The following is a 56,345-nucleotide window of genomic DNA, read 5'->3' as shown; positions in this document are numbered from 1 at the left end:
GACACCCAGACCCGCCACGGCCAGCATGGCCGCTATCCGCAGGCAGCTTCCGTCGATGACTTCCGGCGCAACTTGGCGGCGGTGCGCGCCCGCATGGATGCCGCCTGCCGCCGCGCGGGGCGCGACCCGGTCGGGGTGCGCCTGCTGCCGGTGAGCAAGACCAAGCCCGAGTCCAGCCTGCGCCTGGCCTACGCGGCGGGTTGCCGCCTGCTGGGTGAGAACAAGGTGCAGGAAGCCTTCGGCAAATGGGAAGCCATGCAGGACCTGGCCGATCTGCGCTGGTCGGTCATCGGCCATCTGCAGACGAACAAGACCAGGCTGGTGGCACGCTTCGCCAGCGAGTTCCAGGCACTGGACAGTCTGCGCGTGGCCGAGGCGCTGGAGCGCCGCCTGCAGGCCGAGGGCCGCGCGCTGGATGTGCTCGTGCAGGTCAACACCTCGGGCGAGGCCAGCAAGTACGGCCTGTCGCCCGAGGACGTTCCGGCGTTCCTGCGCGCGCTGCCCGCTTTCCCCGCGCTGCGCGTGCGCGGGCTGATGACGCTCGCGCTGTTTTCGCCAGAGGCGGAGCGGGTGCGGCAGTGCTTCATTCTGCTGCGCACTTTGCGCGACCGCTTGCGCCAGAGTGCGCCCGCCCACATCGCCCTGGAGGAACTGTCCATGGGCATGTCCGGCGATTTCGAGATCGCCATCGAGGAAGGCGCCACGGTGGTGCGTGTCGGCCAGGCCATCTTTGGCGCCCGCCCCCTGCCCGACAGCCACTACTGGCCCGGCGAGCCCAGCACCCAGGAGCCACGTCCATGAAAACCGCCATCGCCCTGCGCCATCTGCATTTTGAAGACCTGGGCACGCTCGAGCCGCTGCTGGCGGCGCGTGGCTATGCCGTGCGCTATCTGGACGCCACCACGGATGATCTGCACGCCGTGGACACGACCGCGGCGGATCTGCTGGTGGTGCTGGGCGGCCCCATCGGCGCTTTCGATAACCACATCTACCCCTTCATCCACGACGAGCTGGCGGTGATACGTCAGCGGCTGCAAAGCCGGCGACCGCTGCTGGGCATCTGCCTGGGCGCGCAGCTGATTGCCCGCGCGCTGGGTGCGGGTGTTGCCAGCATGGGCATCAAGGAAATCGGCTTTGCGCGCCTGGTGCTGACCCCGGAAGGCGAGGCATCGCCGCTGGCGGCGCTGGCCCACATGCCCGTGCTGCACTGGCATGGCGACCGCTTCGACATTCCCGAGGGGGCAACGCGACTGGCGGGTACACCCACCTGCGCCAACCAGGCCTTCCGCATGGGACGCCACGTGCTGGCGCTGCAATGCCATCTGGAAGCCGACCCCCGCCAGATCGAGCGATGGCTGGTCGGCCATGCCTGCGAACTCGCGCAGGCGGGCATCGATCCGCGCGCATTGCGCGCCGAAGCGCAAGCCTTGCAACCCGGTTTGCCGCTGGCGGCACGGGCGGCTTTCACCGCCTGGCTGGACGGGATCGAGCCAGGCCTTCAGGAGGAGACTCCGTGAGAAAAACCCGGCATTCCACGGCATCTCGACCGCCATGAACCGGCCCGGCCTGGACCGACCCCAGGCCAGAAATGAATAGCCCCATTTCTGGCCCGGGACGCACGACGCCGTCGCATGCGCTGAGGGCTGCGGGGCGCCTCAGTGCCTGTGCGAATGATGGGCATCCGGCACGTGGGCGTGGCGGTGCCGCACCGGACCGTGGACGTGCACATGGCTGTGCGGCCCCGCGGGCATGGGCTCATGGGCGTGCCCATGGTGACCGTCGTCATGGGTGTGGGCGTGCTCATGCTCCAGGAACGCGTGCGCATGCTCGTGGTGATGCGACTCCATCAAATGAACGGCCACCCCCAGCAGCATCAGCACGCCCCCCGGCAGCATGCCCCACCCCCCGGGGCTATCCCCCAGCATGAGCGCCAGCGCCGCGCCCATGAACGGAGCAAAGGCAAATACCGATCCCGTGCGTGCCGCCCCGAACGCGCGCTGTGCAAGCAGGTAGAAACGCAGGCTCAGGCCATAACCGCTCGCACCCACGGCCAGAAGCCCCAGGGCGGGCCCCCCTGCGGGAGCGGGCTCGTCCGTCAGCCAGGCCAGCGCCAGCGTGGCGGTGACGCCCAGCACGGCCTTCGCCACCACGACCTGCCCCGGGTCACGCTCCGCCAGCGCACGTGACAGCGTGTTGTCCAGGCCCCAGGCTGCCGTGGCGCCCACAACGGCCATCAGTCCCCAGAACTGGCTGCTGTTTCCGCTCTGCCCCTGGTCCAGCACGAGGGCGATCCCGCCGGCCAGCAGCAGTGCCACGGCCAGTCCCACTCTGCGGTCCATGGTTTCGCCGTAGAGGCGCCAGGCCAGCAAGGCCGTGAACAGCGCCTCCAGGGTCAGCATCAGCGACGCGCCGGTGCCGCTCGTGCGCTGCAGACCCCAGGCCAGGGCCACGGGGCCGATGATGGCGCCCAGCAAGGCCATCGCCAGCAGGCGCGGAAAGTCTGAACGCCGCAGGCGCGCCTCCCGCTCGGCGGGCTGGCGCAGCAGTGCGCCGATGAAGGCAGCGCCTGCATAGAGCAGCGCCGCCGTGGTGAACGGGCCAACGCCCAGGCCGAGTTTCTGCACCAGCGGCGTGCTGATGCCAAACAGGACGGCCGCCAGCAACGCAAGCAGGCCGCCCCGCAGGGCGGGAAGGGTGTGGGTCGGATCTTTCATCAGCGCTCCATTCTTGCCCATCGGCCCGATCGGCGCCCCCGCCCTGCTGGCATTCTTCTTTCTTTCCCGCCTCCAAAAAAGCTCCGGCCAGGGCGCTGTTCGCACCCGCAGCGCTGGCCCTTGCCTGCCATGTGTGGCTACAAGCTCGAGCCCCCATCGACGACCAACTGGACCCCGGTGATGTAGGACGAATCGTCCGAGGCAAGAAACAGCGCGGCCTTGGCGATGTCCCAGGGCGAACCCTGGCGCCCCATCGGGCATCGCGCATCACGGGCCCGGTGGCCGGCTGCAGCCTCTTCCGCGCCGCCGTACAGAGCGTCGGCATGGGGGGTGCGGATCATGCCGGGGATGATGCAGTTGCAACGCACCTGGTCCGCGGCATATTGCCGGGCAATGACACGGGTCATGTGGTTCAGGCCGGCTTTGGACGTGCTGTACGACAGAAACTGCATGGGGCTCCACTTCAGGCTTGCCGTGGACGAGACATTGATGATGGAGCCCGACTTGCGGGCGCGCATCCCCGGCACCACAGCACGTGACGTGGCCATCGCTCCGCGAAGATTGATCTCCATGACCCGGTCCCAGTCCTCATCCTTCACCTCCAGGAGGTCGCCCTGCATTTCAATGCCCACGTTGTTGTGCAACACGTCGATGCGCCCGTGCTGCGACAGAAGCTGGCGCACGACATCGTTCACTTGCGCCGTGTCGGTGACGTCCATCTGCACGGCCTGGGCGCGGCCGGATTCCCCGTGAATCATCTTTGCAGCGAGCCCGGCGGCGTCCAGCGAGCGGTCTGCACAAACCACGATCGCGCCTTCCCGCGCGAAGGTGAGCGCACACGCGGTCCCATTGCCCACCTGCCCTGCGTCCGTGAAGTCCTTGCGCAGGGTACCGGCACCCGTGACGAGCACCACCTTGTCTTTTAGTTTCATAGCCCATCCTTTGAGGAAACGTTTCCTCTCATGCTATGCCAACCTCGTCATGGAGCGGATGGGGATAACCCCACGGTCTCGCGGCTCGCTGGGTGAATTTGTGCAACGGGCCTATTGCCTTAGGGGAATTTCAGAAATCAACACCTGTCGGCATGGCAGGGTAAACCCCGGTCAACCCTTTGGCAGAATCTGCGCAAAATAGCGCAAACGTTTCCACAACAAGGAAAAGGACCCATGACCAACGAAGAGTTGCGCCAGGCGCGCATCCAGACCGTGCGAGACCACATGGCGCTGGAGTGCACCCAGGACTGGGACGGTGTCATCGACACCTTCGAGCACCCGCGGTATGAGATGTATGGCAATGGCGCTGTCTACGACGGCGAAGAGCAGGTTCGCGCCTACTTCCACGCTTCGCGCCAGGCCTTCCCGGACCAAGCCAACGAAGTCATCGCCATCGCCGCCGACGATGCACAGAACACCGTGCTGGTGGAGTTCTTCCTTTTCGGAACTCACCTGGGCGAGTTCCGCGTGCGCGACAGGACGTTTGCGCCGACCGGCAAGAGCTTCAAGGTGCGCATGGCGGCCACGTTCCTGTTCAAGCCGGGCTCGGCGAAAATCATCTGCGAGCGCCCCTACACCTCGCCGGACCTCAAGCTTCAGCAACTCGGGCTCCTGTAGGTGCAACACCCACCCCTTCAGGCCGGCGCGCTAGATGGTCGCGCACGACTCCCGCTCGATGAGCCGCATCTCCACAACGGCCGAACGGGGGCCTGTGGATTCGTCTCGCATCTGGGAGAGCAGCAGCGAGGAGATGTCGCCCGACAACGCCTTGATGTCCCAGGCCAGCGAGGTGATGGACGGGCTGTGCAGTTCCGAGAAGTCCGAGTCGCCGATGGATATCACGCTCACGTCTTTCGGGATGGCCCGCCGAGCGCTGCGTATAGCGGCCAGGACGCCCGCCAGAATCTTCGTGCCCAGGCACAGGAAGGCCGTGGGCCGCTCTCCCGGCATGTTCAGGAGCATCTGGGCCCGCTCGGGAGGAAAGTTCATCGACGAATCCGCCAGGCAAATCAAGCTGGGGTCGAAGCCTATGGACGCTTCCACGAGGCAGTCCTGATAGGCCCGGATCCGGTCCTTGATGGGCTGGATCTGGCTGCCCGGTGTCAGAAGGGCGATGCGCCGGTGGCCCCTGGCAATCAGATAGCGCATCGCGGAGCACGTGCCCTGGTAGTGGTCGACCTTCACCGAACTCAGTGCGTTTCCTCCATCGCGGTCGAACAGAATTGTTGGCGTGCCTTTGATTTCAGACACCAGGTGCGCGATGGAGTCGGTTTGGCACGGGCCAAGAATGATGCCGTCGACCTCTCGGCTCTTGAACAGGCGCACGAGGTTGACTTCGGTCGAGATGTCGTTGTTGGAACTGGCGACAAAGCAGGCGTAGCCACTTTCGGACAGGCTGCGCTCGAGTGTCTTGACCAGGCGGCCGTAGAACGGATTGGAGATGTCGCTCACGATAACGCCCACCGCATGGCTCTGCTTGGAACGCATGGCCCGCGCAATCGCATTGGGCTGGTAACCCAGGCGCGCCGCAACCTCCTGAACCTTTTTCACCGTGTCTTCACTGACACGGCCCGCCCGGTTCATGGCCCGAGATGCGGTGCTGATCGAAACGCCCGCCACGCGAGCCACATCGTGAATGCTAACTGCTGCCATCGAATCCGCCGTCCGTTCAAATCATTCAATCGCCGCAATTTTACGCCTATTTTTAGTTTTTGCGGAAACGTTTCTTCATATTAACGCGGACAGGATACCCCATGGCAACCCCCACCTCGCTGACCCCACAAGATGAGCTGCTCACGGTCAATATCAGGAACATGGACTATTTCCCGGGCGGAGCACCGGGCTCGGAAATCATTCCGCTCTTTCTCGACCGGGAAAATGGAATATGGGTGCTTTATGGGAAATTCGCCCCTGGCACCAGGCTTCCAAAGCACTTCCACACGGGTACGGTGCACTTTTTCACCACCAAGGGGCAATGGAACTACGTCGAGTACCCCCAAAACCCGCAGACCGCCGGGAGCTACCTCTATGAGCCGGCAGGCTCCATCCACACTTTTTGCGTGCCTGACGACGCACCGGAGCCGGCGGAAGGATTCATGGTCGTTCACGGAGCCAATGTGAATTTCGATGGCGAGGCCTTCATGAATGTCCGCGATGCAGGGGCCATCGAAGACGGGATATTGAATTATGCAAGGACACAAGGGCATTCCATACCCGCATATATCTCACCCAGGGCTGCCGGATACAAAAACAGATAATCCCGGCCTGATTTTCAACCGCAAAAGGAGACATGATATGAAGTCGCGCAGAAACGTTCTGAAAACCACTGCGGCGGTCGCCGCCTCGGTGTTTGCTCCTGCCCTGTCATGGGCGCAAGCCAAATGGACGGCGAAAAAGCCGATTCAATTGATTGTTCCTGGCCAGGCGGGGGGCAACTCCGACATCTTTGCCCGACTGATCTCCAACGCCATCGGCAATGCCCTGGGCCAACCCATCGTGGTGGACAACAAGCCTGGCGCCTCGGGAACCTTGGCATCGGGCATTCTGAGCAAGTCGCCAGGAGACGGCCACTACCTGCTGGCCGCCAGCAGCGACACCCATACCATCTACCCGCACTTCTTCAACAATCCGAACTTCCGCCCCGAAGGCCACGTCCCCGTGGCCGTGCTGTGCTTCGTGCCGTTCGCGCTGGCCGTGCGCAAGGACCTGGACGTGAAGGACGTTCGCGAATTCATCGCGCTCGCCAAGCGCCAGCAAGTGAGCTTCTCGACCTGGGGCGTGGGCACCACCGGCCAGGCCGCCATGATGCTCTTCGGCCGCGCCGCCGGCACCAGGGAGATGCTGCACGTGCCGTTTACCGGCAGCGCTCCGGCTATTCAGGCGCTGATGGCTGGCCAAGTGGATGCCATGATGGGCGCCGTTCCACTGATTTCATCGGCACGCGCACACCTGAAGCCGCTGGCGGTCATGTCCAGGAACCGATCGCCGGCGATGCGCGATGTCCCTACGATGGACGAGGCAGGGCTGGTCATCAACGAGACCAAGGAGTTCTGGGTGGGCATCATGGCGCCGCCCGGAACCCCCGCCGATGCCGTGCACACCATCGCCGACGAGGTGCGCAAGGCGATGGCCCTTGCGGCCGTGAAGAGCCGCATCGAAGAGCTCGGTGCCATCGCCGAATTCGTCGGGCCAGAGGACTTCAAGAAGGTCATCTCCCACGAGTTCGTCCAGTGGGCCCGGATTGCCCGTGAAGCGGGTGTGACGCGCCAGAACATTGGCTAGGTGCCCGCATGTCGTCATCCGTGCTTTTCCTGCGATGAAACAGATCCACCTGGGCAACACCACGGTCGACAAGGTCGTGGAAATCGACAATTTCTGGGTAGACCCCACTTGGCTCTATCCCAACATTGAACCGTCAGCGGTCTTGAAACACCAGGAGGCCTTGGGCCCGACGTTGATTCACCCAGAGACGAAGAAACTCAACCTGAGCTTTCACAGCTATCTGGTGCGCACGGGGACGGCCAATATCCTGGTGGACACCTGCAACGGAAATCACAAGGACCGGCCCCGCGCGAAGTGGCAGCACATGTTCAAGTCGCAGGAGTACTTGCGCAATCTGGCACGCCTGGGCCTGGGCCCCGAGGACATCGACATGGTTCTGTGCACCCACCTCCACACCGACCATGTGGGGTGGAACACCGTGCTCAGTGATGGCCGATGGATGCCGACTTTTCCCCGCGCAAAGTACATCTTTGCACGGGAAGAGTTCGAACATTTCCTTCGGCAGCACCAAAGCGGGCCGGAATTTCCGGTGGGCCAGGGCTCCTTCCTGGACAGCGTGCTGCCGGTCGTGGAGGCCGGGCAGGCCCTCTTGGTCGACTCCAACCACAGGGTGGATGGAGACCTGGCCAAAGGCGTCTGGCTCGAGGATGCCAAAGGGCATACGCCAGGCCACGTCACGGTCCATGTGAAGGACAACGGACAGCACGGGGTCATGACGGGCGACATCTTCCATCACCCCATCATCTTCCTGGAGCCCGGGCTCATCAACACCGGCGACTGGAACCCCACGCTGGCGCGGGAGACGCGGCAACGGCTTTGTGAGCGATTTGCCGACACATCGTCCGTCCTGCTGACGATGCACTTCCCCGCGCCGACCGCCGGCCGCATCCATTCATGCAGTCACGGCTTCAAGTTCAAGTACCTCAGCTGACGGGCCAGTGCAACCCCAAAAAGGAGACAACCGATGACGAAGACATTCAAGCTATCTCGCGTTCTTGCCGGCCTCGTGATGCTGGCGAGCGTGGCGGCCCTTGCGCAAGGCAAGGACTATCCCCACCGTCCCATCAAGCTCTTGCTTCCCTTGTCCGCGGGCAGCGGCGGCGACGCCCTGGGCCGCCTGGTCGCCGAAGCGATGGGCAAGCGCTTGAACGGATCGTTCTTCGTTGAAAACAGGGTGGGGGCCGGCGGCACCATCGGGGCCGCCCAGGCGGCCAAGTCGCCGAGCGACGGATACACCATCACGATGGGAGGCATGACGTCCCACATCATTGCGCCGGCCGTCTATGCGAAGCTGCCCTACGACCCCGTGAAGGACTTCACTCAAATTGGCCGCATCGGTACCGCAGGGGTCGTGGTGGTTTCCACGATGGCATTTCCCGCCAAGGACCTCAAGGGGCTGGTCGCGCACTCCAAGACCCTCGACAAACCGCTTCAGTACGCGACCTGGGGTCATGGTTCCACCGGTCACCTGTGTGGCGAAGTCATGGTTCAGAAAGCGGGAGCGAAATTCGACCACATCCCCTTCAAGTCTTCGTCCGACCTGGTCACAGGCCTTCTGGGCAACCACATCAACGTGGCGGTGCTCGACATGGGCACCGCGTCGCCCCTCGTGAAAGCAGGCAAGATCCGGGCGCTGGGCATCTGCGGAACACGCTCGCCCAGCATGCCGGACGTGGGGACCTACCCGGACCAAGGCATTGATTTCAAGAGCGAGCTCAGCTGGGTGCTGTTGGCCCCCGGGGGGTTGCCGGCGGAGTTGACGCTCAAGCTCACGGAGGCGCTGAAAGAATCGTTGGCGGACAAAGGCGTTGCGGACCGGATGCTGGAACTCGGAATACAGCCGGCCTACCTGCCGCCAGCGCAACTGCGCCAGCTGATGGCCGAAGACGTGGCAACCTGGAAGCAGGTGGCGGAAGCCGCGAACGTGCTGCCAAACTGAGCGCCACGCCCACATTCCTGCCAAGGCGGCGGATGCGGGCCGATTCTGCGAGTTGGCTCACTCGCGGGAAGCTGGGGACCACGGCGCAGGAGCGGTCACCGCACTCGCGGCCTATCGCCGCTGGCAAGGATGCGCTGCACCAACAAAAAGGGCTCCCAAAGGGAACCCAGTTTGCTTGTCATCAGTGCGGGTCTGTTCAAAACACTCCCCATGGCAGCGGCACCCGCGAAGTACCGCCACCGTGGGAAGGCCCGCAACTGCGTCAATTCAATTACATGGCGCTGAATTCGCCCGAAGGGATCTGGCCGGTGCGCACGGCTTCGGCAGCCTGGGCACGCACTGCGGCGCGGTCGGCCGTGGACTTGTAGGTCACCACACGCGAACCGGCGGGCTCGATGGAGCGGGTCTGTGCCACGGTGGCGGCTTCGGCTTGCACTTCGGCGCGCGTGCGGTTCGTCTCGAACTTGGTGGCGAACTGCGAAGCATCGGCTTCATCGGCCTGGGCACCGAAAGAAGCGAAAGCAGCCACAGCGGCGATGGAGAGGAAACGTGCGGTCGTGTTCATGATGAAAATCCTTGAAGTTAAAAAAGCGTCTCAAAAAAGCCGGGACAAAAACCATTTCTGAACCGGGTTCGGTGAGTCGCCTTGCGGGTTCGGCTCATCGATGGGTTGAACTGTACGCCTGGGGTATCCAAAGAAAAACCACCTGGTCGCGAACTAACTATTCCAGTATTGAGAACAATCGAAAAGGAGCGCAGCTCCCCAGACCATTCTCAACAGCAAGCCGAACATCAACGCCTCGCCCTCCCATGTCCAGGCCCGCCTCAGTCGAGGGACACACTGGCGCTCTTGACGATGGCCTGCCAGCTTTTCAGGTCGTTGGCCAACAAGGTGGCCAGTTCTGCCGGCGTGGAGGCGACGGGCTCCGCACCTTGTTCTTTCAAACTCCGCACGACGGCGGGGTCTACCAGCACTTCGTGAAGCGCCTGGTTCAGGCGGCCAAGGATCGGGGCAGGCAGCCCCTTGGGCGCAAAGACGCCGAACCAGGAGTCCACGACCATGTCTTTCAGGCCGCCCTCCCTGGCGGTGGGCAACTGAGAAAAGACAGGGGATCGTTGAGCGCCGGTGACGGCGATCGCTCGCAACTGGCCCGATTTGATGAAAGGCAGCGCGGTGGGTATGGTCGAAAACATGACCTGTGTCTGGCCCGCCATCAAATCCGTCAGCGCGGGAGCGGCGCCTTTGTAAGGCACATGGGTCATGGAAATGCCGGCCTGCTGCGACAGCATTTCCCCCGCGAGGTGAAAGATGCTGCCGGGCCCGGCCGAACCATAGTTCACCTTGCCCGGATGGGCCTTCGCATAGGCCACCAGTTCAGGCAAGGTCTTGATCGGAAGTGTCGGGTTGACGACCACCACGTTGTTGACACGCGCCACGAGCGACACCGGATCGAAGCTGTTCACGGGATTCCAGGACAGCTTTTTATACAGCGATGGATTGATCGCATTCGTTCCGTTGTAGCCCATCAGCAAGGTGTAGCCATCGGCCTTGGCGTTGGCGACTGCCGCCGCGCCGATGTTGCCGCCAGCACCGCCACGGTTGTCGACGATCACGGGTTGGCCCAGCTTCTTGCCCAAACCATCCGCCACGATGCGGCCGAGGATGTCGGTGGTCCCACCCGCCACGAAGGGCACCACGAGGGTGATGGGCTTGGTGGGGTAGTCCTGCGCACAGGCAAGTTGCGTGGCGAGCGGCAGTGCAACTGCCAGAGCGGCCTTGGCAGCCGCGGCGAGAACGAATCGGCGAGATGTGGCGGGCATGGTTGTCTCCTATGGATGTGTATGGATGTGGCGAGTCCTCGGGCCGCCAGGGGCGGCCCGTGCTCGGGTTTTCGCGAAAGTGGGAAAGGTCGCCTAGAACGACGCCTCGGCCTGCATGGACACCGCGCCGTCCGGCTGCGCAGTCCACAGCGTCAGGCCGTCGCCGCTGGGCGCCGCATTGACGGTCAGCGGGGTGCCAAGCAGGTTGGGCTGCACGCCGCGGTAGCGGAATTGCCGGAGCGGCCGTGTCCCCAGTCGTGCCGCCAGCTCCGCCAGGAGGGTGGCCTGCAGCGGTCCGTGCACGACCAGGTTGGCGTAGCCCTCGATGTTGCGGCAGTAGTCCAGGTCGTAGTGGATGCGATGGCCGTTGAAGGTGAGTGCCGAGTAGCGGAACAGCACCGTGGAGGTCGCCTCGAAAGGTTCGCTGTGGCTCGGTGCCGGCATGGCCACCGCGGCGGCGCGCGTCGTGCCAGGCGGCGTGGGTTGCTTGTAGACGATGTCGTGGTCTTCGGTGATCGCCACCGTTTGGCCATCGAGAATCTCGTGCCGCACCGTGACGAAAACCAGGTCGCCGCTGCGGCCGCGCTTGTGCTCGACCGAGGTGATGGCGGAGCGCTTGCGCACCGTGGTGCCCAGCGCCACCGGTGCGTGGAACGCGAGGCGACCGCCTGCCCACATCCGGTTCGCCAGGGGCACCGGAGGCAAGAACCCGCCCCGGGCCGGATGGCCATCGCGGCCGAGTTCGCTGGCGGGAAGCCCTTCCAGGAAATACAGCCAATGCCACAACGGCGGCAGCGGCGTGCCTTCGGCGAATTGCGCCTGCGGCAGCCCCAGCGTGGCGGCCATGAGGCGGGCATGGCGTACCGACAGCGTGTCTTCTGCGACAGACTCCCGGCCCATCCAGGTTCGAAGGAAATCCAGATCGATGGCGCTGCCATCCGAGGTGTTCAGTGTGCTCATGGAGTGATCTCGTGTCATGCGGGAAGGAATTCGGCGCGCACGGCGGCGCCGTGCTGGTCCAGACCTGGCGCGGCCGTGAAGCGCCCGCTGTCCCAGGGGGCGCGGACGGGCGGTGCGACCAGGTCGAGTTCCTTGTCGCCGACAGCCATGGGCCAAGTGCGCAACGCGGGGTGCCGGGCCATATCGGCAACGGATCGCACCTGGCCGTAGGCGGTGTTGGCGACCTGCAACTGCTGCAAGGCCTGCGCAAGATCCAGTTCAGCGAACCTCTGGGCGATGAGTGCGTTGAGTTCCAGGCGGTTCTGCACACGCAGGTAGTTGCTGCTGAAACGCTCGTCCTGCGCCAGCGCGCCCTGCCCCAGGAAGGATTCGCAGAAGTTGCGCCATTCGCGCTCGTTCTGGATGCTGATGACCACGCTGCCACCATCGCGCGTGGCGTAGGCCCCGTAGGGGGCAATGGAGGGGTGCTGCAAACCCTGGCGCGTGGGAGCGCCGGCACCGTAGATCGCGTGCACGTAAGGCACCGTCATCCAGTCGGCGGCGCCATCGAAGAGCGAGACGGAGATGCCGCAACCCTTGCCGGTGCGTGCGCGTGAAGCCAGGGCGGAGAGGATGCCGATCGTCGCATTGAGGCCGGCACCGATGTCGCAGATCGACACGCCAATGCGACCGCACGCCTCGGGGGAGCCAGTGATGCCCGCCAGGCCGCTCTCGCATTGCACCAGCAGGTCATAGGCCTTGAGCGTGCTGGCGGGCCCCTCGGCGCCATAGCCGCTGATGTCGCAGGTGATGAGCCGGGGGTGGCGCACGCGCAGTGCGTCGCTGTCGAGCCCGGCGCGGGCCAGCGCCCCCGGAGCGAGGTTCTGCACGAAGACATCGGCCTTCGCCAGCAAGGCGTCGAGCACCGCGCGGTCATGCGGCTGCTTGAAGTCCAGCGCCACGGATTCCTTCCCGCGGTTGGTCCAGACGAAGTACGAGGCCTCGCCGTTGGCCGCACGGTCGTAGCCACGCGCGAAGTCGCCTTCAGGGCGTTCGATCTTGATGACCCGTGCGCCCATCTCGGCCAGCCTGCACGTTGCGAGCGGTGCCGCCAGGGCTTGCTCCATGGCCACGACAAGAAGACCTTCGAACGGTTTTTTTGAAGGGGCGGTCGACGCCAAGGAGGTTGAAAGCAGTTCGGTGTTCATAGGCCGAAGTTTCAAACTCTGCGTCTCTGCCAACAAGCGAGTTTTTCCAAACCCAGCCTTCGTCTTGCGCGAACGCTCTTTGTACATACTAGGCGCTACTGAAGCTCCTGTGCGGGATCAATTCATGCGCTACGACTTGATGGATCTGAGAGTGTTTCTGGCCGTGGCCGATGCACAGAATCTCTCCCGCGGCGCCGCTCGCTGTTTTCTGGCACCGTCTTCAGCCAGCCTGCGCCTCAGGGAGCTTGAGGAAGCCGTCGGGACACCACTCTTCAAACGCCATGCCCGCGGAATGGAACTCACGCCGGCTGGAGCCGTCATGCTGGAACACGCCCGCCGGTGTATTGCTCAGCTCGAACAGATGCATGCCGACCTGGCGCCATTCGCTGATGGAATTCGAGGCCACATCACCCTGTTCGCCAACAACAATGCCATCAGCAGTCACCTGCCTGGCGATCTGGCGCGATTCTTCGCGCGCCATCCATCGGTGCGCATCACCCTGGAGGAGCGGCCGAGCCTGGACATCGTGACAGCCGTCATGGCCGGGCGCGCCGATCTCGGGGTCGTGGCCGTGGAACAACCGCACTCGGAACTGCGCTACCTGCCTTACCGAGAGGACGAACTGGTTTTGCTGGTGCCACGTTCCAGCCCGCTGGCGGCACGCGGCAGTATCAATTTCGGCGCGTGCCTGAGTGAGCCTTTCGTCAGCCTTCAGTCCGGCATGGCCCTGCACACATTTCTGGCCAATCACGCGGTGGCGCTGGGCGGCAAATTGGATATCCGGGTGCAGGTATCGGGCTACCGCGCCATCGCGCAGCTCGTGGCATCCGGGGCTGGCATCGGCGTCGTGCCACGCTCAGCGCTCCAGGATGCTGACCTGCAGCACCTGGCAGTGCTTGATATCAAGGAAACCTGGGCCATGCGCCATCTGCAGATATGCCTTCGGGAGCAGACCCTGCGCAGCCCTTTCGTTGCGCAGTTCATCGACACACTGTGCGAAGGAAACGCAAGCTCCTGATCACGGGCACCCGGCGGCCACGGGTTCATGCATGCTGGGCACTGTCCAAGCGACTGCTCAATGTGACCTGGCGGTGGCCAGCCCGGCCGCAGTTCTCATGGATGTTGCCGGAAGGCCTTGGCGCAGACACGGCGTCAGCGACCATCTGGTCCAGTTTCACGAGCAGCTCTTGCGAAGTGGTTGCGACGATGTGCCCGGCATCGGTCGGTACCAGCCCCCCCTTGCGGCGATAGAAGAGCACAACGCCCAGGCGCTCCTCAAGAATCCTCAAGCGACGGCTGGCACACATGACCGACATGTGGCACAGCGGAGACGCATGCGTCAACGAACCTGTTTGCGCGCAGGCGACCACCAGCCGCAGGGACAACAGGTCCAGCCGAGCCATGTTGGTGGAGGGCGCCGGCACCTTCTTCACCGATGCGACTTCATTCGCATTGCGCGACATTCACGCCGCATCCAGGGCTGTTTCGCGGGCAGCGCGCATGCATGGCGCCTGGCGCGCCCCCCACGCCGAAAATGCGGATGGCATATCTCATGGCTCCGTTCAACGGGAAAGGGCACTCCAGGACCTCTACAGAATCAACAACGCTCGGAAGTCATTGACATTGGTATGGGTGGGCCCGGTGACGAAAAGATCCCCGAGCGCCGAGAAGTAGCCGTACGCGTCATTTCTCTCCAGGTGATCGGCCAGCGTGAGGCCAGCCCCGCGGCCACGGACGATCGTGTCGGGCATCACGAAGGCCCCCGCGTTGTCTTCAACACCATCGATTCCATCGGTGTCGGCTGCCAGCGCCCAAACGCCTGGCTCCCCCTGAAGAGCGTGGGCTAGCCCCATGCAGAACTCTCCCGCTCTCCCACCTCGGCCACGCAGGCTGCCAGCAGGTTGGGACCTGACCGTGACCGTGGTCTCTCCGCCAGAGAGCAGCAGCAACGGGCTCGTTCTGGAGTTGCCATCGCGCAGGGCATATCTTGCCAACGCAGCATGCACTTTGCCTACCTCCCGCGACTCGCCCTCGACGTCGTCGGAGAGGATGCGCGTCTCCATGCCCAGGCGGCGCGCTTCCTCGGCGGCTGCCAGCAATGACTCGTGGGGCGTGGCAATGAGGTGCACGCTGTTCCGCGCAAAACGCTTGTCGCCGGGCTTTGGGGTTTCCAGCTTTCCCTCGGCCAGGGCTGCGTGGACCGCCTCTGGCACCGCGATGGAGTAGCGGGCCAGGATGTCGAGCGCGTCACGACAGGAGGTGGCGTCCTCCACCGTGGGGCCGCTGGCGATGACCGAAACGTCGTCGCCGGGCACGTCGCTGATCGCGAGGGTGACGACCTGCGCGGGCCAGCATGCCGCAGCCAGCTGCCCGCCCTTGAGGCGCGACAGGTGTTTGCGGACACAGTTCATCTCCCGGATGTCGGCGCCACTTTCCAGCAGCTCCTTGTTGATGCGTTGCTTGTCGGCCAGATCGAGTCCGGCGACCGGGAGGGTGAGCAGCGCCGAGCCACCACCCGATATCAGGCAGACCACGAGGTCGTCCTCGCAGAGGCCCCGGGTCATTGCATAGGTGCGCACGGCGGCGATTCGGCTTGCTTCGTCAGGTACGGGATGAGAGGCTTCCATGATCTCTATGCGTTCCGGCAATCCCTTCGGGCGCGGCGGGGTGTGGCCATATCGCGTGACCACCAGCCCGCTCATTGGCGCACCCTCGGGCCACGCCGCCTCCAACGCGTGCGCCATCGCCCCTGCTGCCTTTCCGGCTCCCAACACCAGCGTGCGGCCTTTCGGGGCAGGAGGTAGATGGGCCGCCAAGGTCTCCGACGGCTGTGCGCGCCGCACCGCCACCCTGAAGAGGCGCTCAAGAAGCGCCCGGGGGTCGGCAATCGGGTTCACGCTGCGGTCCCCACCACGTTGACGGGCTCACCACGGACAAACGCCTCCAGGTTGTCGACGAGCTGGTCTGCAAGGCCCTGGATGGCTTCCTGGGAAGCCCAGGCGACGTGCGGGGTCAGGATGAAGTTCGGCAGGTCCAGGAGCGCCATGAAGGGGTGGTCGGCTGGCGGCGGCTCGGCGGAGACGACGTCGAACGCCGCTCCGGAAATCTGCCCGCCGCGCAGGGCGGCGGCCAACGCTGCCTCGTCCACCAGGCCGCCCCGTGCCGTGTTGACGATGAGCGGCTTGCGCGCCATCTTGGCGAACTCTTCGGCGCCCAGCATGTTGTGGCTCTGGGCGTTCAGCGGGCAATGGAGCGTGATGATGTCGGAACGCGCAAGGACGTCGTCGAATGGGGTGTAGAGGCTGCCCTGGCCAGAACGGCCCTTGAAGGCCGAGAAGAGCACCTTCATGCCGAGCGCGCGCCCGATGGCCGCCACCGCATTGCCAAGCACGCCGTCGCCCACGATGCCCAACGTGGAGCCGGCGAGGTCGCGCACGGGGTAGTCGAAGTAGCAGAACTGGCCTGACTGCTGCCACCGGCCAGCCTTCACCGATTCCCGGTAGGCACAGATGCTCCGCCGGAGCGCGAACATCAGCGCAAAGGTGTGCTCGGGAACTGTGTTTCCAGCGTAGTTGCGGATGTTGGTGACCGTGATGCCATGCTGGGCGCATGCCTTCAAGTCGATGTTGTCGGTTCCGGTGGCCGCCACGGCCACCAGCTTCAGCCTGGATGCCTGCTGCAGGGCCTGGGCGCCGAGCTTCACCTTGTTGGTGATGACGATGTCGGCGTCCGCGATGCGCTGCGCCACCTCGCCAGGCTGCGTGTTTTCGTAGCTCACGAGCTCATGCTCGAACAAAGGTGCGCGCAGAGTGGTGTCAGGGGACAGCGTGGAACGGTCAAGGAATGCAATCTTCATGGCGGTCCTGGCAGCGGCCAGCTTAGTAGTGGAGGCGAATAGGAATGTGGAAACGCAAAAATCAGCTGTCCCCCATTGCAGGGACAGCTGACGAGAGGGTCTACGTCGAGAGAGGCAAAGGTCTAGTCAACAACCGCCCCCGACGCCTTGACGATGGGTGCCCATCGGGCAATGTCTTCCTGCAGCAGCTGCGCAAGCCGTGTCGGCCCCCCGCTCAGCGGCTCGACGCCTGCAACCTTGAATCGCTCCAGCACATCGGGGGCGGCGACCGCGGCGGTGACCCATTGGGTCAGCTTGGATACCACGGGTGCTGGCGTGCCACGTGCCGCGAACAGGCCTACCCAGAGGTCTCCGACGTAGCCAGGAACCACTTCGCTGATGGAGGGCACATCGGGAAGCGCGGGAGACCGCTTGGCGGAACTCACGCCCAGGGCGCGCAGCTTGCCGCTCTTGATGAACTCGATGCACGAGGGCAGGCTGGCGAAGGCCACGGGGACCTGTCCACCCATGACGTCGGTCAACGCAGGTGCCACACCGCGGTACGGAACATGCTGCAGCGGCACGCCCGTGCTCGTGGAAAGCATGGCCCCCAGGAGGTGGTTCAGCGAGCCGTTGCCCGCGGAGGCGTACTGAATCTCTTCCTTGCTGGCGCGAGCCACCTTGATGAAATCGGCCAGGTTCCTGGCGGGAAAGGATGCATTCACCACCAACACGTTGGGCACGACGCCCACGGGGGCGATGGGCTCGAAGTCCTTGACCGGGTCGAATGGCACCTTTTTATACAAGGCAGGGTTGATGGCCTGTGTGCTGCTGATGGTCAACAGCAAGGTGTAGCCATCCTTGGGCGCGCGCGCAGCGAAATCGGTGCCGATGTTCCCGCCGGCGCCGGGACGGTTGTCCACGATGATCCGCTGGTTGCTCAGCTCGCTCAGCTTCTGGGCCAGGATGCGGCCGACCGTGTCGTTGGTGCCACCGGGCGCCTGCGGCACGACGATGGTCACCGGCTTGGACGGGTATGTATCGGCAAAGGCATTCAAGCCCAGCAGGCCCGTTGCGGCCAGGACGCTGAACTCGCGGCGTGTTGGATTCATGGTTGTCTCCTGTATTTCTGGTGTGGGGAACGGGGTTCCTAGAGCTGCGCGAGCAGCTCCTGGGCACGGAGGTACACGGGCTTGTCGACCATGGCTCCATCGAGCTTGATGGCTCCTTCTCCGCGGGCGGACGCCTCGTCAAAGGCATCCACCACTCGCTGGGCCCGCTGGATTTCGTCGGCGGTCGGCGTGTAGCACTCGTTGACCACATCGACGAACTTGGGGTGCACGACGACGGCCCCCCGAAACCCCAGCCCGCGGGCACGCAGCACCACGGCACTGAAGTCCTCGGGAGTACCAAGCTCGGCAATCGATGCAATGAAGCCGATGGGTTGGATCCGGGCCGCACGTGCCGCGGTCAGGACGGCCATGCTGGGATAGAGCAATGCGTCGGCGGTCGGGAGGCCTCCGCAATCGAGCGAGTAGTCCTCACTGCCGAGCATCATTCCCATCACGCGGGGCGAAGACGCCGCGATGTCGTGGAGATGCGGCAAGGCCGCCGCGCTTTCAATCTGCAGGAGAAAGCGCACATGCCCCGGTGGCACCGGCGCCGCTGCTTCCAGGTCCGTGACCATCTGCGCGATGATCTGAACGTCGCGTGCATGCTCCACCTTCGGGAGCACGATGATGTCCAGGCCGGGCAACACCGCGGATTTCAGGTCCACGACCGCGGTGAGCCAGTCGCCGTTGATGCGCACGGCGGCCAGCTTGTTCACCGCCTTCAGACGGCCCATCGAATCCGCGAGCCGCTCACGGGCAACCGGTCGCTGGGAAGGGTGGGTTCCATCCTCGAGGTCCAGGATGACAGCGTCGCTGGACTTGGTGACGGCGCTCCGCAGCAGCTTCTCATTGGCTGCCGGAACGAAGAGGAAAGAGCGGACAGTTTTCATGGCATCAAGTGGGTTGTGCGGCTGCAGCGGGACCTGTGTCGGCAGACGGCTTTGCGGCGCCAAACCAGGCGGTGTTGTCTTGGCCGAGCGCAGGCGCGCCGCGGCGAATAGGGGGGCGCTGCCCATTGATGCGGTAAGGCGCCGCATGGACGGATACCGTCCGGCCATCTGGAGCGACCTGGTCGACCAGAAGCTGGCTTTCGGCGATATAGGGATGCTCCAGCAGGTCCGCGATGTCACAGACCGGGCCGGCAGTGATGTCCCGCACCGCGAAGAACTCCAGCGCCTCCGGCAGCGTGAGTTGGGTGATATGCCCCTGGATGAGCGCATCCAGGGCGTCTATGTTCTTCAGCCGCGCCTCATGGGAGGAAAACCGCGGGTCCTGAAGGCCTTGCGGGTAGCCGATGCCTTCGAACAAGCGGGCCAGCGTGCCCTCCATGCCGGCCGACAAGGCCACCCACTTCTCGTCGCGGGTCTTGTAGACGTTGCGAGGTGCATGGGTGGGCGAACGGCTGCCCGACCGCGGCGTCGACTTGCCCGTCAGCTGGAACTCCGCTGCCTGGGGCCCGAGGATGGAGAACAGCGGTTCGAACAACGACAGGTCAACCTCCTGGACCGATGCGTTCGCATTGCCACGCTGGCCATGGAGCGCGGCGAGCGCCAGCGCGGCGCCGTAGATGCCGGCCACGGAATCGGCCATGGCGAAGGGTGGAAGCACCGGCGGCAGGTCGGCGAAGCCATTCATGGCCGCGAAGCCGCTCATGGCTTCAATCAGCGAGCCGAAACCACCCTTGCTCGCAAACTGGCCCGTCTGGCCCCAGCCGGAGATGCGAACCACCACCAGCTTCGGGTTCAAGGCATTGAGCCGGTCCTTGCCGAGTCCCATGCGCTCCAGCGTGCCAGGGCGGAAGTTCTCGACCAGGATGTCGGCATCGGCCAGGAGACCCCTCAGCCTGGCCATGTCGTCCCCGGTGCGCAGGTTGAGCTCGACGCTGTCCTTGTTGCGGCTGTACGCGAGCCAGTAGGTGCTCATGCCTTCGCGCTGCCAGGCGCGCAGCTCGTCGCCCTTGCGCGGCGGCTCCACCTTGATGACCGTGGCGCCCAGGTCTGCGAGCACGTGGGTCAGCATGTTTCCAGACACCAGGCGCGAGAGGTCGACGACTTTCACCCCCGACAGGGGTTGCGTGCCGCCACGGGCCGAAGAGTGGTTTTGTGGGTTCATCAGTAGCTCCTGGGGCAAGTCTCTGTTTTCATCTGATATCTGTAAAATACATTCGACATCTACTGGATATCGTGAAAATCAATATCAATGGAACTGCGCCAACTTCGGTACCTGATTGGGGTCTGTGAGGCGGGGGGCGTGCTGGCTGCGTCCAAGACCTTGCATGTGGCGCAGCCAGCGCTGAGCCAGAGCATTTCCTCGCTGGAGGGCGAGCTGGGGGTGCAGCTGTTCGTGCGGACGAACCGGGGAATGACCCTCACGGATGCGGGCCGTACCATGCTTGAACACGCGCGGGTTGTGCTTGCCGACATCGAGCGGGCCCGCAGTGCCGTTCAGCATTCGGCGCTGGACATCCAGGGTGAGATGGCCGTGGGGTTGCCAACGACCGTGGCGCTGGTGGCAACGCTGCCCATCCTGCGCGCCACCAGGACGCGGTACCCGAAGCTGAAGCTCAAGATCATCGAGAGCCACAGCGGCTTTCTGGGCGAGTGGCTGCGCGCCGGACGGCTGGACCTGTCGGTTCTGTTCGTATCCGGCAATGAGCCGGCTTTCGAGTACCGCCTGCTTCTTGAAGAACGGCTCGCGCTGGTGACCACGCCCCAGGACACACCTGCCACCAGGGAGGTTTCCTTGAAGTCTCTGGCCTCCCGCCCGCTCGTGCTTCCCGCCCAGGAACACGGGTTGCGCAGGATCATCGACAGGGTGTGCGCGGAGCATGGAGTGGAGCTGGAAGTGATTGCGGAGATTGACTCGCTGCCGAACATCAAGAAGGCGGTGCAGGAAGGCATGGCCAGCACCATCCTGTCGCCGGGCGCGGTTGCCGACGAGGTGCAGGCGGGCCACCTGGCGGTCACCACCATCACCCGGCCGCACATCCCGCGCCAGGTGGCATGTGCGACCTCGATGACGCGCCCCGTGACGCCGGCGACCGCGGCCATGATTTCGCTGGTGACCGAGGAAATGCGCTCGCTGGTTGAGCAAGGGCTCTGGCCAGCGGAGTGGATTGGCGACGCGCCTGCCTAGGTGGCCAGACAGCGGCGGGGATGCCCCTTGCGCAGGTGCATCAGCGCCCCGCTGAGCTGAAGTGGTCGCGCACGAAGTCGATGCCCTTGCCGTTGTAGCCTGCGCGCAGGGCCGGACTGGCTCCAAACTCCATGTACGACTGCTCTTGGGCGCTGTACGGCTTCCAGGCACCCAAGCCCTGGCCGTTGGGGTCGCCGGTCTTTGCGAACTGCACCCAGGCATCCGCCATCGTTCTTGCGACGGTTGCATCGACGGCATTGAAGGGGCGGTTCTTCCCGCGGTGCGGTGACTGCAGGTTGTCGAAGACGAACTGCAGCTCATCCCCGTGGATGGGCATTGCCGCCGCCTCATTGCGATGGCGGGTGAACACGTAGCGGTAGCTTTTAAGGCCATGGTCCTGGTAACGCGCCAGCAGTTCCCGCGTGCCAAAGAGGTACTCCGTATCAGCGTAGAGGTCGGCCAGCGCCTGAGGAACCTTGTCGTCGCTGGCCACGGCGTACGCGGCCCAGGCTGCCTGCTCCCTGCCCTTGAAGGACTGCTGGACGAAGCCCTGGAAATCCGCCACGGTCTTGATGGACCAGTTGCGGGTGGCCCCGCCCCCTTCGTTCTCGTTGTTTCCAACAAGGATGGGGACCTTGGCGAACTTGCCGGTGGCGTACGCCTGGTAGTCGGGCGTCTTCACGGCGTAGCCATCGTTGATGATGCTCACCGGCCTTCCGGTGGCGAGAGACCGGCCAGAGGGCTGCTTCTTGAACAATTCCACGAAGTCGGTAGCAGGGAGCTTGCGCAGCGCGCCCAGGTCGCTGCCGAAACGCAGCCCGTACAGCTCCGCATCCTTCAGCGCCATCGTCGGGCGCATCACACCCACGCTCTGCATGATCGCCTTCTGGAACGTGCCCTGGGCCATGTCCGTGGTCATGAGCGTGCTGATGGCATGGGCGCCGGCGGATTGGCCCATCACGGTCACCCTGGTCGGGTCGCCACCAAAGGCCGCGATGTTCCGCTGCACCCACTTGAGCGCGGCCGCCTGGTCCATCAGGCCGTAGTTGCCCGAGGCCCGCTGGGGCGACTCCGCAGTGAGTTGGGGGTGGGCCATGAAGCCCAGCAGGCCGAGGCGATAGTTCAGTGTGACGACGACCACGCCGCGGCGGGCAAGGGCTTCGCCATCGTAGGAGGGATGGGAGCCTGCGCCGTACGCGAACCCGCCACCATGGATCCAGACGATGACCGCCAGGCGTTCATCTTTGCGCCGGGTCGGTGTCCAGACATTCAGGTTCAGGCAGTCCTCGCTCATGCCACCGCGCTGCTCAGGGTACTCCTGCGGCTGGACGCAGTAGTCGCCGAACGCGGTGCTGTCGCGCACACCGGTCCATGGGGCGGCTGGCTGCGGCGGCTTCCAGCGCAGGTCGCCGGCGGGCGCGGCGGCGTAGGGGATGCCGTAGAACTTCTTCACGTCCGTGCCGTGGCCATGGACAACGCCCGACTCGGTCCGTGCCGTGGCGAGGCCGGTGTCAGCGCCACCACCGGGGGATGCGCAGGAAATCAGGAGGCCCATGGACAGACCCGTCGTCCGTAGACGTAGTGCGAATTTCATGCCCTTGCCCCCTCACTCGGCTTTGATGTTGCCTTCGCGAACCACCTTGGCCCACGCGGCTGTTTCCTGGTCCACGAACTTGCCCAGTTCTGCGGGGCCCATGTAGGCGGCGAAGGCGCCCTGGTCTTCGATCTTTTTCTTGTAGTTGTCGCTCTCGACGATGGTCTTGATGGCTGCGGCGAGGCGGGCCGTGATGGCGGAAGGTGTCTTGGCGGGGGCGAAGACGGCGAACCAGCTTTCAACTTCGTAGCCGGGCAGCCCCGCCTCGGCAGCGGTCGGCACATTCGCAAGGGATGGATGGCGCTTGGGCCCCGCATACGCCAGGGCCTTCAACTTGCCCGCTTGCACCTGGCCAATGACGGATGGCGGCGTCGTGATGAACATGTCGACCTGGCCGCTGATGAGGTCGGTGATGACCGGACCAGCGCCCTTGTAGGGCACATGGGTCACAGGGACCTTGGACTGCTTGCCGAACATCTCGCCGGCAATGTGCTGAATCGAGCCATTGCCAGAAGATGCGTAGAACAGGCCCTTGGGATTCTTCTGGCCGTAGGCGATGAACTCCTTCAGGCTGTTGACCGGAAGGGTGGCACTGACCGCCACGACGTGCGGTGCGCGCATCACCAGCGCGATGGGCGCAAAGTCAGAGGTCTTCCAGCGAATCTGCGAGAACAGCGCGGGGTTGCCCACGTGATAGCCCGAGTACTGGACCAGCAGCGTATGACCATCGGCCGGTGCGCGGGCCGCAAACTCGGTGCCGATGTTCCCACTGCCGCCGGGCCTGTTGTCAACCACGACGGCCTGGCCAAGCGCCGTCTGCAGCTGCTCGCCAATCAGGCGGGCCACGATGTCGGTGGAACCCGCCGGGGCACTGGGCACCACGAGCGTGATGGGTTTGGAGGGGTAGGTTTCCGCGTGCGCAGCCCCGAACGCCGCGCACACCGCGATGCCCAGCAATGCATTTCTACGAATCATGTCTGTCTCCTTTTTTTGTGGAAAAAGCATCCCCATCCCGGGTGCCATGAGGCCATCCGGGCTGAGAGGATCGGGGAAGTGTTCGGCGGCTAGCCCGCAGGCGCCAGCTGAGAAATCTCGATGAGGTTCAAGTCGGGGTCGCGCAGGTAAATCGAGCGAATCCTGGAAGTGGCGCCCGTGCGCAGGACCGGGCCCTCGGCGATGGGAATCGAATGCTGCCGCAGGTGCTCGATGACCTGGTCGAGCGGAACCGATGCCAGGAAGCACAGGTCCAGCGCGCCGGGTACAGGCGTGTGGGCCTTGGGCTCGAATTCCCGCCCCTTCACATGCAGGTTGATTTTCTGGCTGCCGAACTTGAAGGCCCGGCGCTCCACCGGGGGCGTGCCACCGATGAAGGACTCCAGCTTCATCCCCAGTACTTCGGTGTAGAAGCGAACACACTCTGTCTCGTTGGCAGTGGTAAGGACCAGGTGGTCGAGGTGGCTGATCATGGTGTGGACTACTTTGCAGATGCCGTGTTGCGAGCGATGGCGCGCTCCCGGATTTCATCGAAGCCCGCCGGAGGCGCATGGCGCTTGAGGCGTTCACCGGCGCGGCTCACCTGGGCGGGGAGCTCGTGACCAATCAGCCGCTCCAGCTCGTGGGCCGCCTGGATGAGACCAGGAACATCGACACCCGTGTCGTAGCCCATCCACTGCAGCATGTGGACCACGTCCTCCGTGGCCACATTGCCGGACGCACCAGGGGCATAGGGGCAGCCACCGATGCCGCCCAGCGACATGTCGAACTGGCGGATTCCAGCCTCGACCGCCGCAAGTGTGTTGACCAGGCCCATCCCCCGCGTGTTGTGGAAGTGGCCGGTGATGTTCAGTTGGGGATAGGCCTTGGCGACTGATTCGCAGATGCCATGGACCTGGGTGGGGTATGCCATCCCCGTCGTATCGCACAGGGTGACGCCTGTAGCCCCCAAGCCAGCGAACTGACCCACCAGGTCCAGCACGGTAGCCTGCGGCACCTCTCCCTCCATGGGGCAACCGAACACGCAGGACAGCGAAATGTTCACAGGTACCTTGGCCGACACGGCAAGGGCAGCTACATCACCCAGCTGGCGCAGCGACTGTGGACGGGTCATCCTCAGGTTGGCCAGATTGTGGGTTTCGCTGGCCGACATCACCAGGTTGAATTCGTCTACCCGGCACTCCAGGGCGCGCTCGCCACCACGGACATTGGGAATCAACGCGGTGTACACAACACCGGGCTCGCGCCGAATGCGGTGCATGACGGCCTCGGCATCCCTGAGCGCAGGGATTGCGGTCGGCGAGGTGAACGACGTCACTTCGATCTTGGAGTACCCCAGTCCGCTCAGATGGTCCACCAACCGCACCTTGTCGTCGGTCTCTACGAACGCGGCCTCGTTCTGAAGGCCGTCGCGGGGGCCGACCTCATTGATCTTGAGCTTGATCGCCCTGCCCTCAAACATGGTGGGCCTCCTTCTCGCTGCGTGCTGGCCATCCTGAGGTTTCCGACAGGACGTGGGTGTGTTCTCCCAGCAGAGGCGCTGGATATGAAACACGTCCGGGTGTGGCGCTGAGCTTGGGAACGATGCCAGGTACCTTCACTCGCGTTCCGTCGGCAGTTTCCTGCTCGACAATCATTTCCCGGGCGATGTACTGGGGGTCGTGCACGATGTCCTCCACCGTGTAGACCTTGCCTGCAGGCACCTTGGCCTCGTCGAGCACGTTGAGCACTTCGGCCAGCGACTTGGTGAGTGTCCATGCCTCGATGGCGGCGTCGATTTCCTGAACCCGTGCGACACGGCCGTCGTTCTGGGCAAGTGCCGGTTCATGCTCCAGGTCATGCCGGCCTATGGCAGCCATGAGCCGTTTGAAGATGCTGTCGCCATTGCCCGCAATCAGCGCATAGCCACCATCAGAACACCGATAGGCATTGGTCGGCGCGATTCCTGGCAGCGCGCTGCCCGAGCGCTCACGCACAGCGCCGAAGGCGTCGTATTCGGGCACCAGGCTCTCCATCATGTTGAAGACACTCTCATAGAGGGCGACGTCAATCACCTGGCCTTCGCCGCCCCGGGCATCACGGTGGTAGAGAGCCAGCATGACGCCGAGGGCTCCGTGCATGGCGGACAGACTGTCCCCAATGGAGATGCCGCAGCGCACCGGCACCCGCCCAGGCTCGCCCGTCAGGTGGCGCAGGCCGCCCATGGCCTCGCCGAGAACGCCGAAGCCGGGCTTCTGCCTGTAGGGCCCCGTCTGCCCATACCCAGAGATACGCAGCATGATGAGCCTGGGATTGAGCGCATGCAGCGTCTCCCAACCCAGACCCCAGGCCTCCATGGTTCCGGGCTTGAAGTTCTCGATGACCACGTCTGCCTCGGTGAGCAGCGCACGGGTTGCGTCCTGGCCTTCGGGCGTGCGAAGGTCCAGTGCGACCGACCTCTTGTTGCGGGATTGGACCTCCCACCAGACCGAGGTGCCCTCCCGGAGCAGGCGCCATTTTCGCAGCGGGTCGCCAACCCCTGGCGGCTCTACCTTGATGACATCCGCGCCGAAGTCGGCCAGAGTCTTGCCAGCAAACGGGCCCGCAATCAGCTGCCCGAGTTCCAGTACCTTGATTCCGTGGAGTGCTTGCACGTTCGCCTTATCCGTTGTCTGTGGGGCGACTGTAGGAGGATCATTGCTGTCGTGGAATTGCTCATTTGTGGCACGGCATTCGCGTTTTGCGAAACCTTCCTAGAATTGACCCATGCCCACGCTCATCAACCCCGCACGCGTTGACTTCGTCACCTTCAGGCTCTTTTGCGCAGTCGCGCAGGCGGGCAGCGTTACACGGGGGGCTGAAGCCTGCAGTCTCGCGGTCTCGGCCGCGAGCCGGCGGCTGTCGGACTTTGAGAACGCTTCGGGCACAAGGCTCTTCGATAGAACATCCCGTGGAGTCCAACTGACACCTGCATGTTGATTTCCATCCAACCGTAACCCACCATTTCCATCTCGATCTGACCCACCCTTGTTCGTGAACTTCACGCTCACGTTGTGGATAAGTTCTTGGCTATCTTCTCCTTCTTGGTGGTCTGTGGTGGTTGCTGTGCGGAGCTGTTCTTGAACCGGTAGCTGTCGTTGCCGGTTTCCAGAATATGGCAGTGATGCGTGAGTCGGTCCAGCAGCGCCGTGGTCATCTTGGCATCGCCGAACACGTTGGCCCACTCGCTAAAGCTCAGGTTGGTGGTGATCACGACGCTGGTGCGCTCGTACAGCTTGGACAGCAGGTGGAACAGCAAGGCTCCTCCTGACGTACTGAACGGCAGGTAGCCCAGCTCATCCAGGATCACCAGGTCAGCATAGGCCAGGCGGTGCGCGATCTGCCCCGGCTTGCCCTGGGCCTTCTCCTCTTCCAGTGCATTGACCAGCTCCACCGTGGAGAAGAACCGCACCCTGCGGTGATGGTGCTCAATGGCTTGCACCCCGAGGGCCGTGGCAATGTGGGTCTTGCCCGTACCCGGTCCACCCACCAGCACCACGTTGTTGGCGTTCTCCAAGAATTCGCAGCGGTGCAACTGGCGTACCAGTGCCTCGTTCACCTCGCTGTGGCTGAAGTCAAAGCCCGCCATGTCCCGGTACGCAGGGAACCTGGCCACCTTGAGCTGGTAGGCCACAGAGCGCACTTCGCGCTCGGCGGTCTCGGCCTTGAGCAGTTGGGACAGGATGGGCTGCGCCGCATCGAAGGCCGGTGCACCTTGCTCAGCCAGTTCCGCAACCGCCTGGGCCATGCCGTGCATCTTGAGCTCGCGCAGCATGATCACGATGGAAGCGATGGCAGGGTCATGACGCATAGCGCACCTCCCTCAATTGGTCGTAGCGAAGCACATTGGCCTGGGGTTCCACCGCCAGCTTGAGGGCCTGCGGCGACGTGACCGGTGCTGGAGCGGGCTTGCCGTCCAGCAGGCGGTGCAGCACGTTCAGGATGTGCGTCTTGCTGGCAGCCCCTGACTCCAGTGCCAACTCCACTGCAGCGAGCACAGCCTGTTCATCGTGGTGCAGCACCAGTGCCAGTACCTCCACCATCTCCCGGTCGCCGCCGGTTTGCTTGAGCAAGGTGGCTTGCAGTCGCTTGAAGGCCGCTGGCAGCTCCAGGAATGGGGCGCCGTTGCGCAAAGCTCCTGGTTTGCGCTGCAGCACCGCCAAGTAGTGGCGCCAGTCGTACACGGTCTGTCCCGCACCATGGTGGTTACGCTCGATCAGGCGCTGATGCTCGCACACGATCTGGCCTTCGGCGGCAATCACCAAGCGATCCGCATAGACCCGCAGGCTCACCGGCCGATTGGCATACGGCGCCGGCACGCTGTAGCGATTGCGCTCGAAGTGGACAAGGCAGGTGGGTGAGACGCGCTTGGTGTTCTCCACAAAGCCATCGAAGGGCCGGGGCATTGGCATCAAGGCGGGCTTCTCTTGAGCCCAGACATCCGCGACGGTGCCCGGCAGCTTGCCGTGCTCGATCTCGTGCCACAGCGCCACGCAGCGCTCTTCAAGCCAGGCATTGAGATCGGGCAGGCTTGGGAATGGCGGCACCACTTGCCACAGGCGATGGCGGGCATCGCGCACGTTCTTCTCCACCTGGCCCTTCTCCCAGCCCGACGCGGGATTGCAGAACTCGGCCTCGAACAGGAAGTGGCTGACCATGGCCGCAAAGCGCGCATTGACGTCGCGCTCCTTGCCACGGCGCACCCGGTCTACAGCGGTGCGCATGTTGTCGTAGATGCCACGGCGGGGCACGCCACCCAGGACCACGAACGCATGGTTGTGGGCATCGAACAGCATCTCGTGCGTCTGCAGCGGATAGGCGCGCAGGTAGAACGCTCGGCTGTGGCTGAGCTTGAAGTGGGCTACCTGCAGCTTGGTGCGCACGCCGGCGAGAACAGCCCAGTCCTCGCTCCAGTCGAACTGGAAGGCCTCACCCGGGCCAAAGGTCAGCGGAACGAAGGTACCTCGGCCGGTGGTCTGCTGTGCAACCAGGCGCTGCTCGTGCCAGAGGCGCGCAAAGGCCGCCACACGGTTGTAGGAGCCGCCATAACCGAGCGCCTGCAGATCCACGTACATCTGCTTGACGGTGCGCCGCTGCTTGCGGGATCGGCCAGCCTCCGTCTTGAGCCAGCCGGCGAGCTTCAAGGCGAAGGGATCGAGCTTGGATGGACTGACTCGCTTGGCATAGTGCGGCTCGGCCTCGCCTGCGCGCAGGTACTTGCGGATGGTGTTGCGCGAGAGGCCCGTGCGGCGGGCGATCTCCCTGATGGACAGCTGCTCTCGCAGGGCCCAGCGCCTGATGACACTCAGTGTTGCCACGTCTATCACTCCTGGTCTCCTGCTGCTCAACAAAGCAGCAGGTTAGGGTTAGTACGTGGATCAGATTTGGATGGAAATCCTGGGGGTTAGTGGGTCACTTCTGCGTGGAAATCAACACGCACGCTCATTTGGAGGCGAAACACTTCCCTATCGACCAGGCAGCAGGTGTCTACGGTGGGATATGGATGCGTTTAGCCCAGTCGCTGCTTGGCCGCTCTGCGAGTCAGCAGGCACTACAGCAGTTCCTCTGAGGCAAGAGTCGCATTGGCCGGGCGCCAAAATGAAAAACGCCCCTAAGCAGGGGCGTTTTTCAGAATAGGGTGGCCTACCCGAAGGTAGGCCGTTGGGGGTTGGCAATAGGCCTTAACCTGAAGCCGGCACTCAGTGTCGATGCTTACGCAGAGGACTTTACTGAGTTGATGGTCAACTATAGCGGGTATGCTCTTCCCTGTCAACGGGGAGAAAAGATGTGGCAGACGCTACTTGAGCATTGCTCAGAAGACCGCCTTAGAAAATACCTGAGTAAGGTAGCGGAGGACAAGCTGGCAGCTGAATTCATGTACGTTGCCAACCAAAATGTGTCGGAGAGCCTATATCAACTGCTCTCGGTAGTTGAGGTTTCGCTTCGGAATCGAGTTCACACCAAGCTTCACGGAAAATTCGGCACTACAGATTGGTGGTCGGCCGACGCTCTAAAAGTCCAAGACTTTTTGGAGCATCGAGATAGGGTGGCGCGGGCGACGTCAAAGATTTATCTTTCCACAGGGATTGGGAGCAAGCAACAAGTTAAGGCTGGCCAAATTGTTGCGGAGGTCAGTTTCAATTTTTGGACCGACCTGTTCTCGGAAGGATTGTCGTTGATCCTCTGGAAGGACCTGATGGATTGCTTCCCTCATCTGCCAGTGGACACTCGCAAGAGGCGGAAGGTCTCAAAACCCTTGAATAATCTGGCTAGCCTCCGCAACCGAGTCATGCACCACGAGCCAATACTTTTCAACGACGACTTGATGCGGGATGCCCATGCGAAGGGGGTTGAGCTCCTAGGTTGGATGTCGCCGGATATGGCTGCATGGCTGGCAAAGAGAGATAGGTTTCCGGATGTCTGGGCGCAATACCAAATTCCGCTGCAGCAGATGCGCATCTGGCTTGACGCTCATGCTGCGCTCAAGAAGGCCAGAGAAGAGGGGAAGCCTCTAAAGCCACTCTACGAGGTACGCGACGCAGAGAAGAGGAAATTCGATATGCTCGCGATGGGATATCTCCAGAACGCCAATGCCGCGCCCCCGGCCGCCCAAGTACTTCAGGCTCCCGTGGCGACGGCGTAGCTCTGATGCGGTACTGAGTCGCTTCGTGAGCAGGCGCGTCCTCCTGCGCCGCAACCCGCCGCTCTCCGAGATCACGCAAGATGAGCATCCCGAGCGCACGGCCGCACGTACTGCAACACGGTGTCTTCGTCCTGCAAAGGCAATCTCCCAGCCTCTAGGTCGTCTAGGAAATCGGCCCACTGCTGAACCATCGTCTTGCGCTGGGCCAAGAAGACCGCGCGGTCATAGCTGCCGCCCAGTTCTTCGTCGGATACGTGCGCCAAATGTCGCTCGATGACATCCGGGTCCCAGCCCAGGTATTCCCGGATCATGGTCCGCGCGGTAGCGCGGTAGCGCGGAAGCCGTGACCGGTGATCTGTTCCTTGGTGTCGTAGCCCATCGTGCGCAAGGCCGCGTTGATGGTGTTGTCGCTGATGAAGCGACTCTTCTCTGAACGGCGCGACATGCTGCGAAATATCGGGCCGGTCGGGCCGGTCAATGGATGCAGGTCCCGAAGGATTTCCATCGCCTGTCGCGGCAGTGGCACAAGATGTGCCGGCGTGCGGCTGTCCCGCTTTTGCCATTCGCGCAGCTTCATCTTCTCGGGCGGGCAACGCCACAGTTCATCATCAAGATGGATGTCCTCCCATTCAGCGAGGCGCAACTGGCCAGGGCGCTGGAATATCACCGGCGCAAGCCGCAGCGCGCAGCGCGTGATGAAGGCACCGTTGTAGTCGCGGATGTCACGCAGCAACTGCCCGAGTTGGGCGGGATCGGTGATGGCGGCGTAATGCCGACTGCGCGGCGCCGGCAGGCCCCCGGTGTTCTTATTCACGAAGTTCTTAGCCGGCTCCAGTGCGCCTACATCCACTGCGTGCTGGTACACGTGCTGCACCGCCTCGCGCACGCGCTGGGCCGTCTCCAGGTTGCCGCGATCCTTGATCCGGTGCAGGCATCGCACGATCTCGGTCGGGCCGATCTTTTCGATAGGCCGGTCGCCGACCCAGGGGAAGACGTGGATCTCCAGATGCCGGATGACCTTGCCAGCGTAGCCACTCGACCATTGCCGGTCCTTACTGGCGTTGGCGACCCAAGCGCGGGAGAGCAGCTCGAAGGTATTCAGCGCAGCGACACGCTCCTGCTCTTCACGCTGCCGGCGGACCTCCCTGAGGTCCTGCCCACCTGCACGCAGGCTGCTGGCCTCATAGGCCTTAGAACGCGCCTGGGCAAGCGTAACCGCAGGGTATGGCCCCAACCCTAGCTTGATGGTCTTCCCGTCCCTGCCGTAGCGATAAATCCACGCCTTACCGCTGCTGCGCACGCGCAGGAACAGATTGTCGCCATCGTTAAGGAAGAACTCCTTCGGAGCAGGCTTGGTCGCCTTGATTTGCGTCTCGCTCAGCAGTCCCATCTCGTACCCCGTACCCCCGAAGGGCGTTTGTCATGGGATCACTCTAGGGTACGGCCCGGGGTACGGGCAAATGCGGGATGTAACGGAACGACTTGGGACGTTGTGAGCCACATTACGCGGCTAAGTCCTTGTCGCACAAAGAAAAACGCCTAGTCTGGAGGGACTAGGCGTTGAATAGGTGGTGGCCTGGGGCGGAATCGAACCACCGACACAAGGATTTTCAATCCTCTGCTCTACCGACTGAGCTACCGGGCCTGAGCCTCAAATTATAACCAGAAAAATCGAGGCTTCTGAAGAACCTGAAGGAATTTATTGCGGTGCTGCTAGGTGCGCTTGCCTCGCCCCAGGTCCACGCCCAACTGGCGCAACTTGCGGTACAGGTGAGTGCGTTCCAGGCCGGTTTTTTCGGCTACCCGCGTCATCGAGCCGCCCTCGCGGGCAAGGTGGAATTCGAAATAGGCTTTCTCGAAGCCATCACGCGCTTCGCGCAGGGGGCGGTCCAGATCAAACCCCTGGTGGGCGTGCGGGCCGGCGTCCACGCTGGCCATCACGGCCGATACGGCCGGCAGTTGCGAGAACGTGGGGTCGGCGGGAGCGTGAACGGGCGCCTGGGTGGCGGCCGCCGGGGCCGATTGGTGGGCGGCATTGCGCGCCAGGCCCTGCTCCACCGCCTTGAGCAGCTTTTGCAGGGTGATGGGCTTTTCAAGGAAAGAGAACGCGCCGATGCGCGTGGCCTCCACGGCGGTGTCGATGGTGGCGTGGCCGCTCATCATGATCACGGGCATGGTGAGCACGCCGGCCGTTGCCCATTCCTTGAGCAGCGAGACACCGTCCGTGTCGGGCATCCAGATATCAAGCAGCACCAGGTCGTAAGTATTGCCCGACCGGGCAGCACGCGCCTGGGTTGCGTTTTCTGCGAGGTCTACGCTGTGACCTTCGTCGTTCAGGATTTCCGACAACAGATCACGAATGCCGAGCTCATCGTCGACCACCAGAATGTTTGCCATGTGTGTTGAAGCGCCTTGGGTACTGCGGGGCGGTGTTGTTATGACGCCACCGCTGGTTCAGGGGCGAATGATAACGACACTTGGGCTCCCCGCACCACGCCATCTTCGATGCGATTCGACAAGTCGATGCGTGCACCGTGCTCGTCGGCAATCTTTTTGACCACGGCCAGCCCCAGGCCGGTACCCCGCGGCTTGGTGGTGACGTAGGGTTCGAAGGCCCGCTGAAGGATGTGCGCGGGGAAGCCGGCGCCGCTGTCCGATACCGTGAGCCGCACGCGCCGCGAGGACTCGCTCCAGCGCGTGCTGATGCGCACCGCGGGCACGGGCTCGGAGGTGCTGGCACGGGCCTGTTCGGTGGAATCCTGCGCGTTTTGCAGCAGGTTGTGCACGACCTGGCGCAGTTGCTGCGCGTCGCCCGCGATGCTGGGGCAGCGCGGGTCCAGTTCGGCTTCCACACGCACGGTGGCGTTCTCTTCCCCATACAGGTGGAGCACATCCGCGACCAGCGCATTGAGGTCCAGCGCATGCAGTTCTGCGGCGGGCAACCGTGCGTAGTCACGGAATTCGTTGACCAGCCGCTTCATGGCGTCCACCTGGTCCACGATGGTCTTGACGGACTTGGCCAGGATGGCTTGCTCTGGATCGGGCAGCTTGCCCGAGAGCTTCATTTCCAGCCGCTCGGCGGACAGCTGGATGGGCGTCAGCGGATTCTTGATTTCATGCGCCAGGCGCCGTGCCACCTCGCCCCAGGCCTGCGCACGCTGTGCTGAAACAATTTCCGAAATGTCGTCAAAAACCAACAATCGGGCCGAATCAGGCAGTTCGGCCCCCCGGGCCACGAGGCTGGTGGCGTGCTGCCCCACGCCGCCGGACGACGCATGCAGTTCAAACGGTTGCTGCCAGTGGTCCAGCCCATGGCGTTCGGTGTCCCCCAGGAAGGCGTCGAAATGGCCCTGGATCGATGCCGCAAACTCGGCAAGGCCGGGCACCTCGGACAGCGGACGCCCTTCGTACACCGCCATGGGTGCGCGCAGGATCCGCGTGGCGCCGGGGTTGGACGACCGGATCAGCCCCTGCGCATCCAGGACGATGACCCCCGCTGTCAGGTTGTCCAGAATGGTCTGGAGATTGGCGCGGGCGGCATCGACCTCACCCATGCTCTGTTCCACGGCCTGCCGGGCATCCGCCAGTTGCTGGGTCATCAAGGCGAAGGACCGCGTGAGGCCGCCCAGTTCGTCCTTGCCCTGCAGCACGGCCTTGGGGCTGAGGTTGCCCGCCGCCACCTCGCGCACCCCTTCGGCCAGCACGAGCAGGGGGCGTGCCAGCTGATTGCCCAGCAGCACCGCCAGCAGCACGGCTCCAAATACCGCCAGGAAAAGGCTCAGCGTGAGCGTGCCCACGTACATGCGCCGCAGGCCTCCCCGCGCCAGCGCGCGCTCCTGGTATTCACGGTTGGCCTCCTGCACGGCGATGGCGTTCGCCACCAGCGCGGGCGGCAGCGGGAGCGTGGCTTGCAGGTACCGGGGCTCCACGAGCAAGCCCACACTGGGACTGCTCACCAGGGCAAGCACCTTGACCCGCGCGTTCTGCGCGGCGGCAGGGTCCGATATATCGTCCAGCCCCTCGATCTGCGCGGTGGCGCGCTGCTGGCGCACGGTGCGCAGCAGGGGCACCCCGGGCCGGTCGGGGTTCAGGCTGAAGCGCGACTGGCCGGCGCTGGCCACCGCCTGCCCTGCAGCGTTCCAGAGCACGACATCGGTGGCGCCCAGCTGCTCGCGGATGCGTTCGAGCACCAGCCCGGCGGCGGCATCGGGCACCTGGGCCACCTGCGCACCCGCGTTGCGCGTCTTGGCGGCCATGTCGGTGGCCAGCGAGTCGAGTGAAACCCGGGCCAAATTCACCCCCGCCGACAGGGCCCCTTCCACCTTCACGTCGAACCAGCTCTCGATGGAGCGGGTGACGAACTGGTAGGACACCACGTAGATCAGCAGCCCCGGCATCAGGCCCACCAGCGCGAAAATGGCCGCCAGCTTGACGAGCAGCCTGCTGCCAAAGCGCCCCTTGCGCAGGCGCATGCCCAGGCGCACCGCCACCCAGACCAGCACGGCCAGCAGCAACAGCGCCACCAGCACGTTCACGCCAAAGAGCCAGGCGTAGTTGCGCTCGTACAGCGCGCGGTTGTTGGTCGCCAGGGTGAGCAGGAACATCAGCACCAAGCCGATGGCAGACATGGCGGCGGCGCCCACCCCCACCGCCCAGCGCACGGCGCGCGACTGGCGTGCGGCGGCGTGGGCTGATGCGGAGGCCGCCGCCGGCCGGGGAGCGCCGGGGTGGCTCACTTCGCAGGCTCCGCTGCCAGGCGCTGGCTGCGCGAAACCAGCAGATTCCATCCGGATCGCCCCACGGCCCCGATCTGAAACGGGCGGGGCAGCTGGGACATGTCGAGCCTGAACCGGAAGTTGACCGTGTGCACGGCATCTGCCTCGATCACCTCGTTTTCAGCGATCTTCCAACGCGAAATCCGCTGAATGGCAGACAACGCGTCGGCATAGTCGTCAAAGTTCTGCCCCAGCACCACGCCCAGGCCGCTGTTGGTGAACGGTACGGGGGAGATGTTCAATCGCCATCTTCGCGTCAATGGCTGATAACTTAGGCGCAGATAGCGGGTGGTTTCCGCCACTTGGCGGTCAGACCAGTACCAACGGTCGCGCAGCACCTGGGCCTCCGCCACGAAGAACATGGGAATGCCTTTGTTCAATGCGTCTTCTGCGAGTTCCGGCAGCATGAACTGCAGGTTGGTGCTGAGGTACAGGCCGTCTTCGGCCCGCTCGAGCCGCAGTTCGCCCACCTCGGGCGCGGCGGCTTGCCCTGCCGCGGCCAGCCCCGGCAGCAGGGCGGCACATCCCATGAGCACAAAAATTGCGCAAACCACCATCCACCGAGCCATCACGGACTCATTGCGGCGATTTTTGCAACAGTGCGTAAAAAAATCCGTCGTGGTCACCCGGTTGATTGTCCGGGACAGCCCCGGGCTTGTCCCCGTTGCCGGGAATTAAATGCCCCGGCGACGGCAGCAATTGCGCATCGGTGTTGTGTGCAAGAAACGTTTGCACCTGGTCGTCGCCTTCGGCGCGGAACACGGAACAGGTGCAATACAGCAGCCGCCCGCCTGGGCGCAGAAGGGGCCAGAGCGTCTTCAGCAGGTGGGCCTGCAGGGCGGCCAACTGGGCAATGTCGCTCTCGCGGCGCAGCCAGCGCACGTCGGGGTGGCGCCGCACGATGCCCGAGGCGGTGCATGGCGCATCGAGCAAGATGGCATCGAACAGTTCACCCCCGCAGTGCTGCTGCCACCAGTCCTGGGGGCGTGCGGCGTCGGCCACGACCACCTGCGCACGAAGCCCCAGGCGCTGCATGGTGTCACCGATGCGGGCGCTACGGGCGGCGTCGATCTCCAGCGCGGTGACCTGTACAGGGGCGCCAGCACCGGCCAGCTCCAGAAGGTGGGCCGTCTTGCCCCCCGGTGCGGCGCAGGCGTCGAGCACACGCAGGGGCTGTGCGAGGTCCAGGCCGTCCAGCAGCAGGGGCGCCGCCATCTGCGCGGCAGCATCCTGCACCGACACCCAGCCCTGGTCAAAGCCCGGCAGGGATTGCACAGGCACGGGGTGCCGCAGCACCAGCCCGGCCTCGCCCCACGAAGACGCTTCCAAATTAATAGCATCTAGCGCTTGCTGGTATTGCGCCGGAGTGCATTTTTGCTTGTTAACCCGCAACGTCATTGGCGCGTGGGCGTTGTTGGCCTGAAGGATCTGCTCCCAATGCTGGGGATGGTCCTTGCGCAGCCGTGCGATCCACCACTGGGGATGGTTCCAGCGGGCCAGCGGGTCGTCGCCGGTGCGGGCGACCAGCGCATCGCGCTCGCGCAGAAAGCGGCGCAGGCACCCATTGATGAACGAGGCCTGCGCGCGGGTGGATGCGCTCCGCTTGGCCGCCTCCACCGCCTGATTCACCAGCGTGAAGGCCTCATACGGCGATTCGTCCGGGTTCCAGCACAGCGCCAGGGCCGTGCACAGCAAGGCATCCGCCGCCGGCGGCGGCGTGCGGGCGACCATCTGGCGGCGCAATGCCTCGGCGCGCCCGGCCTGGCGCAGCACCTGGAACAGCAGAGACTGCACGCCCGGGCGCAGACCCACGTCCACCGCCCCCATGGCGGCGGTTCCGGACTGGCCCCCGCGAATGGCAAGCAAGGCGCCGGCCACGGCATCCAGCTGCTGCCACAGCGCCACCGGCTGTCCGCCCCCGGACGGCGGGTGGGCGGGGCGGCGGGGCGAAGGAGGTTGCCCCCCGGAAGAAGACGTGGGGCGCGCAGGGGGTTGGGTCATGGTGGTCCTGAAAACGGTCTACAGGCCCCGGGCGGCCTTGAATCCGAACACCCAGGCCAGCAGGTTCGCGGGAAACTGGGCAATGGCGGCGTTGTAGTGCAACACCGCATCGTTGAAGACGCGAATGGCCTGGTCGTTCTGCTGGACATGTTCATCCCACCGGATTTGCCAGGGCGACGGCAAGGCGTCCCGCGCGTCAGCCGCTGTGGGCGGTGGGTCGCCCTGCCCTTCCCTGCGCCCCGCCTTCTGCCAGCAAGCCTGCAGCACATCGCGTGCGGCCGTCAGAGCGGCGATTGCATCTGCCTGCAGGGGACGGGCACGCGCCATTGCGAGCGACGCACTCAATTGGGTGGTGGCGCCCTGCAGTGCTGCCATCTCCTGTTCCGGGGCACTCAAGGTGGAGGGCTGGACAGCATGCGCGGCTCCAAACTCTCCCAGCAGCGCCACCAGCCGCACCATGTGCGCGTCAAAACTGCCGAACGCCTGCACGACGGCAGAGCGCAGCCGCATCAGGCGGTTGTAGGCGCCCAGGGCCCAGAAGACGGCGATGGCAAAAACAATCCAGAAAAGAGGCGATGACCACATGCACAGCTGCCGTCTCCGCGTGCACCACGCGTTCCGGCCCGAAAAGTAAATGGAGAAAGGAAAAGAAGAAAGGTGCGCAGACGATGTGTCCAAAAAAAAGCTCCCGGCCTGCCAGGGACAGGGCGGGAGCTCTTCAGTGACAGCCCTCGGGCTTAGTCAGCAGCTGCGTCGGTGGCCGTGGAGGCACTGCCCTCGACTTCGGTGGCATCCGCCTGGGCTTCCATCTCGGCCGCTTCGGCTTCGGCGATGGCGCGGCGCTCGGCGTCGTCCATGGCATCCTTGGCCTTGCGTGCCTGGTGGTAAGCCAGACCCGTACCGGCCGGGATCAGGCGGCCCACGATCACGTTTTCCTTCAGGCCGCGCAGCTCGTCGCGCTTTCCCATGATGGCAGCCTCGGTGAGCACGCGGGTGGTTTCCTGGAAGGAAGCCGCCGAGATGAAGGAGTCGGTCGACAGCGAAGCCTTCGTGATACCCAAGAGCAGGTTGCTGTAGGTCGCGGGAATCTTGCCCTCGGCCTGCAGCGCCTCGTTGGTGTTGAGGATCTCGGAGCGCTCGACCTGCTCACCGGCGATGTAGTTCGACTCGCCGACGTTCTCGACCACGACGCGGCGCAGCATCTGGCGAACGATCACCTCGATGTGCTTGTCGTTGATCTTCACGCCCTGCAAGCGGTACACGTCCTGCACTTCGTCCACGATGTAGCGCGACAGTTCCTCGATGCCCAAGAGGCGCAGGATGTCCTGCGGATCGGCGGGGCCGTCCACAATCGACTCGCCCTTGTTCACCACCTGGCCTTCGTGCACCAGGATGTTCTTTTCCTTGGGCACGAGCTCTTCGAACACGTGGCCTTCAGGATCGGTGATCTGCAGGCGGACCTTGCCCTTGGTTTCCTTGCCGAACGACACGGTACCGGTCATCTCGGCCAGCGTGCCCTTGTCCTTCGGAGTGCGGGCTTCGAACAGCTCGGCCACGCGGGGCAGACCGCCGGTAATGTCGCGGGTCTTCTGGCCTTCGACCGGAATACGCGCCAGCACTTCGCCGGGGCCCACGTCCTGGCCGTCGCGCACCTGGATCAGCGCGCCGACCTGGAAGCCGATGGTCACCGAGTGGTCGGTGCCAGGGATCTTCACTTCGTTGCCCTGCGCGTCGATCAGCTTCACCTGTGGACGAACGACCTTGGCAGCGCCGCGGCGCTTCGGATCGATCACCACCAGCGTGGACAGGCCGGTCACTTCGTCGACCTGCTTGGCCACCGTGAGACCTTCTTCGACGTTCTCGAACTTGGTCTGGCCGGCGAACTCGGTGATGATGGGGCGCGTCAGCGGATCCCAGTTGGCCAGGATGGTGCCGGCCTTGATCTGCTGGTCGGCCTTGACCGTCAGCGTCGCGCCGTAAGGCACCTTGTGGCGCTCGCGCTCGCGGCCATGCTCGTCGTGGATGATGATCTCACCCGAACGTGCAATGACGACCAGCTCGCCCTTGGTGTTGCTCACGTAGCGCATCGTGGCATTGAAGCCGATCACGCCGTTGGACTTGGCTTCCACGCTCGATGCGATGGCGGCGCGCGAAGCGGCACCACCGATGTGGAACGTGCGCATGGTCAGCTGCGTGCCGGGTTCGCCGATGGACTGGGCAGCGATCACGCCCACGGCTTCGCCGAGGTTGATCAGGCCGCCACGGCCCAGGTCGCGGCCGTAGCACTTGGCGCACAGGCCATAGCGGGTCTCGCAGGTCAGCGCCGTGCGCACCTTCACTTCGTCGACGCCAGCGGCTTCGAGTTCCTCGATGAGGTCTTCCTCGAGCATGACGCCCGCCTGGACCAGCACCGCCCGGGTTTCCGGATGCAGCACGTCTTCTGCGGCCGTGCGGCCCAGGATACGGTCGCGCAGCGATTCGATCACTTCGCCGCCTTCGACAATGGCGCGCATCAGCGAACCATTGGAGGTTTCGCAATCCTCCTCGGTCACGACCAGATCCTGCGTCACGTCCACCAGGCGGCGGGTCAGGTAACCGGAGTTGGCGGTCTTGAGCGCCGTGTCGGCCAGACCCTTACGGGCACCGTGGGTGGAGATGAAGTACTCCAGCACGTTCAGGCCTTCGCGGAAGTTCGCGGTGATGGGCGTCTCGATGATCGAGCCATCAGGCTTGGCCATCAGGCCCCGCATGCCGGCCACCTGGCGGATCTGGGCGGCGGAACCGCGGGCACCGGAGTCGGCCATCATGTAGATGGAGTTGAACGACTCCTGGTCCACTTCCTTGCCGTGGCGGTCCATGACCTTCTCTTTGGAGAGCCGGGCCATCATCACCTTGGACACTTCGTCGCCGGCCTTGCCCCAGATGTCCACCACCTTGTTATAGCGTTCGCCAGAGGTGACCAGACCGGACACGTACTGCTGTTCGATCTCCTTCACTTCCTTCTCGGAGCGCTCGATGATGCCGGCCTTCTGTGGAGGCACCAGCATGTCGTCGATGGCGATGGAGATACCGGCGCGCGTGGCCAGACGGAAGCCGTTTTGCAGCAGCTTGTCGGCGAACACGACCGTTTCCTTCAGGCCGCACTTGCGGAAGGACACGTTGATCAGGCGCGAGATTTCCTTCTTCTTGAGCGCCTTGTTCATGTTGGAGAACGGCAGGCCCTTGGGAAGGATCTCGGACAGCAGTGCGCGGCCAGCGGTGGTTTCCACGAGCGAGGTGGACGGAACGAATTCGCCCGTTTCCTTGTTCTTGGTCCACTCGGTCATGCGCACCGTGATCCTGGCGGCGAGTTCGACCTCGCCGGCGTCCAGAGCACGTTGCACTTCACCGGTGTCGGCGAACACCAGGCCTTCGCCCTTGCCGTTGATACGGTCACGGGTGGCGTAGTACAGGCCCAGCACCACGTCCTGCGAAGGAACGATGGAGGGTTCGCCCGATGCGGGGAACAGCACGTTGTTGGAGGCCAGCATCAGCGTGCGGGCTTCCATCTGCGCTTCCACCGACAGCGGTACGTGAACAGCCATCTGGTCACCGTCGAAGTCGGCGTTGAAGGCCGCGCAGACGAGTGGGTGCAGCTGGATGGCCTTGCCTTCGATCAGGATGGGCTCGAAGGCCTGGATACCCAGACGGTGCAGCGTAGGCGCACGGTTGAGCATCACGGGGTGTTCCTTGATGACCTCTTCCAGGATGTCCCACACCACCGGCGTGCCGGATTCGACTTCCTTCTTGGCGGCCTTGATCGTCGTCGCGATGCCCATGGCTTCCAGGCGCGAGAAGATGAAAGGCTTGAACAGTTCCAGGGCCATCAGCTTGGGCAGGCCGCACTGGTGCAGCTTGAGCGTTGGGCCCACGGTGATCACGGAACGGCCCGAGTAGTCCACCCGCTTGCCCAGCAAGTTCTGGCGGAAACGGCCCGACTTGCCCTTGATCATGTCGGCCAGCGACTTCAGGGCGCGCTTGTTGGCACCCGTCATGGCCTTGCCGCGGCGGCCGTTGTCCAGCAGCGAGTCGACGGCTTCCTGCAGCATCCGCTTTTCGTTGCGGGCGATGATTTCAGGGGCCTTCAGCTCCAGCAGGCGGCGCAGGCGCGAGTTGCGGTTGATGACGCGGCGGTACAGGTCGTTCAGGTCGGAGGTCGCGAAGCGGCCGCCGTCCAGCGGCACCAGCGGACGCAGGTCCGGTGGCAGCACGGGCAGCACTTCGAGCACCATCCACTCGGGCTTGATGCCCGACTTCTTGAACGCTTCCAGCACCTTCAGGCGCTTGGCGTTCTTCTTGACCTTGACTTCGGATCCGGTCAGGTCGCCGCGCAGGCGTTCGATCGACAGGTCGATGTCGATGGATTCCAGCAGGTCCTTGATACCTTCAGCGCCCATCTTGGCGATGAATTCGTCGCCGTATTCCTTGCGCTTGGCGTCGTAGTCGTCCTCGGACATGATGCTGAACTTCTTCAGCGGGGTCATGCCGGGGTCGGTCACCACATAGGCTTCAAAATACAGCACGCGTTCGATGTCGCGCAGCGTCATGTCCAGCACCAGGCCCAGGCGCGATGGCAGCGACTTCAGGAACCAGATGTGCGCGCAGGGCGCGGCCAGGTCGATGTGGCCCATGCGCTCGCGGCGCACCTTGGTCTGCGTGACTTCAACGCCGCACTTCTCGCAGATCACGCCACGGTGCTTCAGGCGCTTGTACTTGCCGCACAGGCACTCGTAATCCTTGATGGGGCCGAAGATCTTGGCGCAGAACAGGCCGTCGCGCTCGGGCTTGAACGTGCGGTAGTTGATGGTCTCGGGCTTCTTCACTTCGCCGAAAGACCACGAGCGGATCTTTTCGGGCGAAGCCATGCCGATGCGGATGGCATCGAAATGCTCATCCGGCGTGAATTGCTTGAACAGGTCGAGTAGCGATTTCATAGTGACTCTTTCCTTTTCTGCTTAGGAGCGTTCCAGCTCGATGTCCAGGCCCAGCGAACGGATTTCCTTGACCAGCACGTTGAACGATTCCGGCATGCCGGCTTCGATGGCGTGTTCGCCCTTGACGATGGATTCGTACACCTTGGTACGGCCCACCACGTCGTCGGACTTCACCGTCAGCATTTCCTGCAGCACGTAGGCGGCGCCGTAAGCTTCCAGCGCCCACACTTCCATTTCCCCGAAACGCTGGCCGCCGAACTGCGCCTTGCCGCCCAGCGGCTGCTGCGTGACGAGCGAGTAAGGACCGGTCGAACGGGCATGCATCTTGTCGTCCACCAAGTGGTGCAGCTTCAGGTAGTGCATGTAGCCGATGGTCGTCGGACGCTCGAAACGCTCGCCGGTGCGGCCGTCGAACAGGTATGCCTGGGTACGGGTGGGCGTGAGGCCCTTGCGCTCGGCAATGTCGTCCGGGTAGGCGATCTTCAGCATGTCCTTGATTTCTTCTTCCGAAGCACCATCGAACACCGGAGTGGCATAAGGCACGCCGCTGGTGAGGTTGGCCGCCATGTTCAGCACATCCTCATCGCTCAGTTGCGAGAGGTCTTCGGTACGGCCACGGGAGTTGTACACCTCTTCCAGGAACTTGCGCAGCTCGGAGGCCTTGGCCTGCTGCTGCAGCATGTCGCCAATGCGCTGGCCGATGCCCTTGCCGGCCCAGCCCAGATGGACTTCGAGCACCTGCCCGATGTTCATCCGCGAGGGCACGCCCAGGGGGTTCAGCACGATGTCGGCAGGGGTGCCGTCGGCCATGTAGGGCATGTCTTCGACCGGAACGATCTTGGAGACCACACCCTTGTTGCCGTGGCGGCCGGCCATCTTGTCGCCGGGCTGCAGGCGGCGCTTGACGGCCAGGTAGACCTTGACCATCTTGAGCACGCCCGCTGGCAGCTCGTCGCCTTGCGTGAGCTTCTTGCGCTTTTCTTCAAAGGCCAGGTCGAAGCTGTGGCGCGTCTGCTCCAGCGCGTTCTTGATGGACTCGAGTTGCGTGGCTACTTCGTCTTCGGCGGGGCGGATGTCGAACCAGTGGAACTTCTCGACCGACGCCAAGTAGGCCTTGTCGATCTTGGTGCCCTTGGCGAGCTTCTGCGGGCCGCCGTTGGCCACGCGGCCGTTGAGCAGCTTCTCGATACGGTCGAACGCGTCGGCCTCGACGATGCGCAGCTGGTCGTTCAGGTCCAGACGGAAGCGCTTGAGTTCGTCGTCGATGATCTGCTGGGCGCGCTTGTCGCGCTGGATGCCTTCGCGGGTGAACACCTGCACGTCGATCACGGTGCCTTGCGAGCCCTGGTCCACGCGCAGCGAGGTGTCCTTCACGTCGGAAGCCTTTTCGCCGAAGATGGCGCGCAGGAGCTTCTCTTCAGGCGTCAGCGTGGTCTCGCCCTTGGGCGTGACCTTGCCCACCAGCGTGTCGCCGGGCTGCACTTCGGCGCCCACGTAGATGATGCCGGACTCGTCCAGACGGTTCAGCTGCTGTTCCGACAGGTTCGGAATGTCGCGCGTGATTTCTTCGGCGCCCAGCTTCGTGTCGCGGGCCATGACCACCAGTTCCTCGATGTGGATCGAGGTGTAGCGGTCTTCGGCCACCACGCGCTCGGAGATCAGGATCGAGTCTTCGAAGTTGTAGCCATTCCAGGGCATGAAGGCGATCAGCATGTTCTGGCCGATAGCGATCTCGCCGAAGTCCGTCGATGCGCCGTCGGCGATCACGTCACCCTTGACCAGCTTGTCACCCTTCTGGACGATGGGGCGCTGGTGAATGTTGGTGTTCTGGTTGGAACGCTGGTACTTGATGAGGTTGTAGATGTCCACGCCCACTTCACCGGCCACGGCCTCGTCGTCGTTCACGCGCACCACGATGCGGGTGGCATCGACATAGTCGACGATACCGCCACGGGTCGCGGTGACCACGGTGCCCGAGTCCACGGCGGCCACACGCTCGATGCCCGTGCCCACCAGGGGCTTCTCGGGACGCAGCACGGGCACGGCCTGGCGCGACATGTTGGCGCCCATCAATGCGCGGTTCGCATCGTCATGCTCCAGGAATGGAACCAGCGAGGCGGCCACCGACACGATCTGCGCGGGCGACACGTCCATGTACTGCACACGGTCTGCACCGCACAGGATGGATTCACCCTTTTCGCGGGCAGAGACCAGTTCGCCCGTCAAGCGGCCGTCCTTGTCGAGCACGGCGTTGGCCTGCGCGATCACGTACTTGCCTTCCTCGATGGCCGACAGGTAGTCGATCTCGTTCGTGACCTTGCCTTCCACCACGCGGCGGTACGGGGTTTCGATGAAACCGTATTCGTTCAGGCGTGCGTACAGGGCCAGCGAATTGATCAGGCCGATGTTCGGGCCTTCAGGCGTTTCGATAGGGCAGACGCGGCCGTAATGGGTCACGTGCACGTCGCGCACTTCGAAGCCTGCGCGTTCGCGGGTCAGACCGCCCGGGCCCAGTGCGGAAACACGGCGCTTGTGCGTGATTTCAGCCAGAGGGTTGGTCTGGTCCATGAACTGCGACAGCTGCGAGGCGCCGAAGAATTCCTTCAGCGCAGCCGAGATCGGCTTGCTGTTGATCAGGTCGTGGGGCATCAGCGGCTCTTGCTCGGCCTGGCCCAGACGCTCCTTCACGGCCTTCTCGATACGTGCCAGGCCGGTGCGGTACTGGTTCTCGGCCAGTTCGCCCACGCAGCGCACGCGGCGGTTGCCCAGGTGATCGATGTCATCGACTTCGCCGTTGCCGTTGCGCAGGTCCACCAGGATCTTGACCACGGCAAGGATGTCCTCGTTGGACAACACCATGGGGCCGGTGGATTCGTCGCGGCCGATCTTGGCGTTGAACTTCATGCGGCCCACGCGCGACAGGTCGTAGGTGTCGGGGTTGTAGAACAGGCGCTGGAACAGGGCCTGCACGGCGTCTTCCGTGGGCGGCTCGCCGGGGCGCATCATGCGGTAGATGGCGACGCGCGCTGCGAACTCGTCCACCGTTTCGTCGATGCGCAGGGTCTGCGACATGTACGCGCCCTGGTCGAGTTCATTGGTGTAGATGCACTGCACGTCCTGCACGCCGGCACTGCGCAGCTTCTTGAGCAGTGCCTCGGTCAGTTCGTCATTGGCCTTGGCGATGATCTCACCGGTGTCCGCATCCACGATGTTGCGGGCCACCACGCGGCCGATCAGGAAGTCTTCGGGCACGCTGATGTGCGTGGTGCCGGACTGCTCCAGTTCGCGGGTGTGGCGCGCGGTCACGCGCTTGTCCTTGGCCACGACGACCTTGCCGGACTTGTCGGTGATGTCGAAGCGCGCCACTTCGCCGCGCAGGCGCTCGGAGACGAACTCCATCTGCGCGCCGCTGTCCATCAGGCGGAAATTGTCGTTGACGAAGAAGTTCGCCAGGATGGATTCCGGGTTCAGGCCGATGGCCTTGAGCAGGATCGTGACCGGCATCTTGCGGCGGCGGTCCACACGGAAATACAGGATGTCCTTCGGGTCGAACTCGAAGTCCAGCCAGGAGCCGCGGTAAGGGATGATGCGCGCCGAGAACAGCAGCTTGCCCGAGCTGTGCGTCTTGCCCTTGTCGTGCTCGAAGAACACGCCGGGCGAGCGGTGCAGCTGGGACACGATCACGCGCTCGGTGCCGTTGATGATGAACGAGCCCTTGTCGGTCATGAGCGGCACTTCGCCCATGTAGACCTCTTGCTCCTTCACTTCCTTGACCACCTTGGACTGCGACGTCGAGGACTCGCGGTCATAGATGATCAGCTGCACCTTGGCCCGCACGGCCGACGCGAACGTCAGGCCACGCGTCTGGCACTCGCGCACGTCGAAGGCGGGCTTGGCCAGGTTGTACTCGATGAATTTCATCTCCACGAAACCGTTGTGGGAGACGATAGGAAAGGCAGCGTCGAATGCAGCCTGAAGGCCTTCGATGGTTCTTTTCTGGGGTGCTTTATCAGCCTGCAGGAAAGCGGTGTATGCGTCCTTCTGCATCTGCAGCAGATAAGGAACTTCGAGCACGCTATCGCGGGTGCCGAAGCTTTTGCGAATTCGCTTGCGTTCGGTGTAGGAATAGGCCATGAGATCTCCGGGCAAAGACATGAGTCCTGGGTCTTCGACGACTGACCCGCAAGGAGAGGTGTCCTTACGGGCTTGGCGGTTGGCCACTACCAACCATGGCGGACGGTGATGCATTGCACATCACCCGAACCAAGGCGTCTTCTGCTGTCGGGGTTGTCAGAAGACACTCGAAAGACTCGTGGAAAACGAGGCTTGCGGGTGCGCTCTGAAAGCACCAAAGGCTGGAGGCCCTTTGAGGAGCACTCCAGCCCTTGAACGAGACCGAATTACTTGAGTTCGGCCTTGGCGCCGGCTTCCACCAGCTTCTTGACGGCAGCTTCGGCGTCGGCCTTGGCAATGCCTTCCTTGACGTTCTTGGGAGCGCCGTCCACCAGGTCCTTGGCTTCCTTGAGGCCCAGGCCGGTGATTTCGCGCACTGCCTTGATGACGGACACCTTGTTGGCGCCGGCTTCCGTCAGCACCACGTTGAATTCCGTCTTTTCTTCAGCAGCAGCAGCGCCAGCACCGCCACCAGCGGCAGCAGGAGCAGCCATGGCTGCAGCGCTCACGCCAAACTTCTCTTCAATGGCCTTCACCAGGTCATTGAGTTCCAGGACCGTCATGCTGTCCAGCGCGGTCAAGAATGCGTCTTTATCGAATGCCATTTTGATTTCCTAACAATTGTGTTGGTTGACTACCCGGCTATCAAGCCGCGGCAGGTTCGGCGGCCGGTGCGGCTGCGCCTTCGCCTTTTTTCGCCGCCAGTGCGCCCAGCACAACGGCCGTACGCGACATGGGGGACATAAGCAAGCCACAAATCTGAGCCAGCAGCACTTCCTTGGAAGGAATGTTGGCCAGTTGCTTAACGCCGTTGACATCCAGGGCCTTGCCACCGAAAGCGCCACCACGAATCACCAGCTTGTCGTTGGTTTTCGCGAAATCGGCCACCACCTTGGCGGCGGCCACAGCGTCTTCGGAGAAGCCATAGATCAGCGGACCGGTCATCTGGTCAGCCACCACGTCAAACGCGCTGCCAGCTACAGCACGGCGAGCCAGGGTGTTCTTCAGAACACTCAGGTTCACGCCCTTGCTGCGAGCTTCCACACGCAGTTTGGTCATGTCGGCGACCGTGATGCCGCGGTACTCCGCGATCACAAGCGTTTGAGCTTTAGCGGCGAGGCTGGTCACTTCACTGATGACCGCTTCTTTCTCACTGCGATTAAGACTCAAGGTCTACTCCTTAAATTGCACATTCAGGCTTGCACCCTCCTGCGCGCTCTTGTTGCAGCGACCAACTGTTTTGGAACGGATTCCATCTGCAGCGGGATCGCCATCTGCGTTGGCCCCAGGGGGATTAAGTGCGAACTTGCACACCAACGGTCTTGGATGGCCTGAAGGCAGCTTGAATGCCAGCTTCAGCCCACCACATCGGACCCTTTGACAGGTCCGAAGATTTCTTTTCGCAATTACGCTGCGATGGATTGCGTATCCACGCGGACGCCCAGGCCCATCGTGGAAGACACGGCGACCTTACGCAGGTACAGACCCTTGCTCGAAGCAGGCTTGGCCTTGTTCAGTGCATCGATCAGCGCAGCCAGATTGCCTTGCAGCTTCTCGTTGTCGAACGAACGGCGGCCAATCGTGCTGTGCACGATACCGGCCTTGTCCACGCGGAACTGCACTTGACCAGCCTTGGCATTCTTCACGGCCGTGGCAACGTCAGGCGTCACTGTGCCCACCTTGGGGTTGGGCATCAGGCCACGCGGGCCCAGGATCTGGCCCAGCGTACCCACGACGCGCATCGCGTCAGGGGCAGCAATCACCACGTCGAAAGGCATGTCGCCAGCCTTGACCATGGCGGCCAGGTCGTCCATGCCGACGATGTCGGCACCCGCGGCCTTGGCTTCTTCAGCCTTGGCACCCTGGGCGAACACGGCGACGCGCGTCGTCTTGCCGGTACCGTTGGGCAGCACCACGGCGCCACGCACCACTTGGTCGGACTTCTTGGCATCAATGCCGAGCTGCACGGCCACGTCGATGGATTCATCGAACTTGGCGGTGGCGGCTTCCTTCACCAGGGCCACTGCATCCGCAAAGGCGTACAACTTCGTGCTGTCAACCTTGCCCTGCAGGGCTTTTTGCTTTTTCGTCAACTTGGCCATTTACAAACCCTCCACCGTCACGCCCATCGAGCGTGCGGAACCAGCCAGCGTACGGACAGCTGCGTCAACATTCGCGGCATTCATGTCCTTCATCTTGGTCTTGGCGATTTCTTCGAGCTGTTCGCGCGTGATCTTGCCGACCTTGATCTTCAGCGCATTGGCCGAACCCTTTTCGAGCTTGATGGCCTTCTTGATCAGAGTCGTCGCAGGCGGCGTCTTGATGATGAAGGTAAAGCTCTTGTCTGCGAAAGCCGTGATGACCACGGGCAATGGCAGGCCTGGCTCCACACCTTGGGTCTGCGCATTGAATGCCTTGCAGAACTCCATGATGTTGAGGCCACGCTGACCCAGTGCCGGGCCGATGGGTGGGGATGGATTGGCCTTACCAGCTGGGACTTGCAGCTTGATAAAACCGACGATTTTTTTCGCCATGTTTTACTCCTTACGGGTCATAACGCCTGCGCTGCACCATGCAGCAACCGGCTCCCCGGGGTTAACGACTCGCTATCACGATGTTCGCACCGAGCCGAAAAGCGCGACATCCAATTGCTTGCCCTGGCGCGCCAGGGCGATCAGGGTTTTTATCGAAGACGTTCTTACGTCTTTTCGACCTGACCGAATTCCAGTTCGACCGGCGTGGAGCGGCCGAAGATCATCACGGAGACGCGCACGCGGCTCTTTTCGTAGTTGACCTCTTCGACGGAGCCATTGAAATCCGTGAACGGACCTTCCTTGACGCGAACCAGCTCGCCCACCATGAATTCGATCTTGTGGCGCGGCTTGTCCGTGCCTTCCTGCATCTGGCTGACGATCTTCTGGACTTCCTCTTCGGAAATAGGGGCGGGGCGGTTCTTTGCCCCCCCCACGAAACCGGTCACCTTGTTGGTGTGCTTCACCAAGTGCCAGGTATCGTCGTCCATCACCATCTCGACGAATACATAGCCAGGGAACAAGCGACGCTCCGTCGTCTTGCGCTGGCCGTTTTTCATCTCCACCACTTCTTCGGTCGGCACCAGAATGCGACCGAACTTGTCTTGCATGCCCGAGCGACCAATGCGCTCCTGGATATTGCGCTCCACCGCCTTTTCCATGCCCGAATAGGCATGGACGATGTACCAGCGCAGATCCGGATTTGCCGAAGCAGAAGCGCCTGCAGGAGCTTCTGCTCCAGTGATTTCCGCAGCGGTCGTCATGACTTTCTCCAACCCAAAACCAAGTCGTACAAGACCCATTCCAGCGTCTTGTCCGTGAACCACAGGAAAAGCGCCATGATCACCACGAAGGCAAACACATACGCCGTCATCTGCAAGGTTTCCTTGCGGGTAGGCCAGACGACCTTTTTCACCTCGCGCCATGCATCCTTTGCGAAGGCAACGAACTGACGGCCAGACTCCGACACCAGGAACACGCCCGCAGCCGCCACCAGACCGACGATCAGCGCAGCCCATTGGACGAGAGCGCCCTGCTTGCTCAGCAAATAAAAGCCCGCAACCGAGGCGATGACCAAAGCCACCACCGCTGCGAGCTTGGCCTTGTCTGCGCCTGTATTGACAGTTTCAACCTGTGAAGTGGCCATCTTTGAGTATTTCCTGCTTCCGATTCACGGCATCACTTAAGACACCGAAGCCCGCCAGGGCCTGGCGGGCTTGTTTTGGGCCACATTCAAGTGGCAGGGGCAGTAGGAATCGAACCTACAACCTTCGGTTTTGGAGACCGACGCTCTGCCAATTGAGCTATACCCCTGTATACCTTTGCCAGTTAAGCAATGATCTTGGCCACGACGCCAGCGCCGACCGTACGGCCGCCTTCGCGAATGGCGAAGCGCAGGCCTTCTTCCATGGCGATGGGGTTGATCAGCTTGACGGTGATCGACACGTTGTCGCCAGGCATGACCATTTCCTTGTCGGCCGGCAGCTCGATGGCGCCGGTCACGTCGGTCGTGCGGAAGTAGAACTGGGGGCGGTAGTTGTTGAAGAACGGGGTGTGGCGGCCGCCTTCGTCCTTGCTCAGCACATACACTTCAGCGGTGAAGTGGGTGTGGGGCTTGATCGAGCCGGGCTTGCACAGCACTTGGCCGCGCTCCACGTCTTCGCGCTTGGTGCCGCGCAGCAGCAGGCCAACGTTGTCGCCAGCTTGACCTTGGTCCAGCAGCTTGCGGAACATTTCCACGCCGGTGCAGATGGTCTTTTGCGTGTCGCGGATACCGACGATTTCGATTTCTTCGCCGACCTTGATGATGCCGCGCTCGACGCGACCAGTCACCACGGTGCCACGACCGGAGATGGAGAACACGTCTTCCACGGGCATCAGGAAGGCACCGTCCACAGCGCGCTCTGGCGTGGGGATGTAGGTGTCCAGCGCTTCGGCCAGCTTCATGATGGCTTCTTCACCCAGCTTGCCCTTGTCGCCTTCCAGGGCGAGCTTGGCCGAGCCACGGATGATGGGGGTGTCGTCGCCTGGGAAGTCGTACTTGTCCAGGAGTTCGCGCACTTCCATTTCGACGAGTTCCAGCAGTTCTTCGTCATCCACCATGTCGCACTTGTTCAGGAACACGATGATGTAAGGCACGCCCACCTGGCGGGCCAGCAGGATGTGTTCGCGGGTCTGGGGCATGGGGCCGTCAGCGGCCGAGCACACCAGGATGGCGCCGTCCATCTGGGCAGCGCCGGTGATCATGTTCTTCACATAGTCGGCGTGGCCGGGGCAGTCCACGTGGGCGTAGTGGCGGTTGGCCGTTTCGTATTCCACGTGCGCGGTGTTGATCGTGATGCCGCGGGCCTTTTCTTCGGGCGCCGCATCGATCTGGTCGTATGCCTTGGCTTCGCCGCCGAACTTGGCGGACAGCACGGTGGCGATGGCCGCCGTCAGCGTCGTCTTGCCATGGTCCACGTGGCCGATCGTGCCCACGTTGACGTGAGGCTTGGTGCGCTCGAACTTTCCTTTTGCCATTTTTCCGACTCCGAAAAAAATCTATACCAATACGACAGGATCTCGGCGCAACCAGAATCGGACGCACCTGAAAGTGGTGCCCATGGCGGGAATCGGACCCGCGACCTCTCCCTTACCAAGGGAGTGCTCTACCACTGAGCCACATGGGCAACTTGATGCCGCTCGCACAACATCAAAATCTCTAACTCAACAAACCAGCACAAGCGAGCAATGGAGCGGGAGACGGGAATCGAACCCGCGTCATTAGCTTGGAAGGCTAGGGTTCTACCATTGAACTACTCCCGCATCGGCCAACAGCCTCTGCGCGCCCAGCCTTGCAATCAAGCAAAACCGGACATCACTCTCAACACTACTCTCTCACTGGTGGAGGGGACTGGATTCGAACCAGTGTAGGCGTAAGCCAACAGATTTACAGTCTGCCCCCTTTAGCCACTCGGGCACCCCTCCGGAGAATTTCGAATTATAGCACTAGTTTTTTGCAACACGGAGAAATTAGCAGCCCCGCAGGATCACCCGAAGAGACACATTCCCTGGATTGCACGCGTCATTGGTGCGGCTGGCGGGGATCGAACCCACGACCCTTGGCTTCGGAGGCCAATACTCTATCCACTGAGCTACAGCCGCACGACCGAACTGGCACAGCCTTGGATTATCGCATGCAACCGCCGCCAGCAAACGCACACCACCCCGATGCACCACGACCAACACGAGCACCCACAGACGCACTAGGGCGCAACACGGCAATCCCGGGCATCAACAACCCCTGGCAATGCCAGGCCCAACCCCACAAGAAAGGCATCGGTACTCACCCCGCCGACACCCACCAGATCGAAGCCGCCTTCGCCCAGGATCCAGTTGCGGATGAGCCCATCGAACAAGGCATGCAAGCCCACGGCCGCCTCCATGGGCGTCATTGGCAAGACGACCCCTTGCAACTGCGCAGCCAGCTCGAAGTCGCGCGCCAACTGGCGGGTGAAACCATCCGACGCAGCCACGTGACGATCACGCACCCCCACGAGCTCGCTCACATATTCCACCTTGTAGAGCGCAATCTCGAAAACCCGGCGCGTCCGCTCGTCAGAGGCCACGCTGCGCAGCACAAGCGCCATCACCGCACGCAGCCGCTGCACCGGATCCGGACAGGTGCTGCACTCGAATTCCCCATAGCCCTGCTCGAGCGGAAGGGTCACCCGGTCCATCATGGCACTGAAGAGGTCCACCTTGTCCTTGAAATGCCAGTAGATCGCCCCCCGCGTCGCCCCCGCAGCCTGCGCGATATCGCTCAGGGAAGCACGCGAAACCCCCTTCTCCCGGAAGACCTGCTCCGCGGCATCTATCAGGCTGTTGCGCGTGGCAATTGCATCCTCTTTGGTTCGACGCGCCATGGGGTGTATGTCTCCTCGTTCTCAATGCCTAGTCACCGGCCGGATGCACCAAGACATCCGGCGGTCACAATTATACATTCATGTTTGTATGTATAATCGCGCACTTATTTTGTCGGGCTCTCATCTTGGGGCGCTTCCAGCCAGCGGCCCTTTCCCCTACAACCCAATTCCTTGACGCCAATCAAAAGGACTCCCATGCCCACACCGCGTGACGCATCTGCCATTCCCTCCTTTCGCGCCTCTACAACCCACAAGGCCATCTCCCTGGTCGCAGCCACCGCAGCGGCGGTGTTGCTGGCTGCCTGCGGCAAAAGCGACGGCCAAGCCCCGGCCGGCGGGCAGCAGATGCCCCCCGTCGAGGTTGGGGTTGTCACCGCAACGCCCGGCGATGTGGGGCTGATCACCGAATTGCCGGGCCGCGTGGAAGCTTCCCGCGTCGCCCAGGTGCGCGCCCGGGCTGCGGGCATCCTGCAGCAGCGCCTCTTCAAGGAAGGCAGCGACGTGAAGGCGGGCCAGCCACTCTTTCGCATTGACGCTGCCCCGTACGCGGCAGCGTCGGAAAGCGCCCGCGCCAGCCTCGCCAAGGCCCAGGCCAACCTCGCGCAGGCCAGCGCCCAGGTGGAACGCTACCGCCCGCTCGTGAGCGCCAATGCCATCAGCAAGCAGGACTTCGTCAATGCGGAAGCCGCCGAAAAGCAGGCCCAGGCAGACGTGGCCGCCGCCAGGGCGTCGGTGCGCACCGCCGACATCAACCTTGGCTATGCCAGCGTGACCTCCCCCATATCGGGCCGCATCGGGCGGGCGCTGGTCACGGAAGGTGCATTGGTCGGGCAGGGAGAAGCCACTGCCCTGGCCGTCGTGCAGCAGATCGACCCGGTGTACGTGAACTTCACCCAATCGGCCAGCGATGTCTTCCAGCTGCGCCGCGCCATGGAAAGCGGCCAGTTCAAGCGCGCCGGCGGCACCGAGGCCGCCAGCGTCAAGCTCGTCCTGGGCGACGGATCGGAATACGCCCAGACCGGCAAGCTGCTGTTCACCGACCTGTCGGTGGACGCCACCACGGGACAGGTCACGCTGCGCGCGGAAGTCCCCAACCCCAAGGGGGAGCTGCTGCCCGGCCTGTACCTGCGCGTGCGCATCGAACAGGCCCAGGCCAGCAATGCCATCACCCTGCCCCAGCAGGCTGTCACGCGCACCCAGCAGGGTGACACGGTCAGCGTGGTGGGCGAGGACGGCAAAGTGTCCCAGCGCCCCATCAAGGTCAGCGCGGCCCAGAACAACCGCTGGGTGGTTCTCGACGGGCTGAAGGCTGGCGAGAAGGTCATGGTGGACGGCTTCCAGAAGCTGCAGATGCTGCCGCCCGGCACGCCGGTGAAGCCGGTTCCATGGCAAGCGCCGGGAGCGCCATCCGCGGCCCCCTCGTCGCCGACCGCAGCAGCAGCACCTGCGGCACCCGCCGCTTCTGCCGCGTCTTCGTCGAAGCCATAAAGGGCACCCCAGCATGGCCAAGTTCTTTATCGACCGACCCATCTTTGCATGGGTGATCGCCCTGTTCATCATGGTGATGGGCGGCGTGGCGATCACGCAGCTGCCCATCGCGCAGTACCCACCGGTGGCTCCGCCAGCCATCGTCATCAACGCGGCCTATCCGGGCGCATCCGCGCAAACGCTCGAAGACAGCGTGCTGTCGGTCATCGAGCGCGAGATGAACGGATCACCGGGGCTGATCTACATGGAATCCGTCGCCCAGGCCGACGGCTCCGGCAGCATCACGCTGAGCTTCCAGCCCGGCACCAATGCCGATCTGGCCCAGGTGGATGTGCAGAACCGCCTCTCGCGCGCCACGCCACGGCTGCCCTCGGCCGTGACACAACAGGGCGTGCGCGTGGACAAATCGCGCTCCAACTTCCTGCTGTTCACCATGCTATCGTCGACCAACCCGGCGACGGACACGGTGGCCCTGGGCGACTACGCGTCGCGCAACATCGTCCCCGAGCTGCAGCGGCTGCAGGGCATCGGCCAGGCACAGCTGTTCGGCACGGAACGCGCCATGCGCATCTGGATCGACCCCGCCAAGATGGTGAGCTTCAACCTTTCGGCCGCCGAAATCACCGCCGCCATCCGCGCCCAGAACGCCCAGGTGGCCAGCGGCACGATCGGCGACCTGCCCAACATCGCGGGCCAGGGGATTGCGGCCACGGTGGTGGTCAACGGCCAGCTCTCCAGCGTGGAGCAGTTCGGCAACATCGTGCTGCGCGCCAACACCGACGGCTCCACCGTGCGCATCAAGGACGTGGCGCGCGTGGAGCTGGGGGGCCAGGCCTACGCCACGGCCGCGCGACTGAACGGCAAGCCCGCCGTGGGCATTGGCGTCCAGCTGTCGCCCAGCGGCAATGCCCTGGAAGCCGCGAAAGCCGTGCGCACCAAGATGAATGAGCTCTCGCGCTACTTCCCCGAAGGCATGAGCTGGAGCATTCCCTACGACAGCTCGCGCTTCGTGGACATCTCCATCAAGCAGGTGGCCGAGACCCTGCTGGAAGCGGTGGCGCTGGTGTTCCTGGTGATGTTCCTGTTCCTGCAGAACTGGCGCTACACCATCATCCCCACCATCGTGGTGCCGATCGCTCTGCTGGGCACCTTCGCCACGCTGCTGGCGCTGGGCTTCTCGATCAACGTGCTGACCATGTTCGGCATGGTGCTGGTGATCGGCATCGTGGTGGACGATGCCATCGTGGTGGTGGAAAACGTCGAACGCATCATGAGCGAGGAAGGACTGTCCCCGCTCGAGGCGACGCGCAAGGCCATGCGCCAGATCTCGGGCGCCATCATCGGCGTGACCGTGGTGCTGATCTCGGTGTTCGTGCCGCTGGCCTTCTTCGCGGGCTCCACGGGCAACATCTACCGCCAGTTCTCGGCGGTGATGGTGGCCTCCATCGGCTTTTCCGCCTTCATGGCCCTGTCGCTCACGCCGGCCCTGTGCGCCACGCTGCTCAAGCCCGTGGAAGCCGGGCACCACCACGAGAAGACCGGCTTCTTCGGCTGGTTCAATCGCGGCTTTTCGCGCACCGCCAAGGGCTATGAAGGCTTCGTGGCGCGCATGCTCAAGCGGGCAGCACGCTACCTCGTCATCTACGCCGCCATCATTGGCGCCGTCGCCGTGGTGTACATGCGCCTGCCCACCTCGTTCCTGCCCAGCGAAGACCAGGGCAACATCATCGTCAACGTGCAGCTGCCCCCCGGCGCGACGCAGGAGCGCACGCTGGCCGTGATGCAGCAGGTCGAGGAGTTCATTCTCAAGCAGCCCGAAGTGCAGAGCATGGTGGGCGTGCTGGGCTTCAGCTTCTCCGGCCAGGGGCAGAACGCCGCCCTTGCCTTCGTGACCTTGAAGGACTGGAGCGAACGCCACGGCCCGGGCCAATCGGCGCAGGACGTTGCCAACCGGGCCTTCGGCGGCCTGATGGGAATCCGCGATGCGTTCATCTTCCCGCTGAGCCCGCCTCCCATTCCCGAGCTGGGCAATGCCAGCGGCTTCACGTTCCGCCTGCAGGACCGCGGAGGCGCCGGCCACGAGGCGCTCGTGAAGGCACGCAATCAGCTGCTGGGCATGGCCTCGCAAAGCAAGGTGCTCACGCAGGTGCGCCCGGACGGCCTGGAAGACGCGCCACAGCTGCAGATCGACATCGACCGCGACAAGGCCAACGCCCTGGGCGTGCCGTTCGATGCCATCAACTCCGCGCTGTCGACCGCGCTGGGCTCGAGCTA

At 63.6% G+C, this 56,345-nt stretch carries 49 protein-coding genes, 6 tRNA genes and 1 pseudogene (2 of these 56 only partly in view); 13 read left to right on the top strand and 43 right to left on the bottom strand.

The window, feature by feature from the left end:
• Window positions 1-801, top strand: the 3' portion of a protein-coding gene (locus AC3RCE_RS02625) for a YggS family pyridoxal phosphate-dependent enzyme (RefSeq protein WP_492254448.1). Its footprint begins 15 nt before the window's first position; 801 of the gene's 816 nt are visible here — the last part of the coding sequence; its start codon lies off the left edge, out of view; the stop codon is at window positions 799-801.
• Window positions 798-1,517, top strand: a complete 720-nt coding sequence (locus AC3RCE_RS02620; protein WP_492254447.1) for a glutamine amidotransferase — start codon at window positions 798-800, stop codon at window positions 1,515-1,517. The genes AC3RCE_RS02625 and AC3RCE_RS02620 overlap by 4 nt, the downstream gene beginning before the upstream one ends.
• Window positions 1,518-1,655: 138 nt before the next feature.
• Here the strand turns inward: AC3RCE_RS02620 and AC3RCE_RS02615 are convergent, their stop codons facing one another.
• Complete coding sequence (locus AC3RCE_RS02615) at window positions 1,656-2,714, bottom strand: DMT family transporter (protein WP_492254446.1); 1,059 nt, start codon at window positions 2,712-2,714, stop codon at window positions 1,656-1,658.
• Between the two features lie 137 nt (window positions 2,715-2,851).
• Window positions 2,852-3,646: an SDR family NAD(P)-dependent oxidoreductase gene (locus tag AC3RCE_RS02610; RefSeq protein ID WP_218297355.1), complete on the bottom strand. Its 795-nt coding sequence runs from the start codon at window positions 3,644-3,646 to the stop codon at window positions 2,852-2,854.
• A 234-nt stretch (window positions 3,647-3,880) separates the two neighbouring features.
• Here AC3RCE_RS02610 and AC3RCE_RS02605 point away from each other — a divergent pair, with 234 nt between their 5' ends.
• Window positions 3,881-4,324: an ester cyclase gene (locus tag AC3RCE_RS02605; RefSeq protein ID WP_218297356.1), complete on the top strand. Its 444-nt coding sequence runs from the start codon at window positions 3,881-3,883 to the stop codon at window positions 4,322-4,324.
• 30 nt (window positions 4,325-4,354) lie between these two features.
• Here the strand turns inward: AC3RCE_RS02605 and AC3RCE_RS02600 are convergent, their stop codons facing one another.
• The gene (locus tag AC3RCE_RS02600) at window positions 4,355-5,359 is read right to left on the bottom strand and encodes a LacI family DNA-binding transcriptional regulator (protein WP_218297357.1); all 1,005 of its coding nucleotides are present in this window, start codon (window positions 5,357-5,359) and stop codon (window positions 4,355-4,357) included.
• 101 nt (window positions 5,360-5,460) lie between these two features.
• Between AC3RCE_RS02600 and AC3RCE_RS02595 the strand changes: the two genes are divergently transcribed.
• From AC3RCE_RS02595 to AC3RCE_RS02580, 4 genes are read left to right on the top strand one after another with little or no spacing between them, the layout of a single operon-like run.
• On the top strand, window positions 5,461-5,964 hold the full coding sequence (locus AC3RCE_RS02595; RefSeq protein WP_218297358.1) for a 2,4'-dihydroxyacetophenone dioxygenase family protein: 504 nt from the start codon (window positions 5,461-5,463) through the stop codon (window positions 5,962-5,964).
• A gap of 37 nt (window positions 5,965-6,001) precedes the next feature.
• On the top strand, window positions 6,002-6,988 hold the full coding sequence (locus tag AC3RCE_RS02590) for a Bug family tripartite tricarboxylate transporter substrate binding protein (protein WP_492254445.1): 987 nt from the start codon (window positions 6,002-6,004) through the stop codon (window positions 6,986-6,988).
• Window positions 6,989-7,022: 34 nt separating this feature from the next.
• Window positions 7,023-7,919, top strand: coding sequence for an MBL fold metallo-hydrolase (locus AC3RCE_RS02585; protein ID WP_492254444.1), 897 nt, complete (start codon window positions 7,023-7,025; stop codon window positions 7,917-7,919).
• A gap of 33 nt (window positions 7,920-7,952) precedes the next feature.
• Window positions 7,953-8,927, top strand: coding sequence for a Bug family tripartite tricarboxylate transporter substrate binding protein (locus AC3RCE_RS02580; protein WP_218297361.1), 975 nt, complete (start codon window positions 7,953-7,955; stop codon window positions 8,925-8,927).
• A gap of 271 nt (window positions 8,928-9,198) precedes the next feature.
• On the opposite strand, the gene AC3RCE_RS02575 is transcribed toward AC3RCE_RS02580, so the two are convergent.
• The 4 genes from AC3RCE_RS02575 to AC3RCE_RS02560 all read right to left on the bottom strand — a co-directional run bounded on the left by AC3RCE_RS02575 (window position 9,199) and on the right by AC3RCE_RS02560 (window position 12,814).
• Window positions 9,199-9,492 carry a DUF4148 domain-containing protein gene (locus tag AC3RCE_RS02575; RefSeq protein ID WP_369641186.1) on the bottom strand — a complete coding sequence of 98 codons (294 nt, stop codon included), beginning with the start codon at window positions 9,490-9,492 and terminating at the stop codon, window positions 9,199-9,201.
• A gap of 260 nt (window positions 9,493-9,752) precedes the next feature.
• Window positions 9,753-10,748 (bottom strand): Bug family tripartite tricarboxylate transporter substrate binding protein, encoded by a 996-nt coding sequence (locus AC3RCE_RS02570; RefSeq protein ID WP_369641185.1) that lies wholly within the window; start codon window positions 10,746-10,748, stop codon window positions 9,753-9,755.
• Window positions 10,749-10,841: 93 nt separating this feature from the next.
• On the bottom strand, window positions 10,842-11,708 hold the full coding sequence (locus AC3RCE_RS02565) for an HTD2 family dehydratase (protein ID WP_218297363.1): 867 nt from the start codon (window positions 11,706-11,708) through the stop codon (window positions 10,842-10,844).
• A 14-nt stretch (window positions 11,709-11,722) separates the two neighbouring features.
• Window positions 11,723-12,814, bottom strand: a complete 1,092-nt coding sequence (locus AC3RCE_RS02560; protein WP_492254443.1) for a CaiB/BaiF CoA transferase family protein — start codon at window positions 12,812-12,814, stop codon at window positions 11,723-11,725.
• Here AC3RCE_RS02560 and AC3RCE_RS02555 point away from each other — a divergent pair.
• The gene (locus AC3RCE_RS02555) at window positions 12,813-13,913 is read left to right on the top strand and encodes a LysR family transcriptional regulator (protein WP_492254442.1); all 1,101 of its coding nucleotides are present in this window, start codon (window positions 12,813-12,815) and stop codon (window positions 13,911-13,913) included. The two genes, AC3RCE_RS02560 and AC3RCE_RS02555, sit on opposite strands and share 2 nt — an antisense overlap.
• Window positions 13,914-13,938: 25 nt before the next feature.
• Here AC3RCE_RS02555 and AC3RCE_RS02550 read toward each other — a convergent pair whose 3' ends face one another.
• From AC3RCE_RS02550 to AC3RCE_RS02525, 6 genes are all read right to left on the bottom strand, one after another.
• On the bottom strand, window positions 13,939-14,358 hold the full coding sequence (locus AC3RCE_RS02550; protein ID WP_492254441.1) for a LysR family transcriptional regulator: 420 nt from the start codon (window positions 14,356-14,358) through the stop codon (window positions 13,939-13,941).
• A 126-nt stretch (window positions 14,359-14,484) separates the two neighbouring features.
• Window positions 14,485-15,792 carry a glycerate kinase type-2 family protein gene (locus AC3RCE_RS02545; protein WP_492254440.1) on the bottom strand — a complete coding sequence of 436 codons (1,308 nt, stop codon included), beginning with the start codon at window positions 15,790-15,792 and terminating at the stop codon, window positions 14,485-14,487.
• A complete protein-coding gene (locus tag AC3RCE_RS02540) occupies window positions 15,789-16,751 on the bottom strand; it encodes a D-2-hydroxyacid dehydrogenase (RefSeq protein WP_218297368.1) in 963 nt (320 codons plus the stop codon). The genes AC3RCE_RS02545 and AC3RCE_RS02540 overlap by 4 nt, the downstream gene beginning before the upstream one ends.
• Before the next feature lie 122 nt (window positions 16,752-16,873).
• On the bottom strand, window positions 16,874-17,842 hold the full coding sequence (locus tag AC3RCE_RS02535) for a Bug family tripartite tricarboxylate transporter substrate binding protein (protein WP_369641178.1): 969 nt from the start codon (window positions 17,840-17,842) through the stop codon (window positions 16,874-16,876).
• A 38-nt stretch (window positions 17,843-17,880) separates the two neighbouring features.
• On the bottom strand, window positions 17,881-18,732 hold the full coding sequence (locus AC3RCE_RS02530; protein ID WP_492254439.1) for an HpcH/HpaI aldolase/citrate lyase family protein: 852 nt from the start codon (window positions 18,730-18,732) through the stop codon (window positions 17,881-17,883).
• A 4-nt stretch (window positions 18,733-18,736) separates the two neighbouring features.
• Window positions 18,737-19,954, bottom strand: coding sequence for a CaiB/BaiF CoA transferase family protein (locus AC3RCE_RS02525; RefSeq protein ID WP_492254438.1), 1,218 nt, complete (start codon window positions 19,952-19,954; stop codon window positions 18,737-18,739).
• Window positions 19,955-20,041: 87 nt separating this feature from the next.
• On the opposite strand from AC3RCE_RS02525, the gene AC3RCE_RS02520 reads away from it, so the two are divergent.
• Window positions 20,042-20,977 carry a LysR family transcriptional regulator gene (locus tag AC3RCE_RS02520; RefSeq protein ID WP_492254437.1) on the top strand — a complete coding sequence of 312 codons (936 nt, stop codon included), beginning with the start codon at window positions 20,042-20,044 and terminating at the stop codon, window positions 20,975-20,977.
• 40 nt (window positions 20,978-21,017) lie between these two features.
• Here AC3RCE_RS02520 and AC3RCE_RS02515 read toward each other — a convergent pair whose 3' ends face one another.
• From AC3RCE_RS02515 to AC3RCE_RS02495, 5 genes are all read right to left on the bottom strand, one after another.
• Window positions 21,018-22,532 carry a carboxylesterase/lipase family protein gene (locus AC3RCE_RS02515; RefSeq protein WP_492254436.1) on the bottom strand — a complete coding sequence of 505 codons (1,515 nt, stop codon included), beginning with the start codon at window positions 22,530-22,532 and terminating at the stop codon, window positions 21,018-21,020.
• 51 nt (window positions 22,533-22,583) lie between these two features.
• The gene (locus AC3RCE_RS02510) at window positions 22,584-23,546 is read right to left on the bottom strand and encodes a Bug family tripartite tricarboxylate transporter substrate binding protein (protein WP_492254435.1); all 963 of its coding nucleotides are present in this window, start codon (window positions 23,544-23,546) and stop codon (window positions 22,584-22,586) included.
• A gap of 89 nt (window positions 23,547-23,635) precedes the next feature.
• Window positions 23,636-24,037 carry a VOC family protein gene (locus tag AC3RCE_RS02505; RefSeq protein WP_492254434.1) on the bottom strand — a complete coding sequence of 134 codons (402 nt, stop codon included), beginning with the start codon at window positions 24,035-24,037 and terminating at the stop codon, window positions 23,636-23,638.
• Window positions 24,038-24,045: 8 nt separating this feature from the next.
• Complete coding sequence (locus tag AC3RCE_RS02500; RefSeq protein WP_492254433.1) at window positions 24,046-25,026, bottom strand: hydroxymethylglutaryl-CoA lyase; 981 nt, start codon at window positions 25,024-25,026, stop codon at window positions 24,046-24,048.
• On the bottom strand, window positions 25,019-26,197 hold the full coding sequence (locus tag AC3RCE_RS02495; RefSeq protein WP_218297377.1) for a CaiB/BaiF CoA transferase family protein: 1,179 nt from the start codon (window positions 26,195-26,197) through the stop codon (window positions 25,019-25,021). The genes AC3RCE_RS02500 and AC3RCE_RS02495 overlap by 8 nt, the downstream gene beginning before the upstream one ends.
• Window positions 26,198-26,309: 112 nt before the next feature.
• Between AC3RCE_RS02495 and AC3RCE_RS02490 the strand changes: the two are divergent.
• Window positions 26,310-26,516, top strand: a pseudogene (locus AC3RCE_RS02490) (helix-turn-helix domain-containing protein); the annotation flags it as partial.
• Between the two features lie 73 nt (window positions 26,517-26,589).
• Here AC3RCE_RS02490 and istB read toward each other — a convergent pair.
• A complete protein-coding gene (gene istB / locus AC3RCE_RS02485; RefSeq protein ID WP_492253781.1) occupies window positions 26,590-27,393 on the bottom strand; it encodes an IS21-like element ISThsp10 family helper ATPase IstB in 804 nt (267 codons plus the stop codon).
• Window positions 27,383-28,909 (bottom strand): IS21 family transposase, encoded by a 1,527-nt coding sequence (istA, locus tag AC3RCE_RS02480; RefSeq protein WP_492253782.1) that lies wholly within the window; start codon window positions 28,907-28,909, stop codon window positions 27,383-27,385. Before istA ends, istB begins: the two co-directional genes overlap by 11 nt.
• A gap of 458 nt (window positions 28,910-29,367) precedes the next feature.
• Between istA and AC3RCE_RS02475 the strand changes: the two genes are divergently transcribed.
• Window positions 29,368-30,225 carry a hypothetical protein gene (locus AC3RCE_RS02475; RefSeq protein WP_492254432.1) on the top strand — a complete coding sequence of 286 codons (858 nt, stop codon included), beginning with the start codon at window positions 29,368-29,370 and terminating at the stop codon, window positions 30,223-30,225.
• Window positions 30,226-30,296: 71 nt separating this feature from the next.
• Here AC3RCE_RS02475 and AC3RCE_RS02470 read toward each other — a convergent pair whose 3' ends face one another.
• The 23 genes from AC3RCE_RS02470 to AC3RCE_RS02360 form a co-directional block, all read right to left on the bottom strand.
• Window positions 30,297-30,536 carry a hypothetical protein gene (locus tag AC3RCE_RS02470; protein ID WP_492254431.1) on the bottom strand — a complete coding sequence of 80 codons (240 nt, stop codon included), beginning with the start codon at window positions 30,534-30,536 and terminating at the stop codon, window positions 30,297-30,299.
• Window positions 30,533-31,615, bottom strand: a complete 1,083-nt coding sequence (locus AC3RCE_RS02465) for a tyrosine-type recombinase/integrase (protein ID WP_492254430.1) — start codon at window positions 31,613-31,615, stop codon at window positions 30,533-30,535. The genes AC3RCE_RS02470 and AC3RCE_RS02465 overlap by 4 nt, the downstream gene beginning before the upstream one ends.
• A 179-nt stretch (window positions 31,616-31,794) precedes the next feature.
• Window positions 31,795-31,870: transfer RNA gene (locus tag AC3RCE_RS02460), tRNA-Phe, on the bottom strand.
• Window positions 31,871-31,938: 68 nt separating this feature from the next.
• Window positions 31,939-32,622, bottom strand: coding sequence for a response regulator (locus AC3RCE_RS02455; RefSeq protein ID WP_218297382.1), 684 nt, complete (start codon window positions 32,620-32,622; stop codon window positions 31,939-31,941).
• A 38-nt stretch (window positions 32,623-32,660) separates the two neighbouring features.
• Window positions 32,661-34,961: a sensor histidine kinase gene (locus AC3RCE_RS02450; RefSeq protein WP_218297383.1), complete on the bottom strand. Its 2,301-nt coding sequence runs from the start codon at window positions 34,959-34,961 to the stop codon at window positions 32,661-32,663.
• Complete coding sequence (locus AC3RCE_RS02445; protein ID WP_492255352.1) at window positions 34,958-35,530, bottom strand: DUF4390 domain-containing protein; 573 nt, start codon at window positions 35,528-35,530, stop codon at window positions 34,958-34,960. The genes AC3RCE_RS02450 and AC3RCE_RS02445 overlap by 4 nt, the downstream gene beginning before the upstream one ends.
• 46 nt (window positions 35,531-35,576) lie before the next feature.
• A complete protein-coding gene (rsmB, locus tag AC3RCE_RS02440; protein WP_492245740.1) occupies window positions 35,577-37,001 on the bottom strand; it encodes a 16S rRNA (cytosine(967)-C(5))-methyltransferase RsmB in 1,425 nt (474 codons plus the stop codon).
• 18 nt (window positions 37,002-37,019) lie between these two features.
• Complete coding sequence (locus tag AC3RCE_RS02435) at window positions 37,020-37,586, bottom strand: LemA family protein (RefSeq protein WP_218341323.1); 567 nt, start codon at window positions 37,584-37,586, stop codon at window positions 37,020-37,022.
• A 152-nt stretch (window positions 37,587-37,738) separates the two neighbouring features.
• Complete coding sequence (gene rpoC, locus AC3RCE_RS02430; protein ID WP_218297385.1) at window positions 37,739-41,974, bottom strand: DNA-directed RNA polymerase subunit beta'; 4,236 nt, start codon at window positions 41,972-41,974, stop codon at window positions 37,739-37,741.
• Window positions 41,975-41,995: 21 nt separating this feature from the next.
• Complete coding sequence (gene rpoB, locus AC3RCE_RS02425; RefSeq protein WP_218297386.1) at window positions 41,996-46,108, bottom strand: DNA-directed RNA polymerase subunit beta; 4,113 nt, start codon at window positions 46,106-46,108, stop codon at window positions 41,996-41,998.
• A 266-nt stretch (window positions 46,109-46,374) separates the two neighbouring features.
• Window positions 46,375-46,752: a 50S ribosomal protein L7/L12 gene (gene rplL, locus AC3RCE_RS02420; RefSeq protein WP_008907085.1), complete on the bottom strand. Its 378-nt coding sequence runs from the start codon at window positions 46,750-46,752 to the stop codon at window positions 46,375-46,377.
• 40 nt (window positions 46,753-46,792) lie between these two features.
• Window positions 46,793-47,317 carry a 50S ribosomal protein L10 gene (rplJ, locus tag AC3RCE_RS02415; RefSeq protein ID WP_218297387.1) on the bottom strand — a complete coding sequence of 175 codons (525 nt, stop codon included), beginning with the start codon at window positions 47,315-47,317 and terminating at the stop codon, window positions 46,793-46,795.
• A gap of 236 nt (window positions 47,318-47,553) precedes the next feature.
• Entirely contained in the window at window positions 47,554-48,249 is a 696-nt protein-coding gene (gene rplA, locus AC3RCE_RS02410; protein ID WP_218297388.1) for a 50S ribosomal protein L1, read from the bottom strand.
• A complete protein-coding gene (gene rplK, locus AC3RCE_RS02405) occupies window positions 48,250-48,681 on the bottom strand; it encodes a 50S ribosomal protein L11 (RefSeq protein ID WP_063459212.1) in 432 nt (143 codons plus the stop codon).
• Between the two features lie 164 nt (window positions 48,682-48,845).
• Window positions 48,846-49,442 (bottom strand): transcription termination/antitermination protein NusG, encoded by a 597-nt coding sequence (nusG, locus tag AC3RCE_RS02400; protein WP_082437456.1) that lies wholly within the window; start codon window positions 49,440-49,442, stop codon window positions 48,846-48,848.
• Window positions 49,439-49,825 (bottom strand): preprotein translocase subunit SecE, encoded by a 387-nt coding sequence (secE, locus tag AC3RCE_RS02395; RefSeq protein WP_218297389.1) that lies wholly within the window; start codon window positions 49,823-49,825, stop codon window positions 49,439-49,441. The genes nusG and secE overlap by 4 nt, the downstream gene beginning before the upstream one ends.
• 91 nt (window positions 49,826-49,916) lie before the next feature.
• Window positions 49,917-49,992 (bottom strand) — tRNA-Trp (locus AC3RCE_RS02390).
• 15 nt (window positions 49,993-50,007) lie between these two features.
• Complete coding sequence (gene tuf, locus AC3RCE_RS02385; RefSeq protein WP_056642984.1) at window positions 50,008-51,198, bottom strand: elongation factor Tu; 1,191 nt, start codon at window positions 51,196-51,198, stop codon at window positions 50,008-50,010.
• A gap of 74 nt (window positions 51,199-51,272) precedes the next feature.
• Window positions 51,273-51,347 (bottom strand) — tRNA-Thr (locus tag AC3RCE_RS02380).
• Between the two features lie 62 nt (window positions 51,348-51,409).
• Window positions 51,410-51,483, bottom strand: a tRNA-Gly gene (locus AC3RCE_RS02375).
• 76 nt (window positions 51,484-51,559) lie between these two features.
• A tRNA-Tyr gene (locus AC3RCE_RS02370) sits at window positions 51,560-51,645 on the bottom strand.
• A gap of 101 nt (window positions 51,646-51,746) precedes the next feature.
• A tRNA-Arg gene (locus AC3RCE_RS02365) sits at window positions 51,747-51,822 on the bottom strand.
• 101 nt (window positions 51,823-51,923) lie between these two features.
• Window positions 51,924-52,583 (bottom strand): TetR family transcriptional regulator, encoded by a 660-nt coding sequence (locus AC3RCE_RS02360; protein ID WP_492254429.1) that lies wholly within the window; start codon window positions 52,581-52,583, stop codon window positions 51,924-51,926.
• 195 nt (window positions 52,584-52,778) lie between these two features.
• On the opposite strand from AC3RCE_RS02360, the gene AC3RCE_RS02355 reads away from it, so the two are divergent.
• Both AC3RCE_RS02355 and AC3RCE_RS02350 read left to right on the top strand, forming a co-directional pair.
• On the top strand, window positions 52,779-54,071 hold the full coding sequence (locus AC3RCE_RS02355) for an efflux RND transporter periplasmic adaptor subunit (RefSeq protein WP_369641168.1): 1,293 nt from the start codon (window positions 52,779-52,781) through the stop codon (window positions 54,069-54,071).
• Between the two features lie 13 nt (window positions 54,072-54,084).
• Window positions 54,085-56,345, top strand: the 5' portion of a protein-coding gene (locus tag AC3RCE_RS02350) for an efflux RND transporter permease subunit (RefSeq protein ID WP_218298047.1). The gene runs 895 nt beyond the window's last position; only the first 2,261 of its 3,156 coding nucleotides appear in the window; the start codon lies at window positions 54,085-54,087; the stop codon falls past the right edge of the window.

This window comes from Acidovorax sp. GW823-FHT05D11, assembly GCF_058795695.1.
Note: the sequence above shows the minus strand (reverse complement) of the source record. Positions and strands in the feature narration are given on the sequence as shown.

What these genes read in the sequence shown, in the direction of transcription:
- AC3RCE_RS02620 (WP_492254447.1), top strand. Translation starts at nt 798, where the DNA reads ATGAAAACCGCCATCGCCCTGCGCCATCTGCATTTTGAAGACCTGGGC.
- AC3RCE_RS02615 (WP_492254446.1), bottom strand. Translation starts at nt 2,714, where the DNA reads ATGAAAGATCCGACCCACACCCTTCCCGCCCTGCGGGGCGGCCTGCTT.
- AC3RCE_RS02610 (WP_218297355.1), bottom strand. Translation starts at nt 3,646, where the DNA reads ATGAAACTAAAAGACAAGGTGGTGCTCGTCACGGGTGCCGGTACCCTG.
- AC3RCE_RS02605 (WP_218297356.1), top strand. Translation starts at nt 3,881, where the DNA reads ATGACCAACGAAGAGTTGCGCCAGGCGCGCATCCAGACCGTGCGAGAC.
- AC3RCE_RS02600 (WP_218297357.1), bottom strand. Translation starts at nt 5,359, where the DNA reads ATGGCAGCAGTTAGCATTCACGATGTGGCTCGCGTGGCGGGCGTTTCG.
- AC3RCE_RS02595 (WP_218297358.1), top strand. Translation starts at nt 5,461, where the DNA reads ATGGCAACCCCCACCTCGCTGACCCCACAAGATGAGCTGCTCACGGTC.
- AC3RCE_RS02590 (WP_492254445.1), top strand. Translation starts at nt 6,002, where the DNA reads ATGAAGTCGCGCAGAAACGTTCTGAAAACCACTGCGGCGGTCGCCGCC.
- AC3RCE_RS02585 (WP_492254444.1), top strand. Translation starts at nt 7,023, where the DNA reads ATGAAACAGATCCACCTGGGCAACACCACGGTCGACAAGGTCGTGGAA.
- AC3RCE_RS02580 (WP_218297361.1), top strand. Translation starts at nt 7,953, where the DNA reads ATGACGAAGACATTCAAGCTATCTCGCGTTCTTGCCGGCCTCGTGATG.
- AC3RCE_RS02575 (WP_369641186.1), bottom strand. Translation starts at nt 9,492, where the DNA reads ATGAACACGACCGCACGTTTCCTCTCCATCGCCGCTGTGGCTGCTTTC.
- AC3RCE_RS02570 (WP_369641185.1), bottom strand. Translation starts at nt 10,748, where the DNA reads ATGCCCGCCACATCTCGCCGATTCGTTCTCGCCGCGGCTGCCAAGGCC.
- AC3RCE_RS02565 (WP_218297363.1), bottom strand. Translation starts at nt 11,708, where the DNA reads ATGAGCACACTGAACACCTCGGATGGCAGCGCCATCGATCTGGATTTC.
- AC3RCE_RS02555 (WP_492254442.1), top strand. Translation starts at nt 12,813, where the DNA reads ATGGCCACGACAAGAAGACCTTCGAACGGTTTTTTTGAAGGGGCGGTC.
- AC3RCE_RS02560 (WP_492254443.1), bottom strand. Translation starts at nt 12,814, where the DNA reads ATGGAGCAAGCCCTGGCGGCACCGCTCGCAACGTGCAGGCTGGCCGAG.
- AC3RCE_RS02550 (WP_492254441.1), bottom strand. Translation starts at nt 14,358, where the DNA reads ATGTCGCGCAATGCGAATGAAGTCGCATCGGTGAAGAAGGTGCCGGCG.
- AC3RCE_RS02540 (WP_218297368.1), bottom strand. Translation starts at nt 16,751, where the DNA reads ATGAAGATTGCATTCCTTGACCGTTCCACGCTGTCCCCTGACACCACT.
- AC3RCE_RS02535 (WP_369641178.1), bottom strand. Translation starts at nt 17,842, where the DNA reads ATGAATCCAACACGCCGCGAGTTCAGCGTCCTGGCCGCAACGGGCCTG.
- AC3RCE_RS02530 (WP_492254439.1), bottom strand. Translation starts at nt 18,732, where the DNA reads ATGAAAACTGTCCGCTCTTTCCTCTTCGTTCCGGCAGCCAATGAGAAG.
- AC3RCE_RS02525 (WP_492254438.1), bottom strand. Translation starts at nt 19,954, where the DNA reads ATGAACCCACAAAACCACTCTTCGGCCCGTGGCGGCACGCAACCCCTG.
- AC3RCE_RS02520 (WP_492254437.1), top strand. Translation starts at nt 20,042, where the DNA reads ATGGAACTGCGCCAACTTCGGTACCTGATTGGGGTCTGTGAGGCGGGG.
- AC3RCE_RS02515 (WP_492254436.1), bottom strand. Translation starts at nt 22,532, where the DNA reads ATGGGCCTCCTGATTTCCTGCGCATCCCCCGGTGGTGGCGCTGACACC.
- AC3RCE_RS02510 (WP_492254435.1), bottom strand. Translation starts at nt 23,546, where the DNA reads ATGATTCGTAGAAATGCATTGCTGGGCATCGCGGTGTGCGCGGCGTTC.
- AC3RCE_RS02505 (WP_492254434.1), bottom strand. Translation starts at nt 24,037, where the DNA reads ATGATCAGCCACCTCGACCACCTGGTCCTTACCACTGCCAACGAGACA.
- AC3RCE_RS02500 (WP_492254433.1), bottom strand. Translation starts at nt 25,026, where the DNA reads ATGTTTGAGGGCAGGGCGATCAAGCTCAAGATCAATGAGGTCGGCCCC.
- istB (WP_492253781.1), bottom strand. Translation starts at nt 27,393, where the DNA reads ATGCGTCATGACCCTGCCATCGCTTCCATCGTGATCATGCTGCGCGAG.
- AC3RCE_RS02475 (WP_492254432.1), top strand. Translation starts at nt 29,368, where the DNA reads ATGTGGCAGACGCTACTTGAGCATTGCTCAGAAGACCGCCTTAGAAAA.
- AC3RCE_RS02470 (WP_492254431.1), bottom strand. Translation starts at nt 30,536, where the DNA reads ATGATCCGGGAATACCTGGGCTGGGACCCGGATGTCATCGAGCGACAT.
- AC3RCE_RS02465 (WP_492254430.1), bottom strand. Translation starts at nt 31,615, where the DNA reads ATGGGACTGCTGAGCGAGACGCAAATCAAGGCGACCAAGCCTGCTCCG.
- AC3RCE_RS02455 (WP_218297382.1), bottom strand. Translation starts at nt 32,622, where the DNA reads ATGGCAAACATTCTGGTGGTCGACGATGAGCTCGGCATTCGTGATCTG.
- AC3RCE_RS02445 (WP_492255352.1), bottom strand. Translation starts at nt 35,530, where the DNA reads ATGGGATGTGCCGCCCTGCTGCCGGGGCTGGCCGCGGCAGGGCAAGCC.
- rsmB (WP_492245740.1), bottom strand. Translation starts at nt 37,001, where the DNA reads ATGACCCAACCCCCTGCGCGCCCCACGTCTTCTTCCGGGGGGCAACCT.
- AC3RCE_RS02435 (WP_218341323.1), bottom strand. Translation starts at nt 37,586, where the DNA reads ATGTGGTCATCGCCTCTTTTCTGGATTGTTTTTGCCATCGCCGTCTTC.
- rpoC (WP_218297385.1), bottom strand. Translation starts at nt 41,974, where the DNA reads ATGAAATCGCTACTCGACCTGTTCAAGCAATTCACGCCGGATGAGCAT.
- rpoB (WP_218297386.1), bottom strand. Translation starts at nt 46,108, where the DNA reads ATGGCCTATTCCTACACCGAACGCAAGCGAATTCGCAAAAGCTTCGGC.
- rplL (WP_008907085.1), bottom strand. Translation starts at nt 46,752, where the DNA reads ATGGCATTCGATAAAGACGCATTCTTGACCGCGCTGGACAGCATGACG.
- rplA (WP_218297388.1), bottom strand. Translation starts at nt 48,249, where the DNA reads ATGGCCAAGTTGACGAAAAAGCAAAAAGCCCTGCAGGGCAAGGTTGAC.
- rplK (WP_063459212.1), bottom strand. Translation starts at nt 48,681, where the DNA reads ATGGCGAAAAAAATCGTCGGTTTTATCAAGCTGCAAGTCCCAGCTGGT.
- nusG (WP_082437456.1), bottom strand. Translation starts at nt 49,442, where the DNA reads ATGACGACCGCTGCGGAAATCACTGGAGCAGAAGCTCCTGCAGGCGCT.
- secE (WP_218297389.1), bottom strand. Translation starts at nt 49,825, where the DNA reads ATGGCCACTTCACAGGTTGAAACTGTCAATACAGGCGCAGACAAGGCC.
- tuf (WP_056642984.1), bottom strand. Translation starts at nt 51,198, where the DNA reads ATGGCAAAAGGAAAGTTCGAGCGCACCAAGCCTCACGTCAACGTGGGC.
- AC3RCE_RS02360 (WP_492254429.1), bottom strand. Translation starts at nt 52,583, where the DNA reads ATGGCGCGTCGAACCAAAGAGGATGCAATTGCCACGCGCAACAGCCTG.
- AC3RCE_RS02355 (WP_369641168.1), top strand. Translation starts at nt 52,779, where the DNA reads ATGCCCACACCGCGTGACGCATCTGCCATTCCCTCCTTTCGCGCCTCT.